51 protein-coding genes, 1 tRNA gene and 2 pseudogenes are annotated in these 40,516 nt (G+C 65.9%); 31 read left to right on the top strand and 23 right to left on the bottom strand.

The genetic code is table 11. From position 1 onward, the window contains the following. Window positions 1-181: pseudogene (locus tag KBY65_RS12570) on the top strand (hypothetical protein); the annotation flags it as partial. Window positions 182-338: 157 nt separating this feature from the next. Here KBY65_RS12570 and KBY65_RS12565 read toward each other — a convergent pair. The 4 genes from KBY65_RS12565 to KBY65_RS12550 all read right to left on the bottom strand — a co-directional run bounded on the left by KBY65_RS12565 (window position 339) and on the right by KBY65_RS12550 (window position 3,936). Next, the gene (locus KBY65_RS12565) at window positions 339-2,009 is read right to left on the bottom strand and encodes a formate--tetrahydrofolate ligase (RefSeq protein WP_254987660.1); all 1,671 of its coding nucleotides are present in this window, start codon (window positions 2,007-2,009) and stop codon (window positions 339-341) included. A 131-nt stretch (window positions 2,010-2,140) separates the two neighbouring features. Then, complete coding sequence (locus KBY65_RS12560; RefSeq protein WP_254987661.1) at window positions 2,141-2,503, bottom strand: AbrB family transcriptional regulator; 363 nt, start codon at window positions 2,501-2,503, stop codon at window positions 2,141-2,143. A 138-nt stretch (window positions 2,504-2,641) separates the two neighbouring features. Continuing rightward, window positions 2,642-3,208: a thermonuclease family protein gene (locus KBY65_RS12555; RefSeq protein ID WP_255001811.1), complete on the bottom strand. Its 567-nt coding sequence runs from the start codon at window positions 3,206-3,208 to the stop codon at window positions 2,642-2,644. Between the two features lie 89 nt (window positions 3,209-3,297). Beyond that, window positions 3,298-3,936: a hypothetical protein gene (locus KBY65_RS12550; protein ID WP_254987663.1), complete on the bottom strand. Its 639-nt coding sequence runs from the start codon at window positions 3,934-3,936 to the stop codon at window positions 3,298-3,300. Window positions 3,937-4,037: 101 nt separating this feature from the next. On the opposite strand from KBY65_RS12550, the gene KBY65_RS12545 reads away from it, so the two are divergent. The 3 genes from KBY65_RS12545 to KBY65_RS12535 are packed head-to-tail and all read left to right on the top strand — an operon-like array spanning window position 4,038 to window position 5,084. Continuing rightward, on the top strand, window positions 4,038-4,208 hold the full coding sequence (locus KBY65_RS12545; RefSeq protein WP_255001810.1) for a hypothetical protein: 171 nt from the start codon (window positions 4,038-4,040) through the stop codon (window positions 4,206-4,208). Further along, on the top strand, window positions 4,201-4,524 hold the full coding sequence (locus KBY65_RS12540; RefSeq protein ID WP_254987665.1) for a hypothetical protein: 324 nt from the start codon (window positions 4,201-4,203) through the stop codon (window positions 4,522-4,524). The genes KBY65_RS12545 and KBY65_RS12540 overlap by 8 nt, the downstream gene beginning before the upstream one ends. Further along, window positions 4,473-5,084: a DUF4236 domain-containing protein gene (locus tag KBY65_RS12535; protein WP_315860083.1), complete on the top strand. Its 612-nt coding sequence runs from the start codon at window positions 4,473-4,475 to the stop codon at window positions 5,082-5,084. The genes KBY65_RS12540 and KBY65_RS12535 overlap by 52 nt, the downstream gene beginning before the upstream one ends. A gap of 4 nt (window positions 5,085-5,088) precedes the next feature. Here KBY65_RS12535 and KBY65_RS12530 read toward each other — a convergent pair whose 3' ends face one another. Next, window positions 5,089-5,562: a hypothetical protein gene (locus tag KBY65_RS12530; RefSeq protein WP_255001809.1), complete on the bottom strand. Its 474-nt coding sequence runs from the start codon at window positions 5,560-5,562 to the stop codon at window positions 5,089-5,091. Between KBY65_RS12530 and KBY65_RS12525 the strand changes: the two genes are divergently transcribed. The 3 genes from KBY65_RS12525 to bioA all read left to right on the top strand — a co-directional run bounded on the left by KBY65_RS12525 (window position 5,537) and on the right by bioA (window position 8,672). Further along, window positions 5,537-5,860 (top strand): MnhB domain-containing protein, encoded by a 324-nt coding sequence (locus KBY65_RS12525; protein WP_255001808.1) that lies wholly within the window; start codon window positions 5,537-5,539, stop codon window positions 5,858-5,860. The genes KBY65_RS12530 and KBY65_RS12525 overlap by 26 nt on opposite strands. A 427-nt stretch (window positions 5,861-6,287) precedes the next feature. Then, on the top strand, window positions 6,288-7,238 hold the full coding sequence (locus KBY65_RS12520; protein ID WP_255001807.1) for an RNA polymerase sigma factor RpoD/SigA: 951 nt from the start codon (window positions 6,288-6,290) through the stop codon (window positions 7,236-7,238). Between the two features lie 150 nt (window positions 7,239-7,388). Then, the gene (bioA, locus tag KBY65_RS12515) at window positions 7,389-8,672 is read left to right on the top strand and encodes an adenosylmethionine--8-amino-7-oxononanoate transaminase (protein ID WP_255001806.1); all 1,284 of its coding nucleotides are present in this window, start codon (window positions 7,389-7,391) and stop codon (window positions 8,670-8,672) included. Here bioA and KBY65_RS12510 read toward each other — a convergent pair. The 4 genes and pseudogenes from KBY65_RS12510 to KBY65_RS12495 form a co-directional block, all read right to left on the bottom strand. Then, window positions 8,669-9,070, bottom strand: a complete 402-nt coding sequence (locus KBY65_RS12510) for a fasciclin domain-containing protein (protein ID WP_255001805.1) — start codon at window positions 9,068-9,070, stop codon at window positions 8,669-8,671. The two genes, bioA and KBY65_RS12510, sit on opposite strands and share 4 nt — an antisense overlap. Before the next feature lie 10 nt (window positions 9,071-9,080). Next, window positions 9,081-10,346, bottom strand: a complete 1,266-nt coding sequence (locus KBY65_RS12505; protein WP_255001804.1) for a CO2 hydration protein — start codon at window positions 10,344-10,346, stop codon at window positions 9,081-9,083. Further along, window positions 10,310-11,554, bottom strand: a pseudogene (locus tag KBY65_RS12500) (NADH-quinone oxidoreductase subunit M). The gene KBY65_RS12505 and the pseudogene KBY65_RS12500 overlap by 37 nt, the downstream one beginning before the upstream one ends. A gap of 370 nt (window positions 11,555-11,924) precedes the next feature. After that, window positions 11,925-12,581 carry a DedA family protein gene (locus tag KBY65_RS12495; RefSeq protein WP_254987669.1) on the bottom strand — a complete coding sequence of 219 codons (657 nt, stop codon included), beginning with the start codon at window positions 12,579-12,581 and terminating at the stop codon, window positions 11,925-11,927. A gap of 63 nt (window positions 12,582-12,644) precedes the next feature. Here KBY65_RS12495 and KBY65_RS12490 point away from each other — a divergent pair, with 63 nt between their 5' ends. The 3 genes from KBY65_RS12490 (at window position 12,645) to KBY65_RS12480 (ending at window position 16,670) form a co-directional block, all read left to right on the top strand. After that, the gene (locus KBY65_RS12490; protein ID WP_094561285.1) at window positions 12,645-14,081 is read left to right on the top strand and encodes a TrkH family potassium uptake protein; all 1,437 of its coding nucleotides are present in this window, start codon (window positions 12,645-12,647) and stop codon (window positions 14,079-14,081) included. A 12-nt stretch (window positions 14,082-14,093) separates the two neighbouring features. Beyond that, window positions 14,094-14,798 carry a potassium channel family protein gene (locus tag KBY65_RS12485; RefSeq protein ID WP_094561286.1) on the top strand — a complete coding sequence of 235 codons (705 nt, stop codon included), beginning with the start codon at window positions 14,094-14,096 and terminating at the stop codon, window positions 14,796-14,798. 66 nt (window positions 14,799-14,864) lie between these two features. Next, window positions 14,865-16,670, top strand: coding sequence for an SLC13 family permease (locus tag KBY65_RS12480; protein ID WP_255001803.1), 1,806 nt, complete (start codon window positions 14,865-14,867; stop codon window positions 16,668-16,670). Window positions 16,671-16,676: 6 nt separating this feature from the next. Here the strand turns inward: KBY65_RS12480 and KBY65_RS12475 are convergent, their stop codons facing one another. Both KBY65_RS12475 and KBY65_RS12470 read right to left on the bottom strand, forming a co-directional pair. Next, on the bottom strand, window positions 16,677-17,744 hold the full coding sequence (locus tag KBY65_RS12475) for a calcium/sodium antiporter (protein ID WP_255001802.1): 1,068 nt from the start codon (window positions 17,742-17,744) through the stop codon (window positions 16,677-16,679). A gap of 542 nt (window positions 17,745-18,286) precedes the next feature. Then, window positions 18,287-18,370 (bottom strand) — tRNA-Leu (locus KBY65_RS12470). A 41-nt stretch (window positions 18,371-18,411) separates the two neighbouring features. Between KBY65_RS12470 and KBY65_RS12465 the strand changes: the two genes are divergently transcribed. From KBY65_RS12465 to KBY65_RS12445, 5 genes are read left to right on the top strand one after another with little or no spacing between them, the layout of a single operon-like run. Beyond that, a complete protein-coding gene (locus KBY65_RS12465) occupies window positions 18,412-18,663 on the top strand; it encodes an NAD(P)H-quinone oxidoreductase subunit L (RefSeq protein WP_094561292.1) in 252 nt (83 codons plus the stop codon). Window positions 18,664-18,667: 4 nt separating this feature from the next. Then, window positions 18,668-19,009, top strand: a complete 342-nt coding sequence (locus tag KBY65_RS12460) for a DUF3007 family protein (protein WP_094561293.1) — start codon at window positions 18,668-18,670, stop codon at window positions 19,007-19,009. A gap of 29 nt (window positions 19,010-19,038) precedes the next feature. Beyond that, on the top strand, window positions 19,039-19,869 hold the full coding sequence (trpA, locus tag KBY65_RS12455) for a tryptophan synthase subunit alpha (RefSeq protein WP_255001800.1): 831 nt from the start codon (window positions 19,039-19,041) through the stop codon (window positions 19,867-19,869). Window positions 19,870-19,880: 11 nt separating this feature from the next. Then, window positions 19,881-20,465, top strand: coding sequence for a DUF938 domain-containing protein (locus KBY65_RS12450; RefSeq protein ID WP_254987675.1), 585 nt, complete (start codon window positions 19,881-19,883; stop codon window positions 20,463-20,465). Beyond that, complete coding sequence (locus KBY65_RS12445; protein ID WP_255001799.1) at window positions 20,465-21,220, top strand: class I SAM-dependent methyltransferase; 756 nt, start codon at window positions 20,465-20,467, stop codon at window positions 21,218-21,220. The genes KBY65_RS12450 and KBY65_RS12445 overlap by 1 nt, the downstream gene beginning before the upstream one ends. A 37-nt stretch (window positions 21,221-21,257) precedes the next feature. Here the strand turns inward: KBY65_RS12445 and KBY65_RS12440 are convergent, their stop codons facing one another. Then, window positions 21,258-21,539 carry a hypothetical protein gene (locus KBY65_RS12440; RefSeq protein ID WP_255001798.1) on the bottom strand — a complete coding sequence of 94 codons (282 nt, stop codon included), beginning with the start codon at window positions 21,537-21,539 and terminating at the stop codon, window positions 21,258-21,260. Window positions 21,540-21,633: 94 nt separating this feature from the next. Here KBY65_RS12440 and KBY65_RS12435 point away from each other — a divergent pair, with 94 nt between their 5' ends. Then, entirely contained in the window at window positions 21,634-21,900 is a 267-nt protein-coding gene (locus KBY65_RS12435) for a YciI family protein (protein ID WP_254987677.1), read from the top strand. A 7-nt stretch (window positions 21,901-21,907) separates the two neighbouring features. Here KBY65_RS12435 and KBY65_RS12430 read toward each other — a convergent pair whose 3' ends face one another. After that, window positions 21,908-22,297, bottom strand: a complete 390-nt coding sequence (locus tag KBY65_RS12430; protein WP_255001797.1) for a c-type cytochrome — start codon at window positions 22,295-22,297, stop codon at window positions 21,908-21,910. Between the two features lie 124 nt (window positions 22,298-22,421). Beyond that, complete coding sequence (locus KBY65_RS12425) at window positions 22,422-22,787, bottom strand: AbrB family transcriptional regulator (RefSeq protein ID WP_094561300.1); 366 nt, start codon at window positions 22,785-22,787, stop codon at window positions 22,422-22,424. Between the two features lie 176 nt (window positions 22,788-22,963). Here KBY65_RS12425 and KBY65_RS12420 point away from each other — a divergent pair, with 176 nt between their 5' ends. Both KBY65_RS12420 and KBY65_RS12415 read left to right on the top strand, forming a co-directional pair. Next, window positions 22,964-23,518, top strand: a complete 555-nt coding sequence (locus KBY65_RS12420) for a GNAT family N-acetyltransferase (protein WP_255001795.1) — start codon at window positions 22,964-22,966, stop codon at window positions 23,516-23,518. After that, window positions 23,511-24,041 (top strand): Nif11 domain/cupin domain-containing protein, encoded by a 531-nt coding sequence (locus tag KBY65_RS12415; RefSeq protein ID WP_255001793.1) that lies wholly within the window; start codon window positions 23,511-23,513, stop codon window positions 24,039-24,041. Before KBY65_RS12420 ends, KBY65_RS12415 begins: the two co-directional genes overlap by 8 nt. Here the strand turns inward: KBY65_RS12415 and KBY65_RS12410 are convergent. Genes KBY65_RS12410 through KBY65_RS12390 form a run of 5 tightly spaced genes read right to left on the bottom strand, consistent with a single transcriptional unit; the run spans window position 23,977 to window position 26,464 of the window. Further along, window positions 23,977-24,468 carry a phosphate-starvation-inducible PsiE family protein gene (locus tag KBY65_RS12410; protein WP_255001791.1) on the bottom strand — a complete coding sequence of 164 codons (492 nt, stop codon included), beginning with the start codon at window positions 24,466-24,468 and terminating at the stop codon, window positions 23,977-23,979. The two genes, KBY65_RS12415 and KBY65_RS12410, sit on opposite strands and share 65 nt — an antisense overlap. A 12-nt stretch (window positions 24,469-24,480) precedes the next feature. After that, window positions 24,481-24,759: a hypothetical protein gene (locus KBY65_RS12405; RefSeq protein WP_255001790.1), complete on the bottom strand. Its 279-nt coding sequence runs from the start codon at window positions 24,757-24,759 to the stop codon at window positions 24,481-24,483. Between the two features lie 23 nt (window positions 24,760-24,782). After that, entirely contained in the window at window positions 24,783-25,109 is a 327-nt protein-coding gene (locus tag KBY65_RS12400; RefSeq protein WP_094561304.1) for a hypothetical protein, read from the bottom strand. Between the two features lie 5 nt (window positions 25,110-25,114). Continuing rightward, window positions 25,115-25,495: a YkvA family protein gene (locus KBY65_RS12395; RefSeq protein WP_233128694.1), complete on the bottom strand. Its 381-nt coding sequence runs from the start codon at window positions 25,493-25,495 to the stop codon at window positions 25,115-25,117. A gap of 45 nt (window positions 25,496-25,540) precedes the next feature. Further along, the gene (locus KBY65_RS12390) at window positions 25,541-26,464 is read right to left on the bottom strand and encodes a sigma-70 family RNA polymerase sigma factor (RefSeq protein ID WP_255001789.1); all 924 of its coding nucleotides are present in this window, start codon (window positions 26,462-26,464) and stop codon (window positions 25,541-25,543) included. Window positions 26,465-26,693: 229 nt separating this feature from the next. Here KBY65_RS12390 and KBY65_RS12385 point away from each other — a divergent pair, with 229 nt between their 5' ends. From KBY65_RS12385 to KBY65_RS12375, 3 genes are all read left to right on the top strand, one after another. After that, window positions 26,694-27,185: a DUF2214 family protein gene (locus tag KBY65_RS12385; RefSeq protein WP_094561307.1), complete on the top strand. Its 492-nt coding sequence runs from the start codon at window positions 26,694-26,696 to the stop codon at window positions 27,183-27,185. Then, window positions 27,185-27,940 (top strand): peptidase, encoded by a 756-nt coding sequence (locus KBY65_RS12380; protein WP_255001788.1) that lies wholly within the window; start codon window positions 27,185-27,187, stop codon window positions 27,938-27,940. The genes KBY65_RS12385 and KBY65_RS12380 overlap by 1 nt, the downstream gene beginning before the upstream one ends. A gap of 126 nt (window positions 27,941-28,066) precedes the next feature. Next, window positions 28,067-28,825, top strand: a complete 759-nt coding sequence (locus KBY65_RS12375; RefSeq protein ID WP_255001786.1) for a phycobilisome rod-core linker polypeptide — start codon at window positions 28,067-28,069, stop codon at window positions 28,823-28,825. 8 nt (window positions 28,826-28,833) lie between these two features. Here the strand turns inward: KBY65_RS12375 and hisIE are convergent, their stop codons facing one another. Beyond that, window positions 28,834-29,541, bottom strand: coding sequence for a bifunctional phosphoribosyl-AMP cyclohydrolase/phosphoribosyl-ATP diphosphatase HisIE (hisIE, locus tag KBY65_RS12370; RefSeq protein WP_094561309.1), 708 nt, complete (start codon window positions 29,539-29,541; stop codon window positions 28,834-28,836). A 38-nt stretch (window positions 29,542-29,579) separates the two neighbouring features. Here hisIE and KBY65_RS12365 point away from each other — a divergent pair, with 38 nt between their 5' ends. The 4 genes from KBY65_RS12365 to KBY65_RS12350 all read left to right on the top strand — a co-directional run bounded on the left by KBY65_RS12365 (window position 29,580) and on the right by KBY65_RS12350 (window position 33,099). Continuing rightward, the gene (locus tag KBY65_RS12365) at window positions 29,580-30,053 is read left to right on the top strand and encodes a 6-carboxytetrahydropterin synthase (RefSeq protein WP_255001785.1); all 474 of its coding nucleotides are present in this window, start codon (window positions 29,580-29,582) and stop codon (window positions 30,051-30,053) included. 64 nt (window positions 30,054-30,117) lie between these two features. Then, window positions 30,118-31,074: a permease gene (locus KBY65_RS12360; RefSeq protein WP_094561311.1), complete on the top strand. Its 957-nt coding sequence runs from the start codon at window positions 30,118-30,120 to the stop codon at window positions 31,072-31,074. Beyond that, the gene (locus tag KBY65_RS12355; RefSeq protein WP_094561312.1) at window positions 31,074-31,754 is read left to right on the top strand and encodes a TIGR03943 family putative permease subunit; all 681 of its coding nucleotides are present in this window, start codon (window positions 31,074-31,076) and stop codon (window positions 31,752-31,754) included. The genes KBY65_RS12360 and KBY65_RS12355 overlap by 1 nt, the downstream gene beginning before the upstream one ends. A 13-nt stretch (window positions 31,755-31,767) precedes the next feature. Next, the gene (locus tag KBY65_RS12350; RefSeq protein WP_255001784.1) at window positions 31,768-33,099 is read left to right on the top strand and encodes a hypothetical protein; all 1,332 of its coding nucleotides are present in this window, start codon (window positions 31,768-31,770) and stop codon (window positions 33,097-33,099) included. Here the strand turns inward: KBY65_RS12350 and KBY65_RS12345 are convergent. After that, window positions 33,085-33,897 (bottom strand): metal ABC transporter permease, encoded by an 813-nt coding sequence (locus KBY65_RS12345; protein WP_094561314.1) that lies wholly within the window; start codon window positions 33,895-33,897, stop codon window positions 33,085-33,087. The two genes, KBY65_RS12350 and KBY65_RS12345, sit on opposite strands and share 15 nt — an antisense overlap. 34 nt (window positions 33,898-33,931) lie before the next feature. Here KBY65_RS12345 and KBY65_RS12340 point away from each other — a divergent pair, with 34 nt between their 5' ends. After that, window positions 33,932-34,333, top strand: coding sequence for a Fur family transcriptional regulator (locus KBY65_RS12340; protein ID WP_094561315.1), 402 nt, complete (start codon window positions 33,932-33,934; stop codon window positions 34,331-34,333). A 32-nt stretch (window positions 34,334-34,365) separates the two neighbouring features. Here KBY65_RS12340 and KBY65_RS12335 read toward each other — a convergent pair whose 3' ends face one another. Then, window positions 34,366-35,049 (bottom strand): metal ABC transporter ATP-binding protein, encoded by a 684-nt coding sequence (locus KBY65_RS12335; RefSeq protein WP_233128698.1) that lies wholly within the window; start codon window positions 35,047-35,049, stop codon window positions 34,366-34,368. Window positions 35,050-35,256: 207 nt separating this feature from the next. On the opposite strand from KBY65_RS12335, the gene KBY65_RS12330 reads away from it, so the two are divergent. The 5 genes from KBY65_RS12330 to KBY65_RS12310 all read left to right on the top strand — a co-directional run bounded on the left by KBY65_RS12330 (window position 35,257) and on the right by KBY65_RS12310 (window position 39,775). Beyond that, complete coding sequence (locus KBY65_RS12330) at window positions 35,257-36,192, top strand: metal ABC transporter substrate-binding protein (protein ID WP_255001782.1); 936 nt, start codon at window positions 35,257-35,259, stop codon at window positions 36,190-36,192. 91 nt (window positions 36,193-36,283) lie between these two features. Next, window positions 36,284-37,759, top strand: a complete 1,476-nt coding sequence (locus KBY65_RS12325) for an iron uptake porin (RefSeq protein WP_094561330.1) — start codon at window positions 36,284-36,286, stop codon at window positions 37,757-37,759. Window positions 37,760-37,815: 56 nt separating this feature from the next. After that, on the top strand, window positions 37,816-38,919 hold the full coding sequence (locus KBY65_RS12320; RefSeq protein ID WP_255001781.1) for a CobW family GTP-binding protein: 1,104 nt from the start codon (window positions 37,816-37,818) through the stop codon (window positions 38,917-38,919). Between the two features lie 34 nt (window positions 38,920-38,953). After that, a complete protein-coding gene (locus tag KBY65_RS12315) occupies window positions 38,954-39,550 on the top strand; it encodes a HupE/UreJ family protein (protein WP_255001780.1) in 597 nt (198 codons plus the stop codon). Window positions 39,551-39,631: 81 nt separating this feature from the next. Continuing rightward, window positions 39,632-39,775 (top strand): hypothetical protein, encoded by a 144-nt coding sequence (locus KBY65_RS12310; protein ID WP_254987694.1) that lies wholly within the window; start codon window positions 39,632-39,634, stop codon window positions 39,773-39,775. On the opposite strand, the gene KBY65_RS13985 is transcribed toward KBY65_RS12310, so the two are convergent. Next, the gene (locus tag KBY65_RS13985; protein ID WP_255001779.1) at window positions 39,772-40,386 is read right to left on the bottom strand and encodes a helix-turn-helix domain-containing protein; all 615 of its coding nucleotides are present in this window, start codon (window positions 40,384-40,386) and stop codon (window positions 39,772-39,774) included. The genes KBY65_RS12310 and KBY65_RS13985 overlap by 4 nt on opposite strands. Window positions 40,387-40,516: the final 130 nt, after the last annotated feature.

Here is a 40,516-nt window from a genome sequence, read left to right as displayed (position 1 = left end):
TGACGCCATCGCTGATGCCATCGAATGGATTGGTCTCTTTAGTGAGCCCGACCATCCCAGCAGCTGGATTGGGGTGGAGGTAAGCAGCACCAATGGCGACTGGCGCACCTGCCGCCTGCCGGGACCCCTGCTTTGTCCGCTGCCGCGCTTAGCTACAAGCCTTAATCACCATTTCCTTTAGAGCTGACAACAGAAAACCCCCAGGACAGAAGAGGAATTCTGGGGTTGATCCTGCGTCGATGCGCGCAGAAGCAGAGCCCGCTTGTATTACTCCATAAGGCTAAATCTTCTCCGGCAAAGCATTCATGACGCGGCTATTTCCGCGTACGAGTTTCTCTTTAAAAGAGTCCAATCGTCTCGCCGTTCTCGTCGATGTCGATCCCAAATGCGGCAGGCTGGGTGCCGAAGCCCGGCATCAGGAGCATGTCGCCGCAGAGAGGTACCAGCATCCCGGCGCCCGAATAAACGCGGATGTCGCGGATTGGCACCGTGAAGCCCGTGGGGCGGTTCAGCTGTTTCGGATCGTGCGAGAGCGAAAGGTGTGTCTTCGCCATGCAGATCGGTAGGTGGGCGAGGCCCTGCTTCTCATAGCGTGCGATCGCCTCCTTCGCGGCGGGCGCAAGATCGATCCCGCCGGCACCGTATATGGTCTTCGCGATTTTCTCGATCTTCGTCGCGATCGACTCGTCGTCGGTGTAGAGCATCTGGAAGTCCGACTCGGCTTCCGCAGCAGCGGCGACAACCTCGGCGAGCTCGATGGTGCCCTCTCCACCTTGGCCGAAGCCGTTGTGGATTGCGGCGCCAAAGGCACCGGCCTCGAGCGAGCGGGTCTTGATCAGCTCTAGCAGCTCGGTCTCGTCATCGGGACGTGTGTTGATGGCGACGACTGGCTGGATCCCGAATGCGCGGACGTTCTCAATGTGCTTCGCGAGGTTCGCCAAGCCCGTCTCGACCTCGGCTTCCATCTGCGACATCTCCGCCTTCTCCCGCCAGTCGCAACCACCGTGATGGCGCAGCGCGCGCACGGTTGCGACTATCACGACCACGTGCGGCCTGAGGCCGCCGACTCGGCAGACGATGTCCATGAACTTCTCCATCCCGAGATCGGCAGCGAAGCCCGACTCGGTGATCACGAACTCGCCCAGCTTGAGAGCGATGCGATCGGCGATGACGGAGTTGTTGCCGTGGGCGATGTTGGCGAAAGGCCCGGCGTGCATGAAGCAGATCTGACCTTCAAGGGTTTGCACGATGTTCGGCTTGATTGCGTCCTTTAGGAGAACCGCCATCGCGCCTGCGACCTTGATGTCCTCCGCCGTGACGGGCTCACCATTGGGGGTGTATCCGACGGTGATCGCACCAAGCCTCTTGCGCAGATCGTGGAGGTCGGTCGCGAGCGCCACGATCGCCATCACTTCGCAGGCGGCAGTGATGTCGAACCCCGATTCGGTAGGAATGCCGTTCTTCCCGCCGCCGAGTCCGCCGACGATGTTCCGGAGCTGACGGTCCGTGACGTCGACCGCGCGGCGCCAGGTGACGACTGCGATCTCCGGTTTGTGCCGGTGGAAGCGGTGCGCATCGACGAGGGCCGATAGGAGGTTGTTCGCGGCGGTGATCGCATGCGTGTCACCTGTGAAGTGGAGGTTGATGTCCTCCATCGGCACGACCTGGGCGTACCCGCCGCCAGCAGAGCCACCCTTGACGCCGAAGACAGGCCCGAGCGATGGCTCGCGAAGCGCGAGGATCGCGCGCCTGCCGATCTTGCCGAAACCTTGCGTTAGCGAGACCGACGTCGTGGTCTTCCCCTCACCGGCGGGGGTTGGCGTAATTGCCGTCACGTTGATCAGCTTCCCGTCCGGTACTCCTGCGAGACGATCGAGAATGGAGAGATCGACCTTGGCCTTGTAGCGACCGTAGAGCTCGAGCTCGTCGGGCTCTATGCCTACCTCGGCTGCGACATCGGCAATGGGGCGCATAACTGCTGCCTGCGCGATTTCGAGGCTTGAGAGCATGGGTCGAGCCTTTATGAAGGTACTAGTGGCTTTCAGCAGCGGCTGCAAGCTCAGAAACGAGATTGTCGTTGTAGAAACACACCAGCATGAACGTCTCGATCAGCTCGGGCGTCTTGCTCACTAGCAGCTGCTCACTCCTCTTCTGGGCTGCCCAAAGGAATCAACTTGATCTGCTTGCGGCCCAGCTTGATCTCAAACTCATCGCCGGGTAGGAGGTCGAGCACGGCTGTGTAGGCCTTACCTACCAGCAGGTTGCCGTTGCCCTGAACAGTTGCCACATAGCTAAGGCTGCGCCCACCCTTGCCCCGGCCGGCGCTATCGGCGCCGAGGCTTACACCCTTGGCACCGAGCAGGGCCTCATAGAACGCAGTGAAGTTGAGGCGCTCACTGCCATCTTTTTTGGTGCTCACATAGCCGCACTCACGCACGAGCTCGGACTTGGAGACATCGCCTAGCTCCTTGACCTTGGCGAGCAGTTCGGATCCGGTGAGCATGATGATATTTGCCTGATTTTCAGAAGGTACCAAACTCAGATGCTGTGTCAATCCAGTACATCAGCAGGCAAGCCATTACTGCTACAGACTTCTGTAAAAACCAGTAGTGCAGCTACGAAATATGGCAGACGATGACTGTCAGCGGAGTGCTTCGCAGGCTTCTCCATCGCCATTTCCATCTAGATAGCCGTGCCCTTGCCGCAGCAACTGCTGGGCCTTGGCGTAAGAGCCGATCTCTGAGCAGCGGTAGCGGCGTCCGCCGGGAGTGGTGCCATCAGGGATGGCGGCTGAACGCCGTCCGCGGCGGAAGTCCCAGGGGCGGGTGATGCCGCCCTCTACCTGCCAAACGCCAAAATGCCGCCGGCTGGCTCGGTATTCCGCGTCCAGATACTCCTTGGCATCGCAGCCGCTCAGGTACTGCCGATACGCGAATGCCTGACCGTCTTCCACCAGCGCCAGGTTGATGTTGATGTCCGAGATCACCTCGGCAACCGAACGGCCGTAGCGATCGGTGGTCTTGACTTCGAGCCTGACCTCGCGCCCGACAGGGAGCCTCTGCTGCAGGTAGCTGCGAGCCTGCTGCCCGTGGGGGCTCTGGGCAGTCTCCGGGGCATCGATGCAGGCCAGCCGTACGGTCAGGGCTTTGCCGGCCTGGCGAACGCGGATGGTGTCGCCATCGCCGATCGAGAGCACGATGGCGCTCAAGCCTTGTTGCTCAGCCAGGCCTGCTTGCACGCCCAGCCAACCCAGGCCCAATACACCGATTGCTGAGCAGAGCCGCAAAGCTGAATCGCTCAACGCATCCCGGAGCTTGGGGCTGTGCGCTCGAGCAGCAGCTCCAACTTGCGGTCCTGACGCTCCAGCGCGGTAAGGAAACCTGCAACGGTCATGCCAAGGACAGTCAGCCAGGCCAGTGATGTCCAAGCGATGATTCGCCACAGCCCTTTGTGCTCATCGTTGGCAGGCTTTGCAGCAGGGCTCTGAGTAGGGCTGGGCAGATCAGTACCAAGATCTAGAACCAGTCGCAGCAGGGCTTCTGGAGTTGCTGCGACCAGTGCGCTGGAGATGTCCGATGCAGGCACCTGCTGGGATAGCAACTCACGGCAGTGCTGGAGCCCACCCCCTGCCCAAAACAGGCCCCAGGCCCGTTTATCGAGCTGCAAGGCCACCCAGCGGTGCGGGCGGGCGTCATTGCGGATCAACTGCGCAGCCTTGGCCAGGCTCCAGCTGCGGCCAGCAGCCACAGATGGCTGGGACTCCAGCAGCAACCGACCTTGGGGGTCACGGGTGTAGCCAGTGACGACCTGCAGGGAGAAAACATCAATGACCTGAACTTTGCTGCCTGGCTTGCGCTGCTGCACCTCCGGCGACCAGAAGACCAGCGCCCCGCGCTCCTCAGCTAGGCAGCCCTCCATCTGGGTGTTGGTGGGCATCGCGCGCTCGCGCCTCGGCTACTGGTTGCTCAAGTCTGCCCCCATTGCTCTTGCACAAGAGCAGCAGCAGACCGATCGTTGGAACTCCCAGCCACCTGCAAATGTCCCCAGGCGATTCCAGTGACGATCCCTATGTGCGGATGAGCCTTGAGCTGCGCCAATCCATCGTGGTGTGGCTGGATGACTTGCGCAAGGAGTGGGGAATCCGCAGCCGTGGTGACCTGGTGAGCCGCCTGCTCGATGAACTGGCAAAGCCCACCACCGATGAGTAAGCCACTGTTGATTGCCGTCGGGATCCTGCTCAGTACCAGCGCAACGCTGGCCCAGCAGCCGGTGCAACCGCTGCCCAAGGCGGGAGGCTGCCCGCTTGGCTACTACAGCTCTGGCGGCTACTGCGTGCCCAGCTCCGGTGGCAACACCCGCGGCGCCATTGAGAAAAGTGGTGCTGGCTGCCCGCTGGGTTTTTATTCCTCTGGCAACTACTGCCTCAGCAGCCCTAGTAACGAGCGGGAAGCGATCCAGAAAAGCGGCAAGGGATGCCCGCTGGGCTGGTATTCATCAGGCGGCTATTGCGTCAAGAGCCGCTGATCGCCATGGGCTTCCGCTTTCGACGCTCCGCCCGCCTGGGCCCACTGCGTTTCAATTTCAGCAAGGGTGGATTGAGCTCCATTTCCGTTGGTGGGAGGGGCGCTTCGTTCAACATCCCCGTCGCCCGCAGTGGTGGTGCGCGCACCACGGTGGGAGTTCCGGGCACCGGTCTGAGCTGGAGCGTGGAGCACGCGCCGGTTCGTCCAGCTGTGATCCCTGCCGGGAGAGCGGAAGGGCTACCCAACAGCCGCCGGCTAAAGCCGGGGCAGCTTGATGCACTGAAGCAGCAGTTATTGGAGGTGCTGCGGCAGGAGCTGTTTGCTCCTGACTCCACCGGGGAGCAGCTCTGGGACCTGGGCTTGGTGAGCCGCCTGCTTGCTGCTGGCTCCTTAGCTGCACGAACCGCTGGCCTGCTCGCCGTGATCGAAACTCCCGAGGCCATGGAGGCATATGTGCTGCGGGCCCAGGGACAAGACGATGCCAAACGACGGGCTCAGCGCTGTATTGAGGCGGTACAAGAGGTCTCACGGCTGGCGACGGCCAGGGGCTGGTTGCGCTGACGGCTCATGCCAGGCGCTCTTCTGAGAGCTGGCGGAAGGCATCGTTCAGCAACACCACCTCGGAGAACGACTGCTCGAGGTCAGAGAAACGCTGGGGGTCAAACAGCTGATCGAGATCGAAGCTGAGAATCGGCCGGATGCTGGCCGGCACGCTGAGGAAGTCATTGAGCTTGCGCAGCATCTCGGCAGCGCTGGCGTGGGCCTGCCGCAGCTTGTACTCCTCCGCCTCAAAGGCAGTCAGCGCCTGCTGCAACTGGGGAATCGCCGATTCGAGCAATTCATTGCCCTCTGCTTTCTCCAGTGTTTCCACCAGCGCTGACGTCAGCCCAGCCAGCTTGGTGAGCGCATCGGCAGTCCAATGGCGCTCCTTGAGGCAAGCCATGGCAGCGCGCACCGCCTTGGCCTCCACTGAGAGGTCATCGAGCAGGCTGATCCCAGCACTCTGCAGCCAGGTGGTAACACCGCTAGCGGCCCGCAACCGGCTGCGCTCCACCGGCGGCACAGCCATTGGGCTGCAGCTGATCAGCGGTGGAGCCGATCGCAGCGAGCGGCTGTTTCAGCGCTATCGAGCCGACCTCTGGGAAAAGGCCGCGGTGCTGGGGTTCCTGCTGGTGGCCCTGCCGGCCCTGCTCGGGGTCAGGCTCGGCAGCAGCGGCTTTGGCACGCTGCTCAGCGGTGGCTGGATCCCCCTGCTCAATTTGCTGGTAGCTCTGAAGGTGACCCTGGGCTCATGGGCCATGGTGCAGCGGCTGGTGCGGCACCGCGGGCTGCTCTGAGCGGGGGCACGTCGTCACCATCGGCTGAGCCCAGCAGCAGCTCGTCCAAGCCAGTGCTCTTGCAGGGGCATCCGTTGCAGGGTGCTTTTTTGGTTTGGCCCCAATTCTGGGAGAGGAGATCGCCAAACGATCAGAGCTGTTGATGTGAATACAGCATTGATCTTTGCACTGTGATACCCAACCTGGGCCCTGATTCGTTAAGTGCAGCGAGATCCCAGACCTCCCCCCAGCCATCTCCACAGACGTTCCCCCCGCAACGACAGCGTTGACGGGCTTGATTCGTCCAAATCAGCTGCCTCCCAAAGGATCCCATCAATGATGAGTGCTCCTGATCACCATGATTTAGGTTGCTTTTCAGGCAGCAAAACGCCTCCAAATAGGCGCCACAGTGATTAAGGTTTCGCGACTCACAGCGGATATCCACCCGATGCCTGCGCCACAGAAGCTCCGCCGCGGAGACTGCGACGCGATCAGCCGGCACTTGCGTGCCATCGGTCGGGTGCCCCTGCTCACGCCTGAGGAGGAAATCAGCCTGGGGCGGGCCGTGCAAAACGGCCAAAAACTGCTGGAGACAGCGGAAGAAATGAAGCTGCGCTGCGGCGGCCAGGAGCCCTGCCTGCAGGCCTGGGCCCTGGAGCTGGGCCTGACACCCCGTCAATTGCAGCGCCAACTGCGGCAGGCGGAGCGCGCCCGCGAGCGGATGGTGACCGCCAACTTGCGGCTGGTGGTGAGCATGGCGCGGCGCTACAGCCGTGGGCGCCTGGAACTCGACGACCTGATCCAGGAGGGGACCCTCGGCCTGATCCGCGCTGTCCAGCGCTACGACCCAAGCCGGGGCTATCGGTTTTCCACCTATGCCACCTGGTGGATTCGCGAAGGCCTGGGCCGGGCCCTGCAGCAGCAGGGCCGCAGCATCCGACTGCCGGCCCACATGCAAGACCGCCTGCAGCGTCTGCGGCGCTGTCAGCAGGAACTGCGCCAGATGCTCGGCCGCGAAGCCAGCCTCGAGGAGCTGGCGGACGCCACCGAACTCAAACCGCTGGACATCCGGGAAGCACTGTTCCGCGCTCAGGAACCGCTCAGCCTCGACAGCGGCCACGGTTCGGAAGAGAAGCTGCGCCTGCTCGATACGCTGCGCTGCCAGGCCCAGCTGCCCCAGGACATGCTCACGGCCCATCTGTTGCAGAGCGACCTGGGGGCACTGCTCGAGGAGCTGCCTGCCCATGAAGCCGAGTTGCTGCGGTTGCGCTACGGCATCGACCAACCGCACCCCTCAACCTCAGCGCCATCGCCCGGCAGATGGGCATCAGCCGCGACCAGGCCCGGGGGGTTGAACGCCGCGCCCACGCAGCGATCCGGCGCCTGTCGCAACGGGTGATCGACTATCTGGAAGCCTGATGCCCATGCGCCGTCCGCAATCTCTCCGCAGCCCGCATGAGCTGAACTACGGCCCAATGGCATGTGAATGGGACCAAGAGCGGTGCATGCTGAGCGGCGGCCGGCATGGCTGACACCGCGAGCTGACACCATGAGCTGGCACCCCCACCTCTGGCACCCCACCACCCAGGTGGCCACGAGCCCCGAGCCGCTGCAGGTGCACTCCGCCCGCGGCAGTGAGCTGGTGCTCGCCGATGGTCGCCGCCTGATCGATGCGATCAGCAGCTGGTGGGTGACCCTCCATGGCCACGCCGAGCCCGCCATTGCGGCGGCGATTGCCCGCCAGGCCCAGCAGCTGGAGCAGGTGATCTTCACCAACTTCAGCCACGCCCCCGCCGAACAGCTGGCCACCCGGATCAGCGCCCTGACGGGCCTCGAGCGGCTGTTCTTCTCCGACAACGGCTCCACCGCCGTGGAAGTGGCGCTCAAGATCGCCTGGCAGTGGTGGCGCAACCAGGGCAGTGGCGACGCGGCGGGACTGCGCCGGCAGGTGATTGCCTTCGAGGGGGCGTACCACGGCGACACCTTCGGCGCGATGGCGCTGGGGGAGCGCTCGCTGTTTACCGACCCCTATGAGCCCCTGTTGTTTGCCGTGGCCCGTGTGGCCTGGCCCCACAGCCACTGGGGCGACGACGCGGTGGAGCAACGGGAACACCACGCCCTGCGCCAGCTCGAGCGGGCCCTGGAGACGCCTACCGCCGCCGTGATCCTCGAACCCCTGATCCAGGGGGCCAGCGGCATGCGGGTGGTGCGGCCGGCCTTCCTGCGGGCCGTGGCCGAGCGGGTGAAAGCCGCCGGCGCCCTGCTGATCGCCGATGAGGTATTCACGGGCTTCGGTCGCACGGGCGACCTGTTCGCCTGCCGCCGGGCCGGCATTCAACCCGACCTGATGGCCCTCTCCAAAGGCCTCACCGGAGGCTTCCTGCCGATGGGGGTGACGATGGCCAGCGAGCGGCTCTACCAGGGCTTCATCAGCGAGCGGCCCGAAGCCACCTTCTTCCACGGCCACAGCTTCACCGCCAACCCCCTGGGCTGTGCCGCGGCGCTGGCCAGCTTGGATCTGCTCCAGGCCCACCCCGAGCGCTTCCAGCAGTTCGAGCTGCGCCACACGCCCCTGCTCGAGGAGCTGGCCCAGCACCCCTTGGTGCGGCGGCCGCGCTGCGTCGGCACCATGGCGGCCTTTGATGTGGAAGCTGGCGAGGCCAGCTACCTCAATCCCGTGGGCAAACAGATCCAGCGCCACTGCCTAGAGCAGGGCGTGTACCTGCGCCCGCTGGGCAACGTGGTGTATCTGCTGCCGCCCCTGGGGATCAGCACCCCCCAGCTTGAGCAGTGCTACGGCGCTCTGCGTTCAGCCGTCGACGCCCTGGCTTAACCCGGCAGGATCACGCGATCGATCACATGCACCACGCCGTTGTCGCAGGCGATGTCGGCCGTCACCACGGTGGCGTTTTTCACCTCGAAGGGATCGGCGCGGCGGATCGGGATCGGGGCGCCTTCCAGGCTCGGCAACTCCGGCTGCGCCACCAGGGCCTCCCGGGTGTGGGCACCAGCGATCACGTGATACTTCAGGATCCGCGCCAGCTGAGGTGGGTTGTCCACCAGGGTCTGCACCGTGCCGGGGGGCAGGGCAGCAAAGGCGTCATCCACCGGCGCCAGCACCGTGAAGGGCCCTGGGCCCTCCAAAGCGCCGCGCAAAGCGGCAGCGTCCACCGCGGCCAGCAAGGTGTTGAACACCCCGGCGCCGGCGGCGGTTTCAAGAATCGTGGCCATGGCAACTCTCCTAGCGGTAGTCCTGGGTCTGGATGTCGGGCAGGCGTGCTTCCGGGCGCAGGAAACGATCCATCTGGGCCTCGAAGAAGCGGCGATTGGCCAACAGGTGCTCGGAATCGGTGTCATCCAGGGGATAGAGCAGGGCACAGCGCAACGCCTGGATCACCGCTGAGGTGACGTTGTACATCGAGCGCTGGAAGCTGATGCCCAGTTGGATCAGCTGGTCTTGCTCACCGCGCTTGTGCTGGCTGTAGAGCTCCTGCAGATAGGGCTGCAGGAAGTGGAGCATGTCTTGCATCAGCAGGGTGGGCGGGATGCCGGCCGAGCCCACTGGATACAGATCGGCATAGAGAATGCCGTAGTGGAAGTCGGCCTGGGCAGCCGGCACCTGATCGACCTGGGCGTTGTAGCTCTTGGTGCCGCGGAACGGCGAGGTGCGATAAAACACTGCCTCCACATAGGGCAAGGCTGCCTCGTAGAGCCAGGTGAATCCCTCGCTCTTGGGGATGATCTCGAAGCACTCGCCGCGAATGAACACGTGGTGGTAGATGGGCCGGCCTGCTACAGCGAAGATGCCATTCACCAGGAAGTCCATCGCCTGGGGCACCGTGGTGAGCTGGCCCTCGTCGTAGAGGTCGCTCATTTCAAAGAACACAGGCGCCATCACCTCCCAGAACAGCGCAAGGTTGGCGTAGAAGCTGAGCTGCTTCACTTTTTCCAGGAACAGATCTGGAAACAGGCGATACAAGCCGAGCATCACGGGATTGCCCTTGAAGTAGGCCTTGATCGCCCGATCGGCGTTGGCCCGGTAGGCGTCGCTCTCGAGATAGTCGTTGAAACGACCGCCCATGCCCTGATGCCAGAACATCGCCTGCATGCAGGCCTCGGCGAACTCCATTTTCACCCGGTCGTGCCAGAGGTGATGCAGCAGCCGGGGCATGCGGGTGGTTTCGCCCTGCGCCATGAACGCCAGCAGCTCCGGATGGGCTTTCTCACCGCCGCGCCAGATCCGCAGCTTCGATTGATCGCCGGCGTAGCTGTTGGGGCGATCGAGATACGCCTGGGAGATGAAGTATTTGAACGCTGGCAGTGGCTCGAGAAACACACGCTCGGCGATATAGAGCAGGTCGCGCCAATAGAAGTCCATCGGCACGGCATAGGCCTTGTAGATGCCGATGATCTGCTGCAGGTTTTCGGGCGTGTCGGGCAGCATCGAACCACCAGCCTCCAGCCGGTGGATCACCTCGGCGTAGCGATGGGTGGAGGGGGGGGGCATACGGGCAACTGGGAGCGCAGGGCAATGGCGGCGGTGGCGGTTTCGCTCCAGCCGGTGAGGCCGGCGGGCCAGAGACCGGTGAGCAACACCAACGCAGTGAGCACGAGGGCCGGCAGGCGTTCACCCCAGCGGGTGCCTTGCCAATCGGCGCGAGCGTTGTCGAGGCGGCCAAAGCCCACCCGGTTGAACAGCCGCACCGCGTAGACGGCCGTGAAACCGGAGGCTGCCAGGCACACCAGGGTGGCGCGGGGGAACACGGTCCAGCTGCCCTCGAACACCAGCAACTCCGCCGGAAAACCTGCCAGGCCGGGGATACCGGCCGCCGCCATTAAGGCCAGCAGCAACAGGCCCATCGTGAAGGGCAAGCCGCGGATCGGGTTGAGCAGCCCAGAGAGCTCTGAGATCTGCGACGTGCCGGTCTTGCGCTCGATCAGCCCCACGCAGGCAAACAGCAACGCCACGATCAGGCCGTGGGCGATCACCTGGGCCACCGCCCCCTGCAGGCTCATCGGGGTGGCGGCTGCCAGTGCCAGCACCAGCAGGCCCATGTGGCCCAAGGAGCTGTAAGCCATCAGCCGGCGGATGTCGGTGGCGGCGATGGCGTTGAGGGCGCCATACACCGCACTCACCGCCCCGGCCGCTGCAATTCAGGGGGAAAAGGACGTCCAGGCATCAGGCAGCAGGCCCACGCCGAAACGCAGCAGGCCATAGGCGCCCAGCTTGGACACCACCCCACCCAGCAGCATCACCACCGGCGCCGGCGCCTCGGAGTAGCTGAGGGGCTGCCAACCGTGCAGCGGCACCACCGGCAGCTTGAGGCCGAAGCCCAGCAGCAGCAGCACCAGCACCCAGGCCTGGGCCCCAGGGGGCAGGGGGGCTGACGCCAGAGCATCAAAGCTGAAGCTCACCGCCGCATCAGCGCCGGCAGCCCCCTGGCCCAACCAGCCGAAGGCCAGCACGCCGCCCAGCAGGCTCAAGCCCGACACCGCGCCATAAAGCAGAAAACGCACGGCGGCACCAGCCCGGCGCGCCCCGCCCCAGATGGCCACCAGCAGGGTGGTGGGGATCAGCACCAGCTCGAAGGCCAACACGAACAACAGAGCGTTGTGGGCCAGAAAGGCCCCCGTAACGCCGAGATTGGTGGCCAGCAGCAGGGGGTAATAAAGCCGCGGCCGGCTTTGGTCCGCCGGTGAGGCCAGCACCGCCATGGCGGTGAGCAGGGCGGTGAGCAGCACCAGCGGCATCGACAGCCCATCAAGGGCCAGATCCAGGCTCAACCCCAGCTTCGGTAGCCAGTTGAGAGTCAGGGCCACAGGCAACTGACGCCAGACCAGCAGGCCCTGGGCCTGGCCATGATCAGCCCAGTCGTCTCGCCGTGATGGCCTGCACCAAGTGCGGCTGCCGCCTGGGCCGTGGCCGGGGTGGCGCTGGCGCTGTCGCTCCTCTCCGACAGCCTGATGCAAGGCGACATCCCCTTGGGCGAACCGAGCCGCCTAGACCGCTCGAACGAGGCCCCAGCTCCGAGCGAAGCCAAAGGTTCCAACTAACCCGCAGCGCAGGCGATCGTCAGCACAGGGCTCAACCAGCCCGACGGCGCGCCAGAACGACCTTCACCAGCAGCGCCACCACGCCCGCCCCCAAGGCAATCCAGGCCAGCAGCTGAATCATCTGGGACCAGGGAGCCAACCATCCCTCCACCTGCGCATAGCCCTTGCCCATCGCCTGGCCCGCCAGGGTGAGTAGCAGGGTCCAGATCAGGCTGCCAGCGGTCGTCCAGGCCAGAAAAGCGGGTTGAGGCATCGTCTCGATGCCCGCCGGCACCGACACCAGGGTGCGCAGGCCAGGAATCAGCCGCCCCCAGAACACCACGGCCGCCCCATGCCGGTTGAACCAGCGGCGACTGCGGGCCAGATCGCCGACCTGGATGCCCAGCCACTTGCCCCGTCGCTCCAGCCACTGGCCGATTCGCTCCTCGCTGATCAACCGGCCGATGCCATACCAAAACCAGGCCCCCAGCACGGTGCCCACCAGCCCGGCCAACACGGTGGGGAGCAACTCCAAACGCCCCTGGTAGACCAGATACCCCCCATAGGGCATCACCACCTCCGAGGGGATGGGTGGGATGAGGTTTTCCAGCAACATCACCAGGGCGATGGCGCCATAGCCCAGCAGCGGGTTGGCCTCCACCGCCGAGCCGATCAGGTTGGACAAACCGTCGACTGAGGGCAGCGTCAAGGGAAAACCCTGGTGTCCGGGGTGATTAGGGTAAACATCGCTTTGGCATCGCCCCAGGCTCCGATGCGGCGATCTGCCCCAAGCCCTGCCACTGCCCCCAACCTGACCGCCGCCACCCCCTGGAACGCGGTCAAAACGTGGCGGCAGCAACTCACCGTGCCGCAGTTCACGGTGGTGACCGGTGCCCTGGTGATCGCCTTCGGCACCGTGATCCTGGCCAGCCCGCTCTGCTCCACCGACGCGGTGGGCCTGTGGGAGGCACTGTTCACCGTGACCTCAGCGATCACGGTGACGGGGCTGTCGATCATCGACATCAGCCGCGACCTCACCGCCTTTGGCCAGGTGGCCCTGGCGGGCCTGATCATCACGGGCGGCCTGGGCCTGATGGCGATCACCACTTTCCTGCAGGGTTTCGTGCAGGGCCACTCGGGCCTGCGCCACCGGCTCGACAGGGGCCGGGCCCTCGACGACTTCGGCGTGGGCGGCATCGGCCCCACCTTCAACAGCATCCTGATGACGGGCTTCTGCGTGATGGGCCTGGGCACCGTGGTGCTCTACGTCTTCGGTTTCACCGACATCAACAATCCGCTCGAGCGCCTCTGGGCTGCGCTGTTTCACTGCATCAGCGCCTACAACAACGCCGGCTTCGGCCTCTGGAGCGACAACCTGGTGCACTACCGAGACAACCCCGTGGTGAATGGGGTCATCGCCACCATGGTCGTGGTGGGCGGCATCGGCTGGCGGGTGATCAACGACCTATGGAGCAACCGGGCCCGACTGCAACGGATGCGCCGGCTCAGCCTGCACACCCGTCTTGTGCTGCGCAGCACGGTGCTGCTGATCGGCTTTGGCGCCCTAGGCCTGCTGTTCACCGAGCACTTCGCCGCCGGCGGCGTGATGGAAAATCTCCACTGGTGGCAGCGGATCCAGGTGACGCTGTTCCAATCGATCACCGCCCGCACGGCAGGCTTCAACACCGTGCCCCTGTCGATCCAGACCTTCTCCGACGCCGGCTTGCTGCTGTTGATCGTGCTGATGTTCATCGGCGCCAGCCCCGGCGGCACCGGCGGCGGCATCAAAACCACCACCTTCGCCACCCTGATGGGAGCCACCCGCTCCACCCTCCAGGGCCGGGAAGAAGTGGTGATCCACCGGCGCCAGATCCCCGACACCGTGGTGCTGCGCGCCGTGGGTGTAACCCTGGCGTCGGCGATCTTCGTGATCCTGATGGCCCTGCTGCTGGGGCTCGGGCCAACCACCACTGGAGAGCCGACCAGCATCAGCTTCAACTTCCTGGAAAAGCTGTTCACCTGCGTGTCGGCCTTCGGCACCGTGGGTTTTGACCTGGGCGTGACCGCCCAGCTCAACCGCTGGGGCCAGCTGGTGCTGATGGTGGGCATGTTCGTGGGCAGACTGGGCATCCTGCTACTGCTCTCAGCGATCTATGGCAGCCGGCCCCAACCGCGCGTGGGCTATCCCCGCGAAGAGCTCTACATCTGAACTCCCAAACCCATGACGAACTGGTGGCACTGGAACCCTTCGGAAGGCGCCATCAAGGGAGGGTTTGCGGTGATCGGCGTGGGACGCTTCGGCTCCGCCGTGTGCAGCGAACTGAGCAAGGCCGGGGCCGAGGTGCTGGCGATCGATGCCAGCCAGCGGGCCATCGATGAGCTGCGCCAGATGGACCCCGCCATCGAAGCGCGGGTGGTGGATTGCACCGACGAAGAGGCCCTAAGGGCCGCCGGCGTGCTCGACATGACCACGGTGGTGGTGGCCATGAGTGATCCGATCGAAGCCAGCGTGACCGCCACCTTGATCGTCAAGGACGGTGCCGGCAGCCGGGTGAAACAGGTGATCGCCAGGGCCACCAGCGATCTGCACATGAAGATGCTGCAGCGGGTGGGGGCCGATCGGGTGGTGTTCCCCTCGAAGATGCAGGGGCACCGGCTCGGCATGGAGCTGGTGCGGCCCAACCTTCTGGAGCGCCTGCGCCTCGACGACCGCAACAGCATCGAGGAGATTCGCGTGCCCCAGGCCTTCATCGGCCAGTCGCTGCGCGACATCAATCTGCGCAAGAACTTCAACGTCAGCGTGCTGGCCGCCGGACCCGACAACCAGCTCACCGTCAATCCACCCGCCTCCCACGTGCTCCAGGCCGGCGAGCTGCTGGTGGTGATGGGCGCCAGCGACGCCCTGGCGGAGCTGCCCGGGGCGTAGACATCGAGGCGTTGCACATTCTCGATCGACTTACCGGGTTATTGTCAACAGTCCGCGCGATCGGCCATGTCTGAGCTCTCCGTCGCCCTGCTTCAGCCCGGGGCGCTCACCACCCTGCTGGTGCTGGCTGGATCGGTGGTGCTGTTCATCAGCGGCTGGCTGGCACCGGAGGTCACAGGCCTGCTCGCTGCCGCGCTCCTGATCGTCACGGGAGTGCTCAACCCCACAGAGGCGCTGGAGGGCTTCGGCAGCCCCGCCCTGATCACCCTGATGGGCCTATTTGCCCTCTCGGCCGGGCTGTTCCGCAGCGGCGGCCTCGATCGGCTGCGGGCCCTGATCGGCTCCGACGCCGTGCGCAGCCCCAAGCGGATGATCACCCTGATGGTGGCAGCCGTGGGGCCGGTGTCGGCCTTTGTGCCCAACACTCCAATCGTGGCCAGTCTGCTGCCGGTGATCGAGGGCTGGTGCCAGCGCCGCCGCATCTCCCCCTCCAAGGTGCTGCTACCGCTGTCCTTTGCCACGGTGCTCGGCGGCACACTGTCCCTACTGGGCAGTTCGGTCAACCTGCTGGCCAGCGAGGTGAGCAGCAAACTGGGCTACGGCGCCTTCGGCCTGTTCAGCCTCACACCGATCGGGCTGGGTGTGTGGCTGGTGGGCGGTTTGGTGATGGTGCTGCTGGCCGATCGCTTTCTGCCCGACCGCGGCAGCAACGACGACGATCTGGTCGCCAGTCTTGCCAGCAGCGGCTACCTCACGGAGGTGAAGATCCCCGCCGACTCCGAGCTGATCGGCGAGTCGCTGCACGGCAGCCGCTTGCAACGCCGCTTCGACGTGGACGTGCTCGAGTTGCACCGCGCCAACGAGCGCTTCCTGCCCCCCCTGGCGGACCGCACCCTGATGCTGGGTGATCGCCTGCTGCTGCGCTGCAGCCGCGAAGACTTGCTGCGGCTGCAGCAGGACCACACGGTGGTGTTAGCCCCGACCCCCGAAGAAGCAATCCGCCCAGACCAGCAGAACAACCAGCGAATGGTGGAGGTGCTGCTGCCCTCCGGCTCCTCCCTGGCCGGCGACTGCCTGCGGGATCTGCGCTTCCGCCAGCGCTACAACGTGACCGTGCTCGCCCTGCGGCGCGGCAACGCCGTGCTGCGCGAACGCCTGGGCCGGGCCCAGCTGCGCGAAGGGGATGTGCTGCTGCTGCAAGGGCCGAAGGATGCGATTCGCGGCCTTCAGGCCAACAACGATCTGGTGGTACTCGAGCAACTGGAAAAAGACTTGCCGACCGTGAGTCGCAAGCGGGTGGCCCTGGTGATCGCCGCTCTGGTGATCCTGCTGACAGCCCTGAATGTCATTCCCCTGGTGGCAGCGGTGCTGTTGGGCACGGTGGCGATGGTGGCCACGGGCTGCCTGCGGGCGGGGGAATTGCAGCGGGCGATCCGCCTCGATGTGATCCTGCTGCTCGGATCGCTGGCCAGTTTCAGCGTGGCGCTGGAAAAAACCGGTCTGGCTGCGGCCCTGGCTCAAGCCTTGCTGAACGGCCTGCAGAGCTGGCCGGTGTACGCCGCGCTGGTGGTGGTGTTTCTGTTCACCACGCTGCTCACCGAGGTGATGAGCAATGCCGCCACCGTGGCCATGTTGATTCCGATTGCCGGTCAACTCGCCCAAGGCCTAAACCAGCCGCCGATGGCCTTCATCTACGCCGTGCTGTTCGGGGCCAGCCAGAGCTTTCTCAGCCCGGTGGGGTATCAGACCAACCTGATGGTGTTCGGCCCCGGTCGCTACCGCTTCCTGGATGTGGCCCGCTACGGCCTGCCGCTGACGATGGTGATGACCCTGCTGGTGCCCTGGCTCGTGTGCCGCCAATTCGGGATCTGATCCCGCTCAGGCGTGGCGATCCTGGCGCCAACGCAGGGATTGCCACACCAGAAACACCAGCACCACAGGCACCACCACCACCAGGGCGACGATGCGAAACTCATCCACCGCCGAGGTGACGGTGTTGGTGAGCACTTGCTCCACCAGATACAGCCCGTAAAGGCCCACCAGGATTCCGCCTTCGAGGCGGGAGATCACGCCGTGGGTCCAGAAGATCGGCAGACAGGCCAGGGTGGTGAGCACCATGATCGGGAAATCGCGATTCACCATCACGGGATCCACCGCCAAGCCCTGGCCACCGGAGGCCAGGCCACACAGCCCGAGAATCAGCAGTTGGTTGAGCAAGTTGCTGCCCACCACATTGCCGATCGCCAGATCGGCCTTGCCGCGGTAAGCCGCCACCAGGGAGGTCACCAGCTCCGGCATCGAGGTGCCGGCGGCCACGATCGTTAACCCGATCACGGTTTGGCTGACACCCAGGCTGACTGCAGCAGCAGTCGCTCCCTTCACCAGCACCTGGGATCCCACCACGAGCAGCACCAGGCCGGCCGCCAGCTTGGTAGCGGCCACGGCAGGAGTAGCGCGATCGCTGTCGTCGATGTCGTCTACCTCATCGGGATGCTCTCCAGCGGTGCGCATCTCCCAAACCAGGTTGATAACCAGCACCACCAGCAGGGCTAGGCCGGCCTGCCAGGTGAGCCGTCCCCCGGAGGCCATCCCCCACACCGCCATCGACACCCCTAATAAGAGGGGCACATCGCGGCGCACCAACCGGCTCTTGACCCGCAGGGGCACCACCAGGGCGCTGAGGCCCAGCACCACCAGCACGTTGAAGATGTTGCTGCCCACCACGTTGCTCACCGCGATCGCATCGCCGCCCTGGATCGCGGAGATCAGGCTCACGAACAATTCCGGTGCGCTGGTGCCGAGCGACACCACCGTGAGGCCGATCACGATCTGGGGGATGCCCAGCAACAGGGCCACAGCGGTTGACCCGCCCACAAACAGCTCCCCGCCGCCGAACAGCAGCAAGATGCCCACGAGGATCTCAATGGCACTGGGCACAAGGGTCATCACGCCAGGGCCAGCGGGGGAACAACGTGGCGTGATTCTGAAGGGTCAACCACCAAAAGATCGGGCGTCGAAACGCCCGACCTAGCCCCCTGGCACGCCAGAGGCTGATGGACGAAAAATTAATTCGCGTTTATCTGCAACGGGAGCGCCTTCTCGGGGCCTAGCGCTGACCCAACAGCTCTTCCCAAGTCAGGGGCTGGGCCATGGGCCGTCCCTGGGGACGCTGGTGGATGGGGCAGCTGGGGTAGCTGACCCGGTTGGATCGACTGGATTTGGAGCGAGTTGAGAAGGAAATCGAAGAAAACATCACAAATGAAATGAACGGATATGGATCTCGCACCGGAAGACCGCCATCCCCCGCAGGGAATCACACATGGCGGTCTGGCTGAACAATCTGACGCGTGGGCCTGTCTTGGTCGGCAATCCCCAGGAAGCGCAGGGGATGAATGGTGCTGGTTCCGGCCTGCGCGGGCTCTGAAGCCCGCCGGCTTCTGCCGGATGTCGTGATCTTAGACCGAATTCCAGCCCAAGCAGCAGGAATATGGGGGCAGGGGGACTTGAACCCCCACAACGTTGCCGTCTGCGGATTTTAAGTCCGCTGCGTCTACCAATTCCGCCATGCCCCCGGCCTGGGCATCCTAAATTCAATTCACTCCACAGTCCCGCTGTGTCGCTGCCCGGATTGCTCTCTTCCATCTCCCCGGACACGCTGCTGGTGCTGGCGGCCTACGTCGTGCTGGGCGGCAGCTACCTGGTGGCCGTCCCTCTGCTGCTCTACGCCTGGATGATCAAGCGCTGGACCGTGATGGGCAAGCTGGAGCGCCTCGGCGTCTACGGCTTGGTGTTCCTGTTTTTCCCAGGCCTGATCCTGTTTGCCCCGTTCATCAATCTGCGCATGGCAGGCCAGGGCGAGGTTTGAACCCATGACCAACGGCAAGGCCCTGCTTCTCGCCCTGGGGGTCTTCGTTCTGGGGGGCCTGGGTTATGTGCTGTTTCAGTTCGGCGGGTTTGAGGGCTTCTCGGCTGGCATCGCCGCCTCAGCCCTATTGATGGTGCTGGTGCTCGCCTGGACCGGCAGCTATCTGTTTCGGGTGGTCACCGGTCAGATGACGTTCATCCAGCAACGCCAGCAGTACCGCGAGGCCTACGACGCCTTCACCACCGAAGAGCTGCAACGCAAGTTTGAGGCCCTCAGCCCCGAAGAGCAGGAGCGCCTGCTGCGGGAAACGGGTCAACTGGAGGAAGCCCCCCAGGGCGAGGCATAGGCTCACAGGCCGAAGCCCCTTTCGCTGCCGTGACTGCTGCTGCTGTGACTGCCGCCCCCACCCCAATTAAGCAGCGTTTCACGGCCCTGCGGCAACAGGGCCGCTGCGCCCTGATGCCCTTTCTGATGGCGGGGGATCCTGATCTGACCAGCACCCGGGCCAGCCTGCTGGCGCTGCAGGCCCACGGTGCCGACCTGGTCGAGCTGGGCATCCCCTACAGCGACCCCCTGGCCGACGGGCCGGTGATCCAGGCCGCCGCCAGCCGTGCCCTCAAGGCCGGCACCACCCCAGCCGGGGTGCTGGAGATGCTCCGCTCCCTCAAGGGTGAGCTCACCGTGCCGGTTGTGCTGTTCACCTACAGCAATCCCCTGCTCAACCGGGGCATGGAGGCCTTCTGCACCGCTGCTGCCGCCGCGGGAGCCGCCGGGCTGGTGGTGCCCGACCTGCCCCTGGAGGAAGCGGAGAAGCTCTCGGCGATCGCGGCCGCTGCGGGCCTGGATCTGGTCCTGCTGGTAGCCCCCACCACCCCTGCTGAACGGTTGGGCAGGATCCATCACGCCAGCCGCGGCTTCACCTATCTGGTGAGCGTCACCGGCGTGACGGGCGTGCGCACCAACCTGGAATCGCGGGTGGGCACCCTGGTGGGCCAACTCAAGGCCCAGGGCGACACGCCGGTGGCCGTGGGCTTTGGCATTTCCGGCTCCGAGCAAGCCCGCCAGGTGCGCGACTGGGGAGCCGATGGGGCCATCGTGGGCAGTGCCCTGGTGAAGGTGATGGCCGAAGCCCACGGGCAGCAGGCCGACGTAGCCGCCGCGGCCGGGCGCTTCTGCGCGGAGCTGCGCGCGGGCCTCGACGCCTGACAGGCCAGCGCGTGCTGTTTTCCCCCGCCTGCGAACGCAACCAGGGCCCGATCCTGGCGGTGCTCCAAGACTGGCTCCCTGCCGGTGCCCAGGTGCTGGAAATCGGCTCGGGCAGCGGCCAACACGCCGCGTTCTTCTGCCAGCAGATCGCCGGCCTCACCTGGCAGGCCAGTGAGCGCCAGGACAACCTGGCAGCTCTGCAGGCCCAGCTGGCGGCCCTGAGCCCAGGCCTGCCGCCTGCCATCGCCCTTGATGTGACGGACGCAGGGCAGTGGCCCCGCCAGAGCTTCGATGCGGTGTTCACGGCCAACACCGCACACATCATGCCGGCTACGGCCGTGCCCCTACTGCTGGCCGGCGCGGCCCGGGTGCTGCGACCAGGCGGGGTGCTGCTGCTCTACGGCCCCTTCCACGACGGGGGCGTGCACACCGCCGCCAGCAATGCCGCCTTCGACCAACACCTGCGCAGCCTCGATCCGGCCATGGGGGTGCGTGACGCCCTGGAGCTGGTGGAACAGGCCCAGGGCCTCGGCCTCGCGGCCCTGGCCGATGTGGCCATGCCCGCCAACAACCGGATCCTGGTGCTGCAGCGGTGATGAGTGACGTCAGCAACTGGTTTGGCGCCGTGGCCGCTGCCTATGCCCGCCACCGGATCACCTACCCAGCAGCCTTCTACGCCGCCTTCCTGGCTCGCCTCCCCGCCAATCCCCTGGTGTGGGATTGCGGCTGCGGCAGCGGCCAGGCCTCGGTGGATCTTGCCGAGGCTGGTGCCCGGGTGATCGCCACCGATGCCAGCGCCGCCCAGCTGGCGGCGGCCGGCCCCCACCCCCGCATCCGTTATCAGCAGGCCGATGCCACCGCCAGCGGCCTGGGCGATGCCAGCCTCGATGGAGTGCTGGTGGCCGCGGCCGTGCACTGGTTCGCCGGCGAGCCCTTCAACTCGGAAGTGCGGCGTGTCTGCAAACCAGGAGCCGTGATGGCCTGGATCGGCTACCTGCCGTTGCTGTTGCCCGAGGCACGGCTCCAGGCCCCACTGGATGCCTTCCACAACAGCACCCTGGCACCCTGGTGGCCGGCCGAGCGGAAATGGGTGGAGGAGTCCTACGCCGGCCTCGTCTTCCCCGGCGAGGAGTGGCCCTTTCCGACCGGACTCTGGATCGAACGCCACTGGACCCTGAGCGAGCTGATGGCCCACATCGGCACCTGGTCGGCGGTGCAGCGCAGCCGGGAAGCCGGGATCGATCCTCTGCCCGCCCTGCAGGCAGAGCTGGCCGTCCTCTGGCCCGACGCGGGCACGGCACCGCTGACGGTGCGCTGGCCGTTCATGGGGCGCTGGGGATCACCAGGCTGAGCAGCCGGTAGCCCCCGCTCCATCCGACCAGAGGCGGTCAGAGGTGGTATTTGGTCGCTGCCTGGTTTTTGCAGGTGGTCTTAGCCACATCAATCGACTGACGCTTCTTCATCTGCTGCACCACGCAATCGCAGGTGAAATCCTGCATCCCTTCGGGAGCGGGCTTGCCGGATGCCTTCACCTCATCGTTGACCGCCTTGAGGCAGTACTTGCGAACCATCTGATCCATCATGTTGTCTCCAGCCAGGGCGCCAGCGGAAGCGAGTCCGAAGCCTGCGACCATCAACACAACACCAAGGCCCAGGGAGCGGCGGCGCATGAACATCCAGAAAGCGATGTCTCAAACGTAACGCCACTGCAAGACACCTGTGGCGTGGCACCCGTAGCCTCAGGCGCGACCGATCACCACCACCATGCGCTTCGTGCTCTGGGGCACCTACTGCGACAACGCGCTCGAGAGGCGCACCCCTTACCGGGAAGAGCATCTAGCTGGGCTGCAAAAGCTTAAAGATGCCGGCACCCTGATCACCCTCGGCCCCACCGAGGGCAGCACCCACGTGTTCGGCATCTACGAAGCCGACAGCCTGGACCAGGTGGAAACCCTGGTGAAAGGTGACATCTACTGGCGCCAGGGCATCTGGACCGAAGTGAAGGTGTACCCCTGGATTCAGGCCTTTTAAACAGGTTTCAAGCCCGCGGCCAGTCCAACTGGGCCTGCTGCCACACGTAGTCGGCCACCGCCTCCGGTCCGCCGTCTCCGAGCACGGCCCCATAGCCCGACATCTGTCCGAGCCCAACGGCGGCGATGGCGGCAATTCGCTGGGCATCGTGGATGCCATTGCGCTCCAGGGCGGCCAGCCGCAGGGTTTTGCCGCGGCGAATGATGTTGCCGCCGTTCACATGGCAACCCGCGCAGTGATTCGCAAACAGCTGGCCCCCATCGGGGCCCGCAAGGTCCGCCCAGGCTGGTGCCGCCCCAGCCAGCAGCAGCGCCATCAGCAGCACCGGCAGCACGCCCCGCAACACGGTCCGCCACCAAGCCGAGCCATCCCAGCTGCTCTGCACCACCACGTCCATTCCGTTATCGCTGGTTCCAGTGTGCGCCTACGGCGGCAAGGCCGGCCCAACAAAAAACCCCGGACAAGCCGGGGTGATCTGTCGTCAGACATCTGGCAATAGGCCTATCGGCCGAAGCCAAAGCTCACTCTTCGTCTTCGTCGGTGGCGCCGGCGGGAATCAGACGAATCTGTTTACGACCAAGCTTGATCTCAAATTCATCACCGGGCTTGAGATCGAGAAGGGCCGTGTAGGCCTTGCCGATCAACAGGTTGCCGTTGCCCTGAACGGTGGCCACATAGCTGAGCTTGCGACCGCCCTTGCCAACCTTGCCAGTGCCGCCAAGCTCAACACCCTTGGCTTCCAGCAGAGCCTCGTAGAAGGCCGTGAAATTGAGGCGCTCGCCGCCGTCTTTCTTGCTGGAGACATACCCGCAAGCCCGGACGATCTCCGACTTGCCCACATCGCCAAGCTCTTTGACCTTGGCCAACAGTTCTGATCCAGTGAGCATCGATTTAGGGGTTGGGTGGGATGGGAGGGGACTTCCCAAGGTGATTACATCCAGAATGTACAGCATTAACAGCAGCTGCCAAGCTTTACCATTCAAATCAACGCCAGAAGATTCAGCCCACTTCCAATGGCGCGGCGGGGCGCAGTGATAGAAAGCACACCGAGGTGGTGAGATGGATGGAGAGCCTGCGTGTGCTGCGTCCGGGCGATCTTGATCAGGTGACTGCTGTGTATCGCGAGGCGGTGATCAGCCAGGCCCAAGGCCTCTACACCCCTGCCCAGATTGCGGCCTGGTCCAACCACGCCACCAGCAGCAACACCATCAAAGAAGCGCTGCAGCGTGGGTACGGCCTGGCCAGTTGCGGCAAACTTGGCCAACACGTCCAGGCCACCGGCGAGACCAGCCCAGCAGTCATTGAAGCCTTTGGACTACTCGATCCCGTCGATCGACTGTCGTTGCTGTACTGCCGCGCACGCTCCTGCCGGCAAGGCCGCAGCAGCGCCATTCTGCGGGCCCTAGAGCTCTATGCCAGGCAACAGGGTTGTCGCCAGTGGCGCACCGAAGCCAGTCAATTGTCGAAACCGTTGCTGCTGCGCCTCGGCTGGTGCATCGATGCGGAGGAAACTGTGATTTTTGCTGGCGAGTCCTTCCAGCGATGGCGGATGATCAAGACCCTGAGCCCATCCCCCGGCTGGACGGGACCTAACGCGGTGAAGACCCCCGGTGGCTGAAGCCCAGCTGCAGCAATTTCTGGACAAGGTGCGCCAGCTGAATGCCTTTGTGGCCCTCAGCGAGGCCGATCCGATCCTGCGCGAGGCGCTGAGAGATTGCAGCGATCACCACGCCGTGGTGGCCCTGGCCCGCAGCCGGGGCTTCGAAATCGGCCGGCGCTGGGGAGAAACCGATCCCCCTGCTGCCGGGGGCGACAACCTGCTGGCTTCAGGCTGCCCGCCGGCGGGCGAAGAATGCATCACCGTGCTGGTCGAGCAGCCCACCTGGCGGCTGGAGCGCATCCATTCCTGTCAGGCGTCAAGCCCGCCGGGCTTCTGGTACGACCAGACTGAACACGAGTGGGTGGTGTTGCTCCAGGGCAGCGCCAGGTTGGCGTTCGACGGCGAAGAACACCAGCGGGAGCTCTGCCGCGGCGACAGCCTGCTGATTCCTGCCCACCAACGCCATCGGGTGGCCGCTACCGATCCTTCTCCCGGATCCGTATGGCTGGCCCTGTTCTGGCAGGAGGCTTGCGGAGGCTGAGGCTGCGCACCAGCCAAAAGGCACCAGCCAGAGCCAGCACAGCCACCCCGAGGCCAGCGAGCAGCTGGGGCTTGCTCTCGGCACCGGGGGGCAGCACGATCACCTTCCGTGCCACGGCGGTCATGGCGGTGAGCAACACCAGCTCGATCTGCACCACGTGGCGGCGCAGGTAGGAGGTGATGTTCTGCAGCACCTCCAGGGCAATCAACAGGGTGAGGAGATCCCCCAGCACTGTGTTGAGTTTGCCACCGAGCCAAGGGGTGTCTGGCTGCACAACCGCCAGGGCCACCACACCGATCAACTGCATGGTGCCGGCCACCATCACCACCAGCAGCACAAACCCGAGAACCTTGGCCAGGAGCTGCTCGCTGCGGTCGATCAGGTAGAGGTAATTGGCGTCCTGCAGCAGCCTGCGCAATTTGATCATCCCCGAAGGCACCTAGTTCTTGAACTGCTCGTAAATAGGACGCGCCTGGGTGTCGCTGGGTGAGTTTTCCAGTTGGGTGTCACAGGTGATCGATCCATCCGGGCCGGTGACGCAGTTTTTGGGCTTCACCTTGGTGGAAGGCCCCACGGAACTGCCAGGTCCTACCAAGAAACTCTCGACCTGGGCCCAGGCAGGGGACACTCCAAGGCCGCAGGCCAGGCTGATCGAACCGCAGGCCGCCAGGGACGACCAGAAAGCGGTGGTGCGCGGCATCGCGGGGAAAAAGGACATCACCCCACTTTGACCTGGAAACCTCAAGGTTGTTGGTCTTGACGGATTTCCTGCAACAGCAGATCCAACTGGCCCAGGGAAGCCTCAAGCCCGGGCAGCCCAGCGTCATCCGACCCACCGGCGTCGTCCTCGCTCTGCCACAGCTCTTCCACCCGGCACAGCTGGTCGGCCAGCCCCGGCAGCCCATCGCGGCTGTAGGTGCGCTGCAGCACCTCCAGCAACACCGGCATCCGGATCGAGCCCGCCTGCAGGGCGCGCCGCAGATCCGCCTGGGTGCGCCCCGTGTGCCGCAGCCAATCCTTGAGGAAGGTCTGCAGATCCTCGAGCTCGTTGCTGGTGAGGGTGGACATCGCCGTCAGCGATCCAGGGGGAACCAACGGTCCAGTCTGCGCTGGGCCCGCAACCGAATGGCATCGGTGCGGTGGCGGGTGCAGAGGCCAAGCAGGGCCGTAAGCGCCACCAGATCATCACTGAAGCCCACAGCGGGGATGAAGTCGGGAATCAGATCGAGGGGCACCAACAGATAGGTGAGGGCCGCCAACACCGTGAGCTTGGCCGAGGCCGGCGTTTGGGGATCGAGCAGCAGCTCCAGACATTCCAGGGCTGGACGGGCCAGGGTGCGACCGGCTCGTCGCAGCAATTTGAGCAACACCGCCTCATCCACCACGGTGCTTTCCAGCACCTGGGCATCCACAGAAGCGGGATCCACGGAAGCGGCATTCACGGAATCCGTCACGGGCAGCACAGCAGCCAACCCTTCCATTCAACGCTCCAACGGGGGCTAAACAACCTCCACCAAACCGCTGTCGATGCCGGTTGTCCGCAACTTGCGCAGCGCCCGCTGCACCACTTGACGGCAATATTCGCGGCTGCACTCCAGCTGGCGGGCCACCTCAGCCAGGGTGCGCCATTCATGGCTGCCATCGAGGCCAAAGCGCAGCATCACCACGGTGCGCTCCTTGGGGGTGAGGTTGGCGCGCTCCAGCAGGGTCCACACCGTGGCCGTGCGCTCTGCCAGCTCGGCGCGCTCCATCGGCGGCAGCTCCGGGCTGGGCAACACGTCCACCAATTCGGAGGGGTCCGACTTCGACTTCACCACCCCCTGCAGACTGACGGTGATGCTGCGCAGCTCGCAGCCCAGCAGATCCTCCACCTCGGCCAAGGGCAACTGCAGGATCTGGGCCAGTTGAGACGGCCGGGGAGCCGTGCCATTGGCCTGGAGATAGCGGGCTTTGGCCGCCCGCAATTTGGTCAGTTTTTCATTCACATTCACGGGAATGCGAATGGTGCGGCTCTGGGTGGATAGGGCACGGTTGAGCCCCTGACGAATCCACCAATAGGCGTAGGTGCTGAATCGGTGGCCGCGGGTGGGGTCGTATTTCTCCACGGCTCGGGTGAGGCCCAAGGTGCCTTCCTGAATCAGATCCAACAGATCCAGGCCCTTGTTTTGATAGCGCTTGGCCAGGTTGACCACCAGCCGCAGATTGGCGGTGATCATCTGATTTTTAGCCCGTTCGCCCGTTTTGAGAGTGCGGCGCTCCAACTCGTCGAAATCGCAGGCGGGGCCGGATCCTCCGGCGTCGCGGCAGCGCTCCTGCAACTCCGCCATCGCCTGCACCTTTCGGCCCAAGGTGAGTTCCTGCTCCGGGGTCAGCAACTGATGCCGGCCGATCTCACCGAGAAAGGCGCTCAAAGAGCTCGCCATGGTTCACGCATGCAGTGAATTGAACCTAAGGGCAATGTGCAACCAGAAACCGACCAGCAGAAAAGCTTCCAACTTTCAACCTTCCTTCCCAATTTCATGCCTTGTGCGGTTTTCACAAAGGCTGCGGATTTCTCCATGCCAGCAAAGACTGCTGCATCGATCACGCCCCATGGGCCACAGCAGGGGAGCAGAGCCGGCAGTTACGGTTGCAGGCCATTGCCTCTACCCCATGTTCGGCTTTGCCGCGATCCCCCCTGATGTGCTCTCCCGGGCGGGCGTGGCCTACGTGCACTACCTGAGCTTCATGCTCTGCTTCGGCGCCCTGGTGTTGGAGCGGCGGCTGATCAAGCCCAGCCCCAGCAAAGCCGACGCCACCTTGATGGTGATCACCGATGTGGTGTACGGACTGGCGGCCCTGGCCTTGCTGGGTAGCGGCATCCTGCGGGTCCTGTACTACGGCCAGGGTTCTGAGTTCTATACCCAAAACCCGCTGTTCTGGTGGAAGGTGGGTCTCTATCTGAGCGTGGGCGGGCTGTCGCTCTACCCCACGATCACCTACATCCTCTGGGCCATTCCCCTGCGCAAGGGCGAACTACCCCAGGTGAGCGAAGCCCTGGCGAATCGCCTGGGCTGGATCCTCAACATCGAACTGGTGGGCTTTGCCCTCGTGCCCCTACTGGCCACCCTGATGGCCCGCGGTGTGGGGCTCCCGGCCGCCTGATGGGGGGCCGAGCAGCCCTTCCACTCCTGGCCGGGCTGCTCGGCGGCCTGGTCCGCGCTGCCTGGTCGGCCCCTGCGCTGCCCGATCCCTGCCCACCGCTGCAGGCGCAACGTGCCGTGGACCTCACTGAGTCGCGGCCGATGCCACCCGCTGTGCCGCCCCCCAGCCCCGCCGACTACCGCCACCTCATCAAGCCCACACCCCTGGGCTGGCCGCGCTTGAACCATTGGTGCGTCTGGATCGAGCCCGGCGCCAGCGAGGGCCCGGCAGCCCTGTGGGATAACCGCTGGCGCCAGGCGGTGGATGGGGCCCTAGCCAGCTGGCAGCAGATCCTGCCGATCACGGTGGTGGCCGACCCCGCCCGCGCCCAGGTGCAGCTCCTCCGGCGCAGACCGCGCGTGCAGAACCAGCGGGCCAGTCACGGCCGCGCCACCTTGACACTGGTAGAGGTGCAACGGGGCGCGCCGGGACAACTCGCCGGCCTATGGCAGCTCGAACCCCAGGTGACCGTGCAACTCAGCCCCGGCCAGGGCGTGCAGGCCATGCAAGCCACGGCCCTGCACGAGCTCGGCCACGCCTTCGGGCTCTGGGGCCACAGCGATCAGCCCGGCGATGCCCTCGCCGCCATCCCCGGCAGCCAGCCGGTGCTGGAGCTCAGCCCCCGCGACCGGGCGACCTTGCGCTGGCTGCAGGCCCAACCCGGGCTCAAGGGCAGCTCACCAGGAACAGCGCTGCCCCCTGATGCCTCGCGCTAAACGCTGGGGATCACCTCTCAGGTTGCGTTCTATTGCGCGGCGTAACGTTGTTTGTGATTCGGCTCGATTGGGCGAAAGCGCGCCACGGACTCACATACGTTTCGCGCTCACAGCATTCCCTGTCCGATGCCCTTGCCAATTTTAGCCACCAAACCGCTCACCAACAACGCCCGGGTGAGCAGCTTTCTGGCCCCCGGTGAGGAGACCCCGCGCCAGAGCGACACCACTTGCTTGCAGCGAGATCGGGCCGCCACCGACGCACTGATCGAGCAGGCCTACCGCCAGATCTTTTTCCATGCCTTCAAGGTGGATCGGGATGAGGTGCTGGAATCCCAGTTGCGTTCCGGCCAGATCAGCACCCGCGACTTCATCCGCCAAATGCTGCTCTCGGAGAAATTCCAGCGAGATTTCTACCGGTGCAACAGCAACTACCGGGTGGTGGAGCAGGTGGTGGGCCGGGTGCTCGGCCGCCCGGTGCATGGAAAAGCCGAACAGATCGCCTGGTCGATCGTGATCGCCGAGCAGGGGCTGCCCAAGTTTGTTGACGCCTTACTGAATTCCGACGAATACCGCGACAACTTCGGCGACAGCCTGGTGCCTTTTCAGCGCTCGCGGGTACTTCCCGGCCAGGCCGTAGGCACCATGCCCTTCAACCAGCAAGCCCCCCGCTACGACTTCTACTGGCGTGAGGCGATGGCCAGACGCGCACCCACCGGAGGATTAAACCCCTGGACAGACGGCGGCGGCTGGGCCCGCCCAGCCTGGCTGGAAGGCCAGCCCACACCAAAGGTTCAAGCTATCTGGCAATACACCGTGGCTACCGGAGGCTTCGTGCTCACCGGCCTGGTGATCTGGATTGCTGCGGCCATGCTCAGCACAGGCTAAGGCGGTCCTCAGCCCCGCCGGGGGGCGCCGCGGCGGGCTGCCAACACCTGCTGCACCTGGCGCCAACTGACGCCGTGGTGGGCCAGGGCCACCTGCAGGTGGAAGACGATGTCGGCCGCTTCACCGGCGATCTCGGCGGCGTTGGCGTCCTTGCAGGCCATCACGAATTCGGCGCTCTCCTCGCCGATCTTTTTAAGGATGCGGTTGTCGCCCCCCTCCAGGAGCTTGTTGGTGTAGCTGCCGGGCTCGGGATGGTCGCGGCGCCCCTCGATCACACGCATCAGCTCGGTGCACACATCGGCCGGCGGCGGCGCAGCCGCTGGGCCTCCGGCTGTGGGCGCGGGGCCGTCGTCGTAGAAGCAGCTGCGGGCACCGGTGTGGCAGGCCACATCGCCGCGCTGCTCAATGGTGAGCAGCAGCACATCGGCGTCGCAGTCGTAGCGCAGACCTTTGAGGCTTTGAAAGTGGCCGCTGGTGGCGCCCTTGTGCCACAGCTCCTGCCGCGAGCGGCTCCAGTAGTGCACCTCACCGCTGGCCAGGGTGCGCTCGATCGCCTCGCGGTTCATCCAGGCCACCATCAGCACGGCACCATCGAGCCAGTCCTGGGCCACGGCGGGGATCAGGCCGGCCTCGTTGAACTGCAGGCTCGCGAGCAGTGCGGCTGTGGATCCGGGATCCGGGGCCTGAAATGATGCCTTCACGGGCTGCCAATCCATCGATCCCGATTCTCCCGCACCACTCGCTGTCCCAGGGGATGACCGCCGCCTTCACCTGCTCGAAGACCTTCAGTGGGTATCCCTGCTGCCACCGCCAGTGGCGCCACCCGGGCCACTGCCGCTTCGTGCATGGCTACAGCCGCAGCTTCACCTGCTGGTTTAAAGCCACCGCCCTCGATGCCCACGGCTTCGTGGTGGATTTCTCCAGCCTCAGCTCCCTGCAGGCCCAGCTGGCCGAGCAATTCGACCACACCTTTCTGGTGAATGCCGACGACCCACTGCTGGAGCAGTGGCAGGCCCTGCACGACCAGGGCGCCCTCGACCTGCGGGTGATGGACAACGTGGGCATGGAAGCCAGTGCCCAGCTGGTGTGGAGCTGGGCCAACGCCTTGCTGCAGGCCCGGGATGGGGGACGCACCTGCTGCTGGAAGGTGGAGGCCCGCGAAAACGAGAAAAACGCCGCCTGCTACACGGCGGTGCCGGAGTGGTTCGGGGCCACTCCAGGCGGCTGAGCCGGCCGGCAAGGCAGATCCGCCGCATCTATGCCAGGGTCAGCGGGCCTTCCCCAAGCCAACCTTGGAGCGACTGGCCACCGCCTGGGCCATTTTTCAGGGGCTGCTGATTGAGGCCCTGCCGTTTCTGCTGATCGGGGTGGGCATCGCCAGCCTGGCCCGCTGGCTCGCCCCCGGTGGCGCCTGGCTGCGCAAGCTGCCGCGCGATCCCCTGCTGGGTCCGCTCACTGGCGCCGCCCTGGGTTTTGCCCTGCCGGCCTGTGAGTGCGGCAACGTGCCGGTGGCGCGGCGGCTGCTCGCCGGCGGTGCCCCCCTGGGCACGGCCCTGGGCTTTCTATTCGCCGCTCCGGTGCTGAACCCGATCGTGCTGGCCAGCACCTGGGCCGCTTTCCCCAACCAACCCTGGCTGCTGGCAGCCCGGCCCGCCGGTGCCCTGCTCCTGGCCCTGCTGCTGGCGAGCGTGCTGCGGCTGCTGCCCGAAACGGCCCTGCTCGATCCGGTGCTGCTGGAGGAGCGGCGGCTGAGCCAACCGCTGGCGGAGGTGGGACTGCTGGAGCGTCGCACTGGCTTAGTGGGAGCCGTGAGCCCCCCGCCGCTGCCGGCCAAGCCGACCCGCCCGCCGCTGCAGGAGGTGCTGCAGCAAGGCAGCCGCGAGTTTCTGGATCTGGCGGCGCTGCTGGTGCTGGGCTGCGTCATCGCCGCCACGGTGCAGACCCTGCTGCCCCGCAGCTGGTTGCTGGCGGTGGGGGGAGCCCCGACCCTGTCGGTGCTGAGCCTGATGCTGCTGGCGGTGGTGGTGTCGGTGTGCTCCAGCGTGGATGCCTTCCTGGCCCTGGGCTTTGCCGCCCAGATCACCCCCGGGGCCCTGCTGGCCTTTCTGGTGCTGGGGCCCGTGGTGGATCTGAAGCTGCTGGGCCTGTTCCGGGTGCTGCTCCAGCCCAGGGCCATCGCCATCACCGCCGCGGCCGCCACCGTGGCCGTGCTGGTGCTGGGCCAGTGGGTCAACCTGGTGCTGCTGTGATGCGCGCCCTCGCCCTGGCCCTGTGGGGAGCGGTGCTGCTGGGGAGCACCCTCAGCGGGCGGCTGGATCTGCTGCTCAACGGCGTCTTCCACCCGCTGGTGGGCCTGAGCGGCGTAGCCCTGCTGGTGTTCGCCGGGTTGGTGCTGAAGGCCGACCGCGACCTGGCCATGGGTCCGGGTCGGCGGCTGTCCACGCCGCGGGCCACCCAGCTGGCCTTGGGGCTGAGCATCGCCGTCGCCCTGCTGGTGCTGGCGATCCCACCCAACCCCTCCTTCAGCGATCTGGCCGCCAACCGCCCGGCCGAGCTGGGCGAGGAGGCGGAGCTGAGCTTCGTGCTGCCGCCGGCCCAGCGCACCCTCACCGATTGGGTGCGGCTGCTGCGCAGCCAGCCCGATCCCAGCCTCTACGCGGGGGATCCGGTGCGCATCAGCGGATTTGTGTGGCCCCAGGACAACGACCAACCCCAGCTGGCCCGGCTGCTCGTGCGCTGCTGCCTGGCCGATGCCACGCCGGTGGGGCTGCCCATGCGCTGGCCGGCGGGCCAGAAGCCCAGGGCCGATCAATGGCTGGCGGTGCAGGGAACCATGGCGATGGAGGAGCACAACGGCCAGACCCGCAGCGTGGTGGTGGCCGAGCAGATCAGGCCGATCCCCCGGCCCCGCCGGCCCCTCGAACCGTGAGCAGGGGAGAGCCATGAACCAGGCCACGAAACGGGTGCTGCTGCTGTTGGCGGGCGGGCTCGGCCTGGCAGCCCTGCAGCAACAACTGCTGCTGCGGCGCCCACCCCGGCTGCTGGAGCTCCAAGCCTTCAGCGCCAGTTCGGGGCCGGCGGCCCTGGATCTGCGCTTCAGCCGGCCGATGCTGCGCGCCAGCCTCGAGCGCGACAGTGCCCTCAAACCACCGCTGGCCTGGCGCTGGCTGGGGGAGGGCAACCCCCTGCGCCTGCTGCTGCGGCCGGGTCAAACGATCCCCGGGCCCCTAACGCTCCTGCTGGCCGGCGTCGACCGCCGCAACCTGCCCCTGCCACGGCAGCGCTGGCGCTGGGACCCCCGGCCGCGGCTGCTGGCGGTGGTGCCGGTGCCCGGCGGCGAGCAGTTGCAGCTGCAACGGCGCGATGGAAGCTGGCAGCCGCTGACGCCGGTGTGGCCCCAGCTGGCCCAGGTGATGCCGCTCGGCAACGGCTCCGGGGTGGCCCTGCTCAGCGGCAACGACCAGGGCTCCCATCAGCTGTGGCTGCTGCCGCTGCAGCAACGCAATCTGGTGCGGGCACCCCAGACGCTCTCCGAACCCCGGCCCGGCCAACTCCAGCCGCTCAGCAGCGCCCCCCTGCTGTTTGCCCACCTGAGCAGCAACCAGCGGGGCGATCTGCTGGTGCAGTCGGCCACCGCAGCATTGGATCCAGGCAGCACTGTGCTGCGCCGCGTGCAGGGGGGAGAGGTTGCCATCCCCCAAAGCGCCACCGGGCCCATGCAGCTGCTGCCGGAGGGGGGAGGGCTGGTGGTGCCCGAACTGGAGGGACTGACCCTCCACAACCTGCCGGGGCAGCCCAGCCGGCGCCAGGTGCTGCCGGGGAGCCGGGAACTCAGCAGCTTCTGCCCCGTGAGCGGCCGCGCCCTGCTGGTGCGCCACTGGCCCGACTACCGGCGCTCCTTGGAGCTGGTGGAACCCGGCCAGCCGCCGCGGCAACTCTGGATCGGCGGGGAAGCCGTGCTGGCCAGTGCCTGCGACCGGGGCGGCGAGCGGGTGTGGCTGGTGGTCAGCGACTGGGCCCGGGGATCGCACCCCCAGCTATTGGCCCTGGATCGCCGCGGCCAGCTGCTGCAGCAACGCCCGCTGACGGGCTGGGAGGTGGAGCCCGGTGCCCCGTTGCTGTTTGATCCCAGCAGTCAACAGCTGCTGCTCACCCTGCGCTCCAGGGCCCGGGCCACTGAGGCGGCCCAGCCCGTGCTGATCGAGGCGACCACGCTGGAGCTGCGCCCGCAGGCTAAGCCGGTTCGACTGGCCCTGTGGCTACCCGCGGGCTGAAAGCCACTGGGCCTGCAGGGCTGCGATCGGCAACAGCCCCATGCAGAGCACGCCGATCAGGGGGCCCGGCGGCAGGTTGATCGCCGGCTGGATCGCCAACAGAAATCCTGCGCCACTGAGGACCAACCCCACCAGGGCCGAGCGCCCCAGGGCCTGGCGCAGGCTGGTGGCCCCAGCGAGGGCCACCAGGGCCGGGGCGCCCATGAGGGCAATCACGAGCACCACCCCCACCGCCGTCATGGCACTCACCACCGTGAAGGCGGTCACCAGGGTGAGCAGCAGCCGCAGCCGCTGCACCGGCAGGCCAGCGCTGGCGGCACCGAGAGGATCGACCCCGAGATACACGTAGTGGTGGTAGCGCCAGGCCAGCAGCAGGAGCACCGCGGCCAGGGCCAGCAGGCTGCGCAGCAGATCGATCGGCCCGGCCGCCAGCAGGTCGCCGAACAGCACCGCCTCCAGATCCACCCGGATGTGCAACAGGGGAATCAACAGCACCCCCAGCCCCAGAAAGCCAGCCAGCACCGTGTTGAGCACGGCCTCATCGCCGGCCTGGCCCGGGCGATCCCGGCGGCTCAGGCGCTCCGCCAACAGGGCGCCGGTCACGCCGCTGATCACCCCGCCCAGGCCGGGATCGAGCCGCAGGGCCACCGCCAGGGCCAGGCCCGGCAGCACCGCGTGGGACACGAGGTTGGCCAGAAACAGCCGCCGCTGCACCAACAGCAGGGTGCCGGCCAGGGGACAGAGGGCGCCGATCACCAGGGCCAGCAACAGAGGCAGCAGCCACCAGAGAGTCTCCATAGGATCAGCGCACCCCGCCGCAGCCTGTCCGGCCATGTCCACCCAGGTTGCCGCCCCAAGCGACCGCCAGCAGCTCTTGTTGACCGCATTGCGCCAGGCCAGCCGGGAGCTCTCCGGCCAGGACCTGCACGCCCTGCTGCGCCAGGGTCCCCAACCGATGGGCCTGGCGACGGTGTACCGGCACCTGCGCCAGTTGCAGCAGCGGGGCCTGATTCGCTGTCGCCACCTGCCCAGCGGCGAGGCCCTGTTCGCACCCACCGAGCGCGATGAGCACCACCTCACCTGCGTCGATTGCGGCACCAGCGTGGTGTTGGAGCAGTGCCCCATGCACAACGTGTCGCTGAAGGGCGAGCAGGCCGCCGGCTTCCAGCTGCTGTTCCATACCCTGGAATTCTTTGGGCTCTGCCGCGCCTGCCAGGAACGCCAGAGCGCCTAGCCGCAGCACTGGCCTAACCGCAGCTGGGTGGCTCAGCCGCAGCAGTGGTTGCCCACCTGCAGATCGCCCAGGGCATGGCGCACCTGCTGGGGGGTGCCGTCGGCGAGCAGGCCGCGATCGAGCACCAGCACCCGGTCGTAGGCGTCGAGGTCGAGGCCCCAGTCGTGACTGCTCACCAGCAGGGTGAGGCCGGCATCGCGCAGCTGCCCCATCACCTTCAGCAGCTCCGTGCGGGAGGGGGGATCGATGGCGGCGCAGGGCTCATCGAGCAACAGCACCCGGGCTGGCTGCACCAGCGTGCGGGCCAGCAGAGCCCGCTGCTGCTGGCCACCCGATAGCTGATCCAGGCGCCGGCCTGCCAAGCCCGCCAGGCCCACCCGCTGCAGGGCCGCCTCCACATCGCAACAGCCGGGCCGCTGGGCCGCCATCCGCCCCAGGGCCACCAGCTCGCGCACGGTGATCGGGAAATGCCAGGCGATTTCGCCGCGCTGGGGCATCAGGGCCAACTGCTGCCGCACCAGGGCGGGCGTCAGAGCCGCTCCGTCCAGCCGAATGGTGCCGGCCGCGATCGGCAGTTGCCCCTCCAGGGCCTGCAGCAGGGTGCTCTTACCGGCTCCATTGGGGCCCACCAGGGCCGTGAGGGTGCCGCGCTCGAGGGCAAAGCTCACCCCATCGAGGGCCAGCTCGCCGCCGCGGCGCACCTGCAGCTGGCTCACCTCTAGGGACACCGAATCGCCACAGGGTCCCCAACGCTAACGAGACGCCCCGACCCGGCCGCACTGAGAACCATTACGTTCAAGTTTGCTGTTGCGGCCGGTCAGCGCTGCCACGTCATGCCGATCAAGCCTCAAGAAGCGCCCGTGCATCCACGCACTGCACGCCCAGCTTTGGCGGGGGCAACAGCGGCTGGGGCTGGAGCTGACATGGCCCTCGCCCTTGCCGGCTGCGGAGCCCCTCCGCCTGCCGAAGTGATTGCCGGCGATGGCGTGCTCTGTGACATCACCCAGCGCCTGGCCGCAGACGACCTGCGGGTGAGCTGCCTGCTGCAACCGAGTGACGACCCCCACCAGTTCCGACTGACACCACAGCAGAGCCGCGAACTCAGCCAGGCCCAGCTGGTGCTGATCAATGGGTATGGCCTCACCCCCTCCTTAGCCGGCCAGAGCAAGGCGGTGGCGGTGGCCGAGCGGGCCGTCCCGGGGAGCCCCGAGCTCAAAGCGCTGCAGGACAGCCACGGCGACCACCATGAGGAAGGAGGGCACGATCACGGCGATCGGGATCCCCATGTGTGGCACGACCCCAGCCAGGCCAGCGCCATGGTGCAGCTGGTGGCCCAGCAGCTCGAGCAGCTCAAACCTGCGGCCCGCCCCCGCATCGCCGCCCGGGCACGGGCGATGACGGCCGTGCTCGGCCAGCTCGACCGCTGGAACCGCCAGCAGCTGGACACAATCCCCGCCCCCCGGCCCCAGGCCAGCGGGCACCGCGCCTTCGCCAGCCTGGGGCGGGCCTACGGGCTCCAGGAGCTGCCCCTGGTCGACTCGATGAGCAGCAGCGACAACCTCCGGCCCCAGGCCTTCCAGGCCGTGGTGAAGCAGCTCAAACAGGAGCAGGTTCCGATGCTGTTCAGCGAACAACTGCCGCCCAGCAAAGCGCTGCAACGCATCAGCGCCCTCAGCGGCGTTCCCCTATCGGCCGAGCCCTTGGTGGCCGACGGCCTGGCTCTGGCAGGCGATGGCTCCGCCACCAGCCTGGTGGCCACCCTCAGCGCCAACACCTGCCTGATCGTGAATGGCCTCGGAGGTCGCTGCGACCGAGCCAGCCAAGAGGCTCTGATCGAAAGCTGGCAGGCGATTCGCTGAAGCAAGGCCGGAATCAGGCAGGAATGAGAATCGTTATCATCCTCGGGCAACTCTGCTGGGCTGCAATCCGCAACCCTTGGTGACCAAGCAAATGGCATCGATCCGACAAGGTCTGACTGCAACGGCAGTCCTGGGCCTGCTGACACCCGTCGCGGCTGCAGCAACCGAGCTCAACCTTGAGCGCGTCAACCATTACGCGCGCAGCCAGGAGCAGGTCACCAGCATTGGCCAGTTCTCCGATCTGCGCCCCACCGACTGGGCGTACCAGGCCCTCAGCAACTTGATCGAGCGCTATGGCTGCGTAGCCGGCTACCCCGATGGCACGTTCCGCGGAGGCCGTTCCATGACCCGCTTCGAGGCCGCCGCCCTGCTCAACGCCTGCCTCGATCGCATCACGGACGTCACCGACGATCTCAAGCGCCTGATGGCCGAGTTCGAGAAGGAACTGGCCGTGCTCAAGGGCCGCGTCGATGGCCTGGAAGCCAAAGCGGGCGAACTCGAGGCCACCCAATTTTCCACCACCACCAAACTTTCTGGCCTGGCCACCTTTGTGGTGGGTGGGGTGAGCAACAACCCCGCCGGTGAGCAGGTCACGTTCAACTACGACGTGCAGCTCAACCTCGACACCAGCTTCACCGGCAAGGATCTGCTGCGCACGGTGCTGCGGGCCGGCAACTTCGATGGAGAACGCAATGCCTTCGGTGGCGGGCTCTCCACCTTGGAGATCGCATTCCAAGAGGAGGGTGGCCCCGATGTGCTGGGCATCGACAAGCTCTTCTACCAATTCCCAATCGGCAGCCAGTTCACCGCCACCTTCGGCGGCCGGGTGGGCCAGGAAGACATGCTCGCCCTCTGGCCCAGCGCCTATCCCAGCGACACGATCCTCAACGCCCTCACCCTCAACGGTGCACCCCTGGCTTACAACAAAAACCTCGGCCCCGGCTTGGGTCTCTGGTGGCAAGACAACGGCTTGAGCGTGAGCGTTAATTACGTCGCCGCCAACGCAGCCGATTCCAGCCAGGGCCTGTTCACCAGCACCTCAGCCGGCACCAGCACCGTGCAGCTGGGCTATGGCCAGGAGAACTGGGGCCTTGCGGCGATTTACTCCTATCTCAATGGCGGCGTGGGTGTGCCCGGCGCCACACCCTTTATCACCGCCGAGATTGAAGGGTTCGGGGCCAGCACCAATGCCTTCGGCATCAGCGGCTTCTGGCAGCCGGCCGAGGGTGGCTGGATCCCGTCGATCAGCGCCGGCTACGGCCTCAACCGCAGCTCAGGCACGAATCTGCGCACCAGCCAGTCGTGGATGGTGGGCCTGCAATGGAGCGATGTGCTGGCGGAAGGCAACAGCTTTGGCATGGGTGTGGGCCAGCCGGCCTTTGCCACAGCCACCCGCAACGGGGCCGACACGGAGAAGGGCGTCTGGGCCTGGGAATGGTGGTACCAGTGGCAGGTGACCGATGCCATCTCAGTGACCCCGGCGATCTTCTACCTCAACAACCCGGGCGGAAATCAGGGGGGCGGTAATCAGGTCGGTGCCCTGATCAAAACCAGCTTCCAGTTCTGAGCCAGGGGCGATCCTGCCCTTCCTAAGGTCCAATTCTCTCGGCAGCTCCCGATTCGATGACCGCCAGCGCCAGCCCCGCCCCCACGGCCAGTCCCACGGGCTTGCCGGTAACGATCCTCACCGGCTTTCTGGGGGCTGGGAAAACCACCTTGCTGAACCACATCCTCAGCAACCAGCAGGGCCTGAAAACGGCGGTGCTGGTGAATGAATTCGGGGAAATCGGCATCGACAACGACCTGATCGTCGCCACTGGCGACGACATGGTGGAGCTGAGCAACGGCTGCATCTGCTGCTCGATCAACGGCGAGTTGCTCGAAGCGGTGTATCGGATCCTGGATCGCCCCGAGCCGGTCGACTACCTGGTGGTGGAGACCACCGGCCTGGCTGACCCGCTGCCGGTGGCCATGACCTTCCTGGGCAGCGACCTGCGCGATGCCACCCGGCTCGACTCGATCATCACCCTGGTGGATGCGGAGAACTTCAGCGACGAGCTGCTGGAGGGCGAGGTGGCCCGGGCCCAGATCGTGTACAGCGACATGCTGCTGCTCAACAAGTGCGACCTGGTGGCCGAAGAGCGGCTGAACGCCCTGGAAGAGCAGCTGCGCAGCATCAAAACCGACGCCCGCATCCTGCGGTCGGTGAACGGTGAGGTGCCCCTGCCGCTATTGCTGAGCGTGGGCCTGTTCGAGAGCGACAAAATCGTTGCCGAGCAGCAACGCACGGCGCAAGAAGACCACAGCGCCTGCGACCACGAGCACGGCCACTGCGAACACGAGCACGAACACGATCACAGCCACGCGCACAACCACGATCACGATCACAGCCACGCCGACCATCCCGACCACGCCGCGATCGAGGGCTTCACCTCCCTGTCGTTTGCGGCGGAAGGCCCCTTTGCCCTGCGCAAATTCCAGAACTTCCTCGACAACCAATTGCCGGCGGAAGTGTTTCGGGCCAAGGGCATCCTCTGGTTCAACGAGAGCGAGCGGCGGCATGTGTTCCACCTGGCCGGCAAGCGCTTCTCGATCGACGACTCCGACTGGCCCGACGCCACCCGCAAAAACCAGATCGTGCTGATCGGCAAAAACCTCGACCACGACGCGCTGCGCCGCCAGCTCCAGGTGTGCGTTGCCAAAGATTCCGGCAAGGGCCTCGCCTGAGCGGGATACTGAATCTGAGGCCTTCGCCATCGTCATGCCCCCCTCCTCCCTCCGCCAACTGGCTCCCGCCGCCGCTGCCGGCCTGGCCTTGAGCCTGCTTTCCGCCCTACCCGCGGGGGGCCATGGCCTCGCCTCTGGCGGTCTGGTCGCCGGAGCCAGCCACCCCCTGCTGGGCGTCGACCACCTGTTGCTACTGGTGGGCGTGGGTGGTGCCGCCGCCCTGGCGGGCCCCTCTCTGCTGCTGGTCTCCCTGGCTGCAGCGGTGGTCGGATCCCTGTTCGGCGCCTTCGGCGGCAGCCTGCCCGCTGCGGAAGTGCTGGCCGCCCTCACGGTGTCGGGGATCGGGCTCGCCCTGCTGGCACGCCAGCGCAGCCACCAGTTGGACGGCCAGGGGGTACTGACCGTGGTGCTGGCGGTTGGCGTGGCCGTCCACGCCATGCTGCACGGCCAGGAAGCCGGCGGCAGCGCCTCCGAGCTGCTCGGCTGGTGGATCGGGGCGGCCCTGGCCTCCACCGCGGTTGTAGGCACTACTTTTGCTGTGCTGCGCAAGAGCAAGCCCGCCTGGGGCCTGGCCCTGGCCGCAGGCCTCACCCTTGGCGGCGGGCTGCTCGCCCTGGCTCCGCTGGTGTAAAAACCGCCCCAAAACCAGCCACCCTCGCTACAGCACCCCCTTGCCGACCTGGCTACGGTTGAATGAGCCAATCTGAACGCCATGGCCGAGCTCATCCTCTTCACGGGCGTCCTCGCTCTGTTCGGCCTGGCCTTCTGGCTCACCACCGACTCCGATGACGACAACGGCGGCGGTGGTTTGATGCAGCCGGTGCTCGTGCCCGTGCGTGTCCGGCGCAGCCGCTAGGCCAGCGTCAGAATATCGGGTTGAAACAACCAGCCAGGCTGGGCGAGGTGATCCCGCAAATGCCCAGATTGGCGCAATTGCTGCAGCGCTCGCGTTGCCGTTGGGCGCGTTGAACCGATCAACTCGGCCAATCGCCCATGGGACAGGCAAAACGGCAGCCAATACCCTTGGCCAATCCTGCACCCGTGGTGCCAGATCAGCGCCTGAAATAGAACCTGTAGACGCCGATCCGCCTGGGGTTGACTGCGTAGCCGTAACAGCCTCAGCATCCAATCGCTGATCAAATCGTCGCCGAACCCGAGATTATCTGGCAGATCACGCCAGACCACCGAGAGATCCGTCAGCGCCTCCAGACAGCCTGCGCAACCGGCGGGGATCCGAATCAACTGCACATCGCCAGGGCCAACAAAGGCCAATGTGAGTTCTGAATCGGACAACCGGCCAAAACCACTGGTGATGGAAAGTTGCAGCCAGCTGCCCGACGTGTCTGTGGACAACAGCACCGATTGACCGACGTTGATCTGCACAACACATCCATGGCAGGGCGTCTGCGTTCCAACAGCGCAATCCCATGATGCAAGTACGCGAAGGGCTAAAAAGGCAATGCTCACCAACGGTAGCGCCCCTCCGAGTGGTGTAACTCAGGAGGTCCTGTGACCCTTTCCGGAGGGTGAACAGGAGCAGTCAAGAGATGACTGCTTGGAAGCTGATTGCGCAGCTCCATTCATCCACTATGAACCC

It is taken from the genome of Cyanobium sp. Alchichica 3B3-8F6 (assembly GCF_024346435.1).
In the GTDB taxonomy this organism is placed as follows: domain Bacteria; phylum Cyanobacteriota; class Cyanobacteriia; order PCC-6307; family Cyanobiaceae; genus Cyanobium_A.
Note: the sequence above shows the minus strand (reverse complement) of the source record. Positions and strands in the feature narration are given on the sequence as shown.

Bases quoted from the DNA above. Each gene is read 5' to 3' on its own strand.
- KBY65_RS12565 (WP_254987660.1), bottom strand. From the start codon at position 2,009: ATGCTCTCAAGCCTCGAAATCGCGCAGGCAGCAGTTATGCGCCCCATT.
- KBY65_RS12560 (WP_254987661.1), bottom strand. From the start codon at position 2,503: ATGCTCACCGGATCCGAACTGCTCGCCAAGGTCAAGGAGCTAGGCGAT.
- KBY65_RS12550 (WP_254987663.1), bottom strand. From the start codon at position 3,936: ATGCCCACCAACACCCAGATGGAGGGCTGCCTAGCTGAGGAGCGCGGG.
- KBY65_RS12545 (WP_255001810.1), top strand. From the start codon at position 4,038: ATGTCCCCAGGCGATTCCAGTGACGATCCCTATGTGCGGATGAGCCTT.
- KBY65_RS12540 (WP_254987665.1), top strand. From the start codon at position 4,201: ATGAGTAAGCCACTGTTGATTGCCGTCGGGATCCTGCTCAGTACCAGC.
- KBY65_RS12535 (WP_315860083.1), top strand. From the start codon at position 4,473: ATGCCCGCTGGGCTGGTATTCATCAGGCGGCTATTGCGTCAAGAGCCG.
- KBY65_RS12520 (WP_255001807.1), top strand. From the start codon at position 6,288: ATGCCTGCGCCACAGAAGCTCCGCCGCGGAGACTGCGACGCGATCAGC.
- bioA (WP_255001806.1), top strand. From the start codon at position 7,389: ATGAGCTGGCACCCCCACCTCTGGCACCCCACCACCCAGGTGGCCACG.
- KBY65_RS12510 (WP_255001805.1), bottom strand. From the start codon at position 9,070: ATGGCCACGATTCTTGAAACCGCCGCCGGCGCCGGGGTGTTCAACACC.
- KBY65_RS12505 (WP_255001804.1), bottom strand. From the start codon at position 10,346: ATGCCCCCCCCCTCCACCCATCGCTACGCCGAGGTGATCCACCGGCTG.
- KBY65_RS12490 (WP_094561285.1), top strand. From the start codon at position 12,645: ATGCGGCGATCTGCCCCAAGCCCTGCCACTGCCCCCAACCTGACCGCC.
- KBY65_RS12485 (WP_094561286.1), top strand. From the start codon at position 14,094: ATGACGAACTGGTGGCACTGGAACCCTTCGGAAGGCGCCATCAAGGGA.
- KBY65_RS12480 (WP_255001803.1), top strand. From the start codon at position 14,865: ATGTCTGAGCTCTCCGTCGCCCTGCTTCAGCCCGGGGCGCTCACCACC.
- KBY65_RS12475 (WP_255001802.1), bottom strand. From the start codon at position 17,744: ATGACCCTTGTGCCCAGTGCCATTGAGATCCTCGTGGGCATCTTGCTG.
- KBY65_RS12460 (WP_094561293.1), top strand. From the start codon at position 18,668: ATGACCAACGGCAAGGCCCTGCTTCTCGCCCTGGGGGTCTTCGTTCTG.
- KBY65_RS12445 (WP_255001799.1), top strand. From the start codon at position 20,465: ATGAGTGACGTCAGCAACTGGTTTGGCGCCGTGGCCGCTGCCTATGCC.
- KBY65_RS12440 (WP_255001798.1), bottom strand. From the start codon at position 21,539: ATGCGCCGCCGCTCCCTGGGCCTTGGTGTTGTGTTGATGGTCGCAGGC.
- KBY65_RS12435 (WP_254987677.1), top strand. From the start codon at position 21,634: ATGCGCTTCGTGCTCTGGGGCACCTACTGCGACAACGCGCTCGAGAGG.
- KBY65_RS12430 (WP_255001797.1), bottom strand. From the start codon at position 22,297: ATGGACGTGGTGGTGCAGAGCAGCTGGGATGGCTCGGCTTGGTGGCGG.
- KBY65_RS12425 (WP_094561300.1), bottom strand. From the start codon at position 22,787: ATGCTCACTGGATCAGAACTGTTGGCCAAGGTCAAAGAGCTTGGCGAT.
- KBY65_RS12420 (WP_255001795.1), top strand. From the start codon at position 22,964: ATGGAGAGCCTGCGTGTGCTGCGTCCGGGCGATCTTGATCAGGTGACT.
- KBY65_RS12410 (WP_255001791.1), bottom strand. From the start codon at position 24,468: ATGATCAAATTGCGCAGGCTGCTGCAGGACGCCAATTACCTCTACCTG.
- KBY65_RS12405 (WP_255001790.1), bottom strand. From the start codon at position 24,759: ATGTCCTTTTTCCCCGCGATGCCGCGCACCACCGCTTTCTGGTCGTCC.
- KBY65_RS12400 (WP_094561304.1), bottom strand. From the start codon at position 25,109: ATGTCCACCCTCACCAGCAACGAGCTCGAGGATCTGCAGACCTTCCTC.
- KBY65_RS12390 (WP_255001789.1), bottom strand. From the start codon at position 26,464: ATGGCGAGCTCTTTGAGCGCCTTTCTCGGTGAGATCGGCCGGCATCAG.
- KBY65_RS12385 (WP_094561307.1), top strand. From the start codon at position 26,694: ATGTTCGGCTTTGCCGCGATCCCCCCTGATGTGCTCTCCCGGGCGGGC.
- KBY65_RS12380 (WP_255001788.1), top strand. From the start codon at position 27,185: ATGGGGGGCCGAGCAGCCCTTCCACTCCTGGCCGGGCTGCTCGGCGGC.
- KBY65_RS12375 (WP_255001786.1), top strand. From the start codon at position 28,067: ATGCCCTTGCCAATTTTAGCCACCAAACCGCTCACCAACAACGCCCGG.
- hisIE (WP_094561309.1), bottom strand. From the start codon at position 29,541: ATGGATTGGCAGCCCGTGAAGGCATCATTTCAGGCCCCGGATCCCGGA.
- KBY65_RS12365 (WP_255001785.1), top strand. From the start codon at position 29,580: ATGACCGCCGCCTTCACCTGCTCGAAGACCTTCAGTGGGTATCCCTGC.
- KBY65_RS12355 (WP_094561312.1), top strand. From the start codon at position 31,074: ATGCGCGCCCTCGCCCTGGCCCTGTGGGGAGCGGTGCTGCTGGGGAGC.
- KBY65_RS12350 (WP_255001784.1), top strand. From the start codon at position 31,768: ATGAACCAGGCCACGAAACGGGTGCTGCTGCTGTTGGCGGGCGGGCTC.
- KBY65_RS12345 (WP_094561314.1), bottom strand. From the start codon at position 33,897: ATGGAGACTCTCTGGTGGCTGCTGCCTCTGTTGCTGGCCCTGGTGATC.
- KBY65_RS12340 (WP_094561315.1), top strand. From the start codon at position 33,932: ATGTCCACCCAGGTTGCCGCCCCAAGCGACCGCCAGCAGCTCTTGTTG.
- KBY65_RS12330 (WP_255001782.1), top strand. From the start codon at position 35,257: ATGGCCCTCGCCCTTGCCGGCTGCGGAGCCCCTCCGCCTGCCGAAGTG.
- KBY65_RS12325 (WP_094561330.1), top strand. From the start codon at position 36,284: ATGGCATCGATCCGACAAGGTCTGACTGCAACGGCAGTCCTGGGCCTG.
- KBY65_RS12320 (WP_255001781.1), top strand. From the start codon at position 37,816: ATGACCGCCAGCGCCAGCCCCGCCCCCACGGCCAGTCCCACGGGCTTG.
- KBY65_RS12315 (WP_255001780.1), top strand. From the start codon at position 38,954: ATGCCCCCCTCCTCCCTCCGCCAACTGGCTCCCGCCGCCGCTGCCGGC.
- KBY65_RS12310 (WP_254987694.1), top strand. From the start codon at position 39,632: ATGGCCGAGCTCATCCTCTTCACGGGCGTCCTCGCTCTGTTCGGCCTG.